The following is a 57,033-nucleotide window of genomic DNA, read 5'->3' as shown; positions in this document are numbered from 1 at the left end:
CGGTCGAGCTTAAGAGCGGTGTCGTGCGGGCAAAAAACGTGGCCGACTGTTATAAATCAGAGCCTGACAATCTGATTCGTCTGCTGGAAGGGGAAAACGGAAGTGCCGCAAAACGCCTGTGGGAGGCAGTGGAGGCGCGGATGAGAGTTTCTACCAGTCAGCAGAAGGCAGTACAAAATACTGAAAACTGCAGGCTGATGTATGAAAAAGCTCGTGAGGAGTTTTTACAGGCACAGGCTGGAATCATGGCACAGAATCTGAAAGAGGGGATGCAATGTCCTGTGTGCGGTTCCGTGCATCATCCTGTCAAGGCGTCCCTGCCTGATGCCGCGCCTACACAGCAGCAGACAGAACAGTATAAAAAGGCGCTGGAAAATGCCGACAGACAAGTACGGCGTCTGGAACAGCAGCTGGAGGAGGCAAGGGCAAAAGAACAGGGAATATACCAGGAAATCCTTCAGGAGATCAGCGGGATGGAAGGCCAGCTAAGACAGCTCACAGATACGAAAAGGAATGAAGAACAGCAGCTGCGGGAGGCGCAGGAACGGTATCTTCATGCTGTTTCAGAAGCAGGATTTAAAGATGAGAAATCATACAGAACCTCGCTGATTGAAAAGTGGCAGCTGGAGAAGATGGAGGAGACACTTGAGAATTACCGGGAATCTGTGATCCGGGCGGATGAAGCCCTGCGCTTTTACCGGGAACAGACGCAGGACAAGCAGTGGGCGGATGAGGCGGCTGTCAGTGAAACGCTTAAAAAACTGAAAGAAGAAAAGCGGAAATTAGAAGAGGAAAGCCGGGAATGGTACGGCAGAAATAAGAGAAATGAAGAATCACAGGAGGCCCTGAAACGCCTGGCGAGAGAACGGCAGGGATTGCAGAAAAAGTGTGATGTGCTGACGACTCTTTCCAAAACGGCGAACGGAACGCTGGGGGGCAGCGTGAAACTCGATCTGGAGACATATATCCAGAGACAGTTTTTTGAACAGGTGATCCGGTGTGCGAACAGGAGATTTGTTCGTATGACATCCAGCCAGCTGATGCTGCGCTGCCGGGAGTTCCAGAATCTGGGGACGAGGGGGCAGGCGGGACTCGACCTGGATGTCTACAGTCCGGTCACGGACAGTACCAGGGATGTCAAGACGCTCTCCGGAGGAGAATCTTTTCTGGCGGCACTTTCCATGGCGCTTGGGCTGGCTGACGTGATCTCAAGCACCGCCGGAGCTATCCAGATGGATACGATGTTTATCGATGAAGGATTTGGATCACTGGATGATGAAGCAAGAGAACAGGCCATTGCCATCCTGAATGAACTGGCAGGTGCGGACCGGCTGGTGGGAATCATTTCTCATGTATCTGAACTGAAAGAACAGATTGACAGGAAGCTCGTGGTTTCACGGACTGCAAAGGGAAGTACGGTGAGGTGGGGGCTGTAACGAATATAAAAAAGATGAGAGCCGTAAGCATCAGCGCTTACGGCTCTCTCTGTATTTTTTGGGCGTCATGCCCACATAGCTTTTGAAAATCTTGGTGAAATAACTCTGATCCTCAAAACCGCACATGTTCGCAATCTCAACGATGGTAAGTTTTTCATCCGAAAAAAGAAGCTTACTTTTCTCAATCCTGACTTTATTGATATAGTTGGTGATGGTTTCACCGGTTTCTTTCTTAAAGATGCTGCACAGGTAGGTTTTGCTCAGATATGTCTTTGAGGCTATTTCATCCAGCGTCAGTTTGTGCTGATAATGTGTCTGGATATATTTGTCTACCTTGTGAATTGTATCTGCATGCTTCAGGCGGTCGTAGTCGAAGGTGCTTGAGATAAAGCTGTGCATGATATTCGATACCCAGGCGCTTAAGTCTTCGATCGTCTTGAAGGTGTCCACGTGTTTCAGTGAATTCTGAGTGATCAGGTCGATCTTCTCCATGTCTGCCCCGGCGTCAACGGCTGTACGCGATATAACGATCATCAGTTCCGTGATACGCGGTTTGATGGCCTCGAGATTCGAGTTGTTGGACACATAGATGTAGGCCAGAATCTGGTTCAGGACATTTTCTGCCTCTTCTTTGTCACGATTTCTGATTGCCGAGCGAAGACGCCGTTCCTGGGCAATCGGGTATGTATAGTAATCATTTTCGGAGAAACTTTTAATCTTCTCTGCATAGATGTTATTCAGCAGAGATTCCTGGCTGTAGAAATAACGGCCGGCTCTGCCATGGGATATACCGGAGATATAGGAGGTGATGGCTGACATGACCTCAGCCAGACTCTGGATCTGTTCCGGCGGATAGCAGGGCATCTCAGCCACGATCTTCCGCAGGTCAGAATTCGGTATTTCCGAGAGGGAGTCATCCATGTTGCCCATACAAAGCGGACCTGCAACGATTCCACCCGACAGATTTCCCTTTTCATCGGAAATAAACGTGGAGACGAGGACGAGTCCGAGATTGCAGAAATAGATGTACATACCGTCCCAGCGGTATGCCTCCTGACAGCCATGGATAAAAGCGTTAATCCCATAGCATCTGGATCCCAGATGTTTCTCACATGATTTACACAGATCCGTGGTAACGTCCGTTTCCAGATACAGCGTATTATTTGTACAGTCCACCGGTATACAGTGGATATCGAAAAGTGTTTCAAAATGACGGCAGTATTTTTGTGCCTGTTTAATTAATATGGAATCCATAGATAGTACTTTCTTTCCCTTTTTGTAAAAATTTTAGTGTATACCATAAAGATATCACAAGAAGTGAAAAAGGGCAAAGACTTTATGAAAATCTTTGCCCTTTTTCTAATGAAGGAATTCCCAAAGGGATAGAAAAAGGCTACATTATGATATCTAAGAGGCGTTGTTTGTAATAGAATGAATCAACAGTTTCAAAAAATGCATCAATATTTTCAAATTCTGTCAGCGGCGGAATATCACAGCCGGATGAGATGACAAAGTTTCGGAATTCTTTACAGTTTTCCAGAAGACGTACCGTTTCGATCCTGACGGACTGAGGGGTACCGTTCCTGAACTGCTGGGACGGGCTGATATTTCCCATAGCCACACAGTCAGGGGGCATAAGCTCCATCATTGCACGCATATCGATTGCATCGCCAAAGTGGAAGACGCGGCAGCCGGTATCCAGAATCTGATCGATCAGCTGAATCGTATAATTTCCACAGTTATGGTAAATGATGATGAATCCCTGTTCCTGGGTTGCCTCGACGATTTCCTTGACGTACTCCGTAGAAAACTCCTGAATCAGCTGCGGAGAAAGTACGCCCGCCAGCGGTTCCGCCATAATGATGCCGTGTGCGCCGACTGCTTTATAGGCGTTAATGTATGCAATCAGAAAATCGGTTGCTTTTCTTAAGATCTTATGAACGAGTTCCGGCTCCTCATAGCACTGCAGCATGACCTCATTGACATCCATCAGACGGCCGGCAAGAGAAAACGGACCGGTACAGCCCGCAAACACAGGGCGGTCGGTGATCAGCTTGAGAGCTTTTCTTACACCTTCAACATAGATACCGGTACGGCCTTCACCGACTTCCGGGACGCGGAGGGCATCGGCCTCTTCTTCTGTCTCAACGATCTTACCGATAATTGTCGGGACTTCGTCGGCAGCGTACACCGCACGTGCTCCGAAGGCTTCGGCTTCTACAGAAAGATCCATGAAGCTTGCCACTGCCGGCATCGGATATTTGTCTGCAAGCATTTTCATGCCAAGAGCCTGATAATTACTGTCGGTTACGAGTTCTTTAACTGTCACATACAGCATCTGTACGGAAGGAAAAGAAAGGAGCGGGAATGCTTTCTTGTCTTCTTCATAGATTAACTTGTCCACCCATTTGTACATATTCATGTTACTAACCCTCCAAAAGTCATATTTAAGTTGTATTCTACCTCTCGTAGAAGAATATAATTATAATATTGCGATTTTGGTAAAATGGATAGTAATATATAATACTTTTTGCAATAAAATTCTTTTAATTTTATGAAGTTGGTAAAATATTTACATATGTAAAGCTGGAAATCCACACCTTACAGTGAACGTTCACGGTATATTCTGCTGCAGAAATTTTTCAAATTTTTTTTCACTGAGAATTTCGTTGGTAACAAATCTGCCGTTATAAAAGAAGCTGTACGTGGTGAAAGGGGTGGGCGCATTCTGAGCCTGTTCTTTTGTCTCTATCTTATGCAGGCTGAGCGTTTGTCCGTGCTGTACTGCCACGGACTGGATGAGAGATGCGTACCTGGCGGTATGAGGACACTGGCTGGTATAGTAAAGGACCATACCCGTCTCTTCAGTTTTACCGTGTCTTGCACACTCCCGGAACACCGGCACGGGTGCACTTTCAGAAAACGGCAGATAGTACAGCACGAAAAACGGATCAGCTTCGTCTGCAGCCCGAAACCCTTTATACTTCATGTAGTCCGGGTCTGAGAGAAAACCACGTTTCTTATCAGAGGCAATAATGGTCACGCCGGCTTTTCCTTTCGCACGGGCGTCCAGTATGCAGTAGTCAAGCAGTTCATTTGCATGGCCATGACCTTTATACTGCCCGGATACCCAGAAACAATTGATGTGCATGTAGCCGTCAGCGGTGATCGGATACCAGGCATATTCTGCCGGAATATATTCGATAAATACCTTTCCTCTTGTAATGGAACGGCGGAATACTAGCCCTTCCTCAAAACGGTCTTTCATCCAGGACTTTTTCGATGCGACGCCATTTTCTCCCTTTTTGTCTGTGATGCAGCAGCAGATATGCTCTTTACCAATGTTTTCACGGTCAACAGTCATATATTCCATGATGATGGTCTCCTTTAAATGATTATTTGTGTATTCAGTATAACACTGTTAACCTGACACATCATGTCAGGTTAAGGTCGGAGCCTGAATATTTCCGGTACATTTCCTTTGCAGTTTCTGCAAGTCTCATCTGCACCCGCCTGGGTTCAAGTATATCGACGTGTCCGCCGAATGACAGCAGGTAGCTATAGAGCCAGGCATCCTCCGGCATACACTGGGAAACGATCAGATCCCCGCTATCCTGAACTTCAATATCCTTCATGTCAAATTCATCAAATACCCGGTAGGCTGCGGAAGCATCAAACCTTAGACGGATCAGCGGATATGTGAGGTCTCTCACTTGGGGTTCAGAGTGCGGAGGATACAGGGCTTCAGAAAAGTACTCATCCAGCAGTTGAATTCGGTCAATGCGGTTGATCTTAAAGGTCCGGTAATCATCTTTCAGGAGACAGAATGCCTGCAGATACCATGCATTTCCTTTATAGAGGAGCCGTGCCGGCTTCACCTTTCGGTGCATCCCTTTCCCCGCAGAGTTAAAGTAGTGAAATGACAGACACTGGCGGTTCAGTACCGCATTTTTTATGAGTGAGAATTTTTTCTGGTCTGATTTGGTACTTCCCCAGCGTGAAAAATCAACCTGGACCCAGTCCGGACTGTTCTGCTGAAACATGGCTCCCAGCTTCATGAGAAGGCCGCCGATCTCCTGGGACGCCGCGGGCAGGCTCTGCAGTGCCATTATGAGCTGCTGCTGTTCTTCTCTGGAAATGAAAGTTTTATCCATGACATAGCCCTCTAAAAGAGAGATTCCCCCGCCTTTTCCCTGCACCGCATAGACAGGAATTCCGGCGCTGCTCAGCACATCGATGTCACGGTAAATTGTTCTGACAGACACCTCAAACTGTTCGGCGAGTTCGGTTGCGGTGGCTTTTCCTCTGTCGAGCAGGTAATATAATATTTTAAATAAGCGGCTTTCCTGCAAAATGGAGTCCTCCTTTCGGCGCTCTGCATTGTATGATGTGTTAACGGCAATATAATTACAGTATAAGGTGAAACCGTAAATGTTGCATTAAAAAAGTGTAAAACTTCATCCAGCCCTTGCTCACGGAAAAGATTGTGCTATAATAAATGTACGCAACTGTTCAGGACGGCGGAAATGCAGGCATATACGTTTGAAAAGCAAAGCTGTCGGGAAGCAGAAGACTAAGAACAGAAAGAGGGATGAGGATTTGAGATACGAAGGAATGGTATACAGACCCCCGAGTGAAGCGAGAAGTTTAATTGTTCAGGTGACGATCGGATGTGCCCACAATGCGTGTACATTCTGCACGATGTATAAAGATAAAAAATTCAGGATACGAAAAAAAGAAGAAGTATTGGAAGACTTTCAGATGGCTTATGACAATTACGGCGACAATATCCGCAGGATATTCCTTGCCGATGGCGACGCACTGATCGTAAAAACACCGGATCTTCTGGATATTTTAAACTTTATCAAAGAAAAATTCCCGTCTGCGGAGCGTGTGACTTCCTACGGGACACCAGGGGATATTCTGAGAAAGTCAGAAGATGAACTTAAATCACTGGCACAGGCGGGGCTGGGAATGGTTTACATGGGTGCGGAATCCGGAGATGCCGTGACCCTGAAGGATATCAATAAAGGGGTCAGCAGAGAAGAGATCATTGAAGCGGGCAGAAAGCTGCGCCGTTCGGGCATACAGTCTTCCATTACGCTGATCTCAGGGCTTGGCGGACGGGCGCGAAGGAAAGAACACGCGGTTGAGTCGGCGAAGCTTATCAGTGATATCCGGCCGGATTATGTTGGATTCCTGACGCTGATGCTGGATGAATCCACGGAAATTTACAGAAAGATCGCGGCGGGGGAGATGGAATTGCTTACGCCGGATGAAGTAGTCGAGGAGATGAGGCTGTTTCTGACAAATGTAGATTCTCCGGGAACTGTATTCCGTGCCAATCATGCGTCAAATTATGTTGTACTGAAAGGTAATCTGAACGAAGATATTGATGGAATGCTGAAAAAACTGGACGAGGTCGAGGAGGCCGGAAAATATCGCCCGGAACGTGTCCGAAGCCTGTAGTAAGGAGGAGATTAACATGCAGCTGGAACAATTGAGAAAAGATATGGTTACGGCTATGAAAGCCAGAGACAAGGTGCGCAAGGAAGCCATTTCATCGGTGATTGCCGCTGTGAAGAAGGCGGCGATCGACGAGGGATGCCGGGAAGATATTCCCGAAGAGCTGGTGGACCGTGTGATCTTAAAAGAAATGAAAACAGTGAAGGAACAGGTAGACACCTGCCCTGATGAACGTGCTGAACTGAAGGCGGAATATCGGGCAAGGTTTGATATCATCAGTGAGTATGCCCCTGAGCTGCTGTCTGCAGAACAGGTTAAAGCAATTTTGACAGATAAATTTTCAGATGTGATTGCGACGAAAAACAAAGGCCAGATTATGAAGGCAGTGATGGCGGAGCTGAAGGGAAAAGCAGATGGTAAGGTGATCAATCAGGTGGTTTCCGAACTTTGCAGCTGATGCGTATGAAAACCCTTAAACTGTCCATGCTAAGGAAAAAAGAATCGTGGTGAAAATAATATGAAATTTGATATGCATTGTCATACAAAAGAAGGTTCTATGGATGGAAGGGTACCGATTGAAGAGTACATTCTCAGGCTGAAAGAGCTGGGGTACAAGGGGATGCTGGTAACTGACCACAATTCATATGATGGGTACCGGGAATGGAAAAACAAGATCAAGGGTAAACGGCATAAGGATTTTATTGTGCTGAAGGGAATTGAATACGATACCATTGATGCGGGACATATACTGATCATCATGCCGGAGGGAATCAAGATCCGCGTGCTTGAACTACGGGGGCTTCCAGTGAGACTGCTGATCGATGTTGTGCATAAAAACGGCGGGATACTCGGGCCGGCTCATCCGTGTGGTGAGCGGTATCTGAGTATTCTGAATACGAAAAAGAAGAAAAGCAAAGATGAAATCTTAAGAAAATTTGATTTCGTTGAGGCATTTAATGCATGTGAAACCGAAGAGAGCAATGAGGCAGCGGAGAGTCTGGCGATCAGGTATCGCAAGCCGGGTTTTGGAGGAAGTGACGCACACCGCTATGACTGTATCGGTACGGCTTATACGGAATTTCCGAAGGAGGTACACCGGGAATCCGATCTGATACGTTATATTCAGCGGGGTGGTGAAGTAGCGTACGGCGGTACAATCTACAGCAAAACCACAAAAGATAGAATCGGAAAATGGAATGCTGTGCTGGTACAGTCATTTGGCGTATATAATAAAACGGCTGAAATCTATCGGCGCCATAAAAGAAAAAAAGAATTGAAAAATATTCAGGTTTAAAAATAGAAAACTTACATGGAAAAGGAACTACCAGAGATTGACATTTCTGATAGTTCCTTTTAAAATTCGTTGTCCATTGGAGTGTACCTCATTTACTTACTTGGATGTTTTTGGATTTAAGTTATGTTTTTGGTGGTCCATACCTCTCTTTCGTTAAATTATGGGGTGAATCGTTAAGTTCTCGGTGGCTTATCCTCCTTGTAGTACTTTTTTGATTCTTAATTTCTTTTGATGTAATTATTATATCGAATAAATACTAAAAAGTCAATACTAAAAATAGAAAAAAATAAAAAAACTAATTCAAAAACTGATATATAGTTTAAATAAAATAAATAATCAGAAAACAAATAGAAATAAGAAAATTCAGTACAATTTGCAGCGGTGTCTGAAGTTCAACTGCAGACATCTGCAAATTGCCCGTGCGTCAGTTTGCACAGATCTTCCGGTGAAAGACAGATACTGCAGCCGATGCGGCCTCCGCTGATGTAAACGGATTCAAATTGCCGGGCACTTTCATGGATAAAAGTCGGGAATTGTTTTTTCATTCCGATCGGACTGCACCCGCCGCGGACATAACCGGTAACGGAATTGATGTCTCTGACATGAATCATTTCGATGGATTTTTCACCTGCGGCTTTTGCTGCATTTTTCAAATGAAGTTCCAGTGCTATGGGAATGACAAATACATAATACTGCCTGCTCTTTCCCTGTGCTACCAATGTTTTGAAAGATTGCTCGACGGGCGCTCCCGTGAGTCTGGCTGTATGGAGACCGTCTATAAATTCATCACATTCATAATTCAATGCCTTATACGGTATTTTGTTTTTATCCAGTATACGCATGGCGTTCGTCTTGGTTTCTTTAGCCATAAAACCACCTCCTGAAAAATATGTTTCATTGTAACGCAACTTTTATAAAACTGCAATGCTGACATTCTGAATCATTTCAAAAAAACTACTGGACAAACAAAAAATTATGTGGTTTAATAGTCATACATTCTTAAACGCACCGTCAGATCTGACGGAGAATTCCCTATCACAAAAACTTAAAATTGTAAACTGATGACTGCTCAACATGTGAGGAGGTGTATGATTGACCGCATGTCACATGATCATCCTTCAGATTTCGTTTCTTTCCGTATGTATGGATATACAGACTGAAAAAATCGCAAACTGCGGAATCTGTATTTTCTGGTTGGTCGGTTTCTGCTATCAGATCTGGCTGCGGAATCTGTCAGGAATCTGCGATTTTGCAGCTGGAGCAGCGGTCCCGATACTCTTGCTGGCCGGACTGTTTATGTTCCGTATGCTTGGACCGGGCGATATCAAATTATTTTCTGCACTCGGTGGTGTTATGGGTGTTCTGCCCATAGTCCGGTGCATGATCTGTTCATTTCTAATCGGAGCCGTTCTTTCGGCTGCTGTTATTCTCCTTTGCGGAAATGCAGGAGAACGTCTGCGGTATTTCACCGCATATATTTCACAATGCTGTAAAGAGAAAAGAATTCATCCCTATTACCGTACGGGAAGACGGATGGAAAACATTCATTTCAGCGTGCCGGTGTTTCTGGCCGTTGTCTTATACACAGGAGGTTTTTATTGAGCAACAGAGGCAGGAGCATACTCGCAGTCTGTGACCTGGAAGCTGCGTATGCTTGTAATTTTGTAGAATATATTCAGCATAAAAAAAACATTCCGTTTGAAGTGCGCGCATTTACGGGGATTGCACCGCTTCTGGAACTGGCGGCGGCCAGGCATATCGATATACTTCTGATTTCAGATAAAGCAATGTGTGAGGAGGTGAAGTGTCTCGATATTTGCCAGATCGTGATCCTGTCAGAGGGAGTCCATGATCCGTCGCTGGACCGATATCCAAGTGTCTACAAGTACCAGTCATCAGATGCGGTCATACGTGAGGTGATGAACTGTTATGGGGCAAGGGAGGCACAGCCGCACAATATGAGTATGGTAAAACATAAGACAAGGATCCTGGGAGTGTATTCGCCGGTCGGTCGGACTGCAAAAACCTCTTTTGCGCTGACACTCGGGCAGATTATGTCAAGAACGAGAGCGGTACTGTATATCAATCTCGAGGAGTATGCCGGATTCGAAGAACTTCTGGGATGTACGTATGAAAACAGGCTGGGGGATTTGATCTATTATATCCGCCAGGGGAATGCGGGCATCGCTTTAAAAATAGCCGGAACTGTACAGACGGTCAATAATCTGGATTACCTGCCGCCGGCGCTTTCACCGATGGATATACAGAATGCCACAATTGACGAGTGGCTCAGTATGCTGCGGCAGATAGAGGAGAATACGGCGTATGATACCGTAATTCTGGACGTCGGAGACGGCGTCACTGATCTGTACACACTTCTGAACCAATGTGAGACTGTCTACGTACCGGTCAGAAATGACGTTGTGTCTGCCGCAAAACTTCAACAGTTTGAACAACTCCTGAAGATGTGGGATTTTACGGGACTGCTGGAGCGGATGCAGAAAGTCCGTCTTCCATATCACCGCACACTGAAGCGGGGAAAGGAATATCTGGATGAACTGGTCTGGAGCGAACTCGGGGACTACGTAAAAGAATTGTTAAGGACACAAAAGGAGCACAGCTGATGAAACATTTTGATATACTCCACAAAAGGCTGATGGAATTGCTGGAAACATCGCCTGAATTATCGGATGAACAGATTCTGGAACTGATCGATGGCCTTCTGATGGAGTCACAGGAAGGGCACTGCCTGTCGCTGAAGGAAAAGCACAGTCTCCGGGGTGAGCTGTTCTGTTCCGTGCGCAGGCTCGATGTACTGCAGGAATTGATCGATGACCCGCAGGTGACAGAAATTATGGTAAATGGCTGTCAGCGCATCTTTGTAGAGCGGGCAGGATGTATCAGCAGATTCGAAAAAAGCTTTACGGCACCGGAAAAGCTGGAGGATGTAATACAGCAGATTGTGGGGAAATGTAACCGGGTAATCAATGAAAGCAGACCAATTGTGGATGCAAGGCTTGATAATGGAGCAAGAGTTAATGCAGTCGTGGAACCCGTGTCACTTGATGGACCTGCGCTTACCATAAGGAGATTTCCGGATGTACCGATCACGATGGAGACACTGGTGGCATGGGGAAGTATCACCAGGGAAGCCGCCGGTTTTCTGAGAGATCTGGTGAAAAGCGGATATTCAATCCTGGTGGGAGGAGGTACCTCAGCAGGCAAAACTACATTTCTAAACGCACTTTCTAATTTTATTCCGGGAGATGAGAGGATTATTACAATTGAAGATACGGCAGAACTTCAGATACAGGGAGTCGAAAATCTGGTGCGTCTGGAAGCCAGAGCAGCAAATCTGGACGGCGGCAAGTCGATTACGATTCGGGATTTAATCCGGACAGCACTCCGCATGAGGCCGGACAGAATTATCGTCGGTGAAGTCCGTTCCGAGGAAGCGATCGACCTGCTGCAGGCATGGAATACGGGTCATGAGGGCAGTATTGGTACAGCACATGCAAACAGCAGCAGGGATATGGTCAGCAGGCTTGAAACAATGGTACTGATGGGGATGCAGCTTCCACTGGAGGCAATACGCAGGCAGATTGCCTCCGGCATAGATGTGATGATACATATCGGGAAGACAAAAAAGAAACAGAGAAAAGTAATGGAAATCTGCGAGGTTATCGGATTGTGTGACGGAGAAGTACAGCTCAGTCCACTGTACTGGTGGAATGACGAGACACAGCAGCTGGAAGCAAAAGAGCAGCTCAAAAATACAGAAAAACTGGAAAGGACGGAGCGGTATGAAGCTGGATTATAGGGTTTATCATTTTACGAAGCGTGAGGCAGTGAGGTACGCAGGGGAAGCGTCAGCATTGTGTCTGCTGGTTAATCTTCTGTGCTACCGTTCATGGTGGGCACTTGCGATGTTTTTCATTGTACCGCCGTTTTATTTTCGATATAAGAAGAAGTATCTGACAGAACAGAGAAAAAAGAGACTGAACTACGCATTTAAGGATGCACTGTCATCACTGTCGGTTGCGTTAAAAGCCGGATATTCCATGGAAAATGCCATAGCGGAATGTCTTCGTGATCTTAGAAATATTTACGAAGAACATGATCCAATCATACAGGAATTTATTTACCTGCAGAGCCGGCTGAGTGTCAGTGTCCCGATAGAGCAGCTCCTGTTGGATTTGGGAAACCGGTGTGATGTGGAGGATATTCAGAATTTTGCAGGCGTTTATGGAATTGCAAAGAGAAGCGGAGGCAACCTGAGCCGTATCCTGCAGGATGCAGCACGGACTCTGAATGACCGGATTGAGGTTCAAAAAGAGGTGGAGGCTTGTGTGGCTGCCAAAAAGATGGAACAGACGATTATGAGTGCAGTTCCCTGCGGAATTATTTTGTATATGCAGGTGATGTCTCCGGGATTTCTGGATGTACTCTATGGAAGTGCGATTGGCGTCTGTGTTATGACGGGATGTCTTGCAGGATATGTGGCAGCATTCTGGTTGGGAAGAAAAATTGTAAGGATTGAGGTGTAAAAATGCGGATGGCTTCTTTGATTTTAACAGTGGGATTAGTAATGCTGATGCTTTGTTCGCTGAGAATGAAGACTCCGGAAAATATAACAGGTATCAGAAGGCTATTTTGGCGATGTGCGGTCTGCATACAGAAGTGGGTCCCCTGTACGGGGATGCATCCAAAACCTCAGGTGCTTGCAGACGCACTGGCAATACTTGCTGCGGGCAGTATACTGGCAGTCAGTGTGTCTGTACTTCAGGAAATATGGGGGCAAAATACGGTAACTTCGCTGGAGCGGGAAGGAGATAATGGAAATGTGTACTGGGAGACTTTACAGGTGCAGAGGGAAAACGGGAAGGTCGTCGATATTACCGTTGAGGTTCCGGGACGGCAATATACAGAAGAGGAAACCGAGGAGTGGCTGGATCGTGCCGAAAAAAAGCTGGACCAGATCATACAAGGAGAAAATGAATCGCTGGACAGGGTGGAACGGCCGCTGAATCTCGTAAGGGAATTTGATGATCTTCCGGTGAGCATCAGTTGGATCAGCAGCAATCCGGCGGTTCTGGACTGGGAGGGAGTGCCACAGGATGGGATCTCTGAGAAGGGAGCGCAAGTGAAGCTGTATGCCACACTCACCTGCCAGGAGACGAGCCGGGAACGCGAGAAAACAGTCACTGTATATCCGGAAAGTAAATATGGGGATGCAGCCTGGGAGCAGGAGCTTTATAAAGCCCTGAAAAACATAAATGCAGACTCTGGAAACAGGCAGTTCTATCTGCCCCAGAAGATCAGCGGAGAAGCAGTGGTATGGAAAAGAGATACGGTACGGGCGGGGGGCGTGATTCTGATTGTCTCGATTGTCCTGGCTGCTGTCTGGATTTTCGGGAGACAGCAGGAAGAAAAGCAGCAGGAACAGAAGATCAGGGAGCAGATGATGACAGACTATCCCGATATATTAAATAAGTTTACTCTGTTGCTGAATGCCGGCATGAACACAAGAAAAGCATTTTCAAAAGTGGCGCTTGATTATAAGAAGACGAGAAGCAGCCGGGGAGAAAATGCTCCAAAAAGGGCGGCTTATGAAGCAATTTCGGCTGTCTATCAGGAGATGGAACAGGGAGTGCCGGAGGCAGAGGCGTATGCGCATCTTGGCATTAAGTGCCAGCTGCCGGCATACAAAACACTCTCCACGCTGCTGGTTCAGAATCTTCGCAAAGGCAGTGGAGAACTTCTGGAGATCATGGAACGTGAGGCGGTGAATGCATTTGAAAATCGGAAACGCAGGGCTAAAGTTATCGGGGAACAGGCGGGAACAAAGCTGCTCCTGCCGATGGTACTGATGCTGATTATTGTTTTTGCAGTCCTGTTGGTACCGGCGGGAATGAGCTTTCTCTGAAGAAGGCATAAGCCGTTTGCAGGAAAGGAGGTGAGGCTTATGGGCTGCATGATCCGTGATTTTATAATGGAAGAAGAAGCGATTGGCGTTGTAGAAATCATTTTAATTCTCGTCGTTTTGATCGGCCTGGTAATTATCTTTAAAAACCAGCTGGTCAGTCTCGTGAAAAATATTCTTTCAAAAATCACAAGCCAGAGCAACAGTATTTAGGAAGGAGGCACACCTTGCACGAAAAAGGGAGTATAACAGCGTATTTAAGCCTGATATTGGTGCTGATGATTTCTCTGCTTTTGGCAGGTCTGTATTCGGTACAATTGGCGGGGGCCAGGGTACAGATGGTCAGCGCAGTGGATCAGGGTCTGTATTCACTTTTTGCACGCTACGACCGTACGCTGCTGGAGCGGTATCAGCTGTTTTATGTTGACGGAAGCCGCGGCCAGGGAGATATGCAGATGGGTAAACTGTATGGGACCATGGAGGAGGACATCGCCCGGATTTTGTTTAACCGTGTGGATGGGAATCATAACGGAAATATTGGAGATTTGGTAATGCAGGGCGGCGGAATCACCGGGTATACACTGGCAACCGACAGTGGAGGGAGCAGCGTAAAAGAACAGGCAGCGGCATACATGAAAGCATCTCTCGGTGCGCAGGGTGTGCGTCTTCTTCTGGAGAAAAACAGCAGAGACAGGGATATGGCACAGAACATGGAGAATGCCAGAGAGAGTATTGAAGCAGGCGAATCTCTGGATCAATATGATCATCTGAAAGAGCAGGCGGAACAGGAGCAGGAGGCCAGGGATGAGGCCGGAGAAGAAATGATGCTACCAGAAGCGCCGGAGGATTTTGTTAATCCCATAGAAACGGTAAGGGAGTTAAAGCAGCTTGGGATTCTGTCACTGGTACTACCGGATGGAAAAGAGCTTTCGGGCAGGACACAGGAGTTATCTGCACTGGCCTCAGGTAGAAAACTGGAAACTGGTATGGGAATGTACGAAACAGGGCGGGAAGAAAGCGGAGTTACTGAGGAGATTCTGTTTGGGGAATATATTCTGCAGCACTGCGGAAATTTCAGCAGCCCTCAGCCCTGTGAGGGGCTCGCCTATCAGGCAGAGTATATCATTCAGGGGAATCACAGTGACATTGTGAACCTAAAAGGAGTAGTTCACAAGCTTCTTCTGATGAGAGAGGCAGCAAATCTGCTGCATCTTTATCAGGATCAGGCAAAGCGCGCGCAGACCCGGGCTGCTGCCGGTGTCATCGCATCACTTCTGCTGCTTCCGGAGGCAGTTCCCGTAGTGGAACAGATTTTGCTGGTGTGCTGGGCGTATGCGGAAAGTATTCTGGATGTCAGAGGGCTTCTGGCAGGGGAGAAGGTACCGGCATTCAAGGAGGCCTCATCCTGGCAGCTAACTCTCTCTAACATCCCCCGGCTGCTTGATGGTGCAGATGATCTCAGGAAAAACGACAGGAAAGGGATGTCATACAATGATTATCTGAGAATCCTGCTCGGTATCAGAAACAGCCGGCAGAAAATGGCAGGATGTCTGGATATGATCGAAATGGGAATGAGGGCAGAAGAGGGCAAGAGCAATTTCAGGATGGACTGCTGCCTGTACACTACGGAAGTACAATTTTCCTTTATCGCAGGAAAGGGTAATACGTATGAAGTCATCCGCGGATATGGATATGATATGTAAAAACAATGAGGAGGTGTATAAAGATGCTCTGTCGAAGGGTGAAACTGTCAACTTCATCAACAAAGAAAATAGAAAACTCTCTTCAGGCAAATCATAGCATGTTTCCCCCGGCGCAAAATGATACGCCCTCCGGCAGAGTGTCTTTATGCATCTCCGAGACACAAAGGGGAAGTCTTACAGTGGAAGCCGCGTTTGCTGTACCGGTATTCTTTTTGGCACTGGTGCTGTTAATCAGCCTGATGGATATGATGAGGGTACACACCAGAGTGACACTGTCATTAAACCAGAGTGCAAAAGAGCTTGGTATGTATGGCTATGCGGCAGAAAAAGCTCTGGGTGAATCACCGGTGGGAAAGCTGGAGGGAGCTGTCTGCGCTGCCTACGCGGCGTCAAAACTTCCAAAGGAAGCCAGAACAGAAGTATCCCTGACAGGATCTTCTTACAGAAAACATACCGTAGAATTAAGAGCGGCGGGTGTCTACCGGTTTCCAGTCTCCTTTTTCGGGATTTCCAGGGTAAAGTTTCAGGCAGCTGCCCGGGTTCATGCATGGACGGGATACCGGGCTGAGGAAGATGAGCATTCAGGTAAAACGGAAGAGATGGTTTATGTGGCAGACCGCAGGACAGTATATCATACATATGGCGACTGTTCACACCTTCAGCTGACCATCGTGTGCACGAATGCCCGGAGAGTGAGGGATCAGCGCAACGAAAGTGGAGGCAAATATCACGCCTGTCCGTATTGCACAGGGAATAAGGGTGATACAGTGCTGTACATCACACCGCAGGGAGACCGCTATCACGCTGAACTTTCGTGTTCAGCATTAAGGCGGACAGGCAGACTTGTGAAGAAATCTGAGGTGGAAGATCTTTCCGTCTGCAGCCGGTGCGCGGCGCGAGGTGCGTGAATGGGCTGACAATTGAACCGCAGCAAGTGCGGCACAGGAGGTAATATGGATACGGTACAGGGCATGCTGCTCGTGTTTTTAGGTTTGAATACGTTATATGATCTGAGATTCCGAAAAATATTGTTATGGTCAGTCGCGGCATTTTCGATCACGGGGATCTGTGGTGTATGTCTGCTTGAACAGAAAGGACTGCTGCAGCAGCTTCAGGGACTGTTCCCAGGAATTTTATTGCTTGTGATCGGAAAAATGACAGACGGAGGGGTAGGATACGGTGATGGACTTGTGGTGTGTGTGACAGGCATCTATCTTGGACTTTGGATAACCTGCGAAGTCGTTTTGACAGCCATGCTGCTTTCGGCACTGTGGGGTATCGTTCAGATGGTGATCTGCAGGAAAGGAAAAAATCAGGAATTTCCATGGATCCCTTTTTTGATGATCGCATACACAGGGAGGATGTTGTGATGGAAGATATTAGCAGACGGATTAATAATGGGAGTATGACGGTAGAAGCAGCATTTATCGTCCCGATGGTATTGATGACTGTTTTTCTTTCGATGCTGCTGGCATTTTACGTCCATAACCGGGCATGGTATACGGCAGCGGTAGCTGAGGCAGTATTGACATCCGCGGCTGAAAGTGTCAGAAATGAGAATAAAGGGGAGCGGGCTCTTGCAGAAAAAATGGAAGAACGGGTGCAGAAACAGGGATTTCCAATCCGGAATCTGTCTGTGAGCACATGGGCACAGGATGAAAATGTTACAGCCACGGCAGAGGCAGCTGCCGGAAGAACATTCGGAGGCGGTGGATGGAGGTTTAAAGTTAAGGAGACAGCGCGGATTATCAGACCTGTGAACTTTATCCGAAAGATTCAGGGACTCTCCGTGCTGATGGGGGAGCGATGATGAAGATTACCTATAAGAGAGATTATCATCACAGTTATCTGATTCTGACGGATGGTAACGTGCCGGATTGTGATTCCTATCCGGTACGTATGCTGCTGAGTGGTCTGATACCCGGAATTTTAAAGTGCAAAGTTCATCACATTGATAACCAGCTTATGTTTTACTATGATGTCACTTCCAGGCAGTCATTAAGTTCAGCTTATGAGTCAAAGAAGCTGAGAAAAAAAGAATTAATGTTAATTATAAATGCACTGCTTAATGTGATGGAGGAAATGGAATCCTATCTGCTCAGCCCGTCGGGGCTTTTGCTGCTCCCGGATTATGTATTTATTAATACTGCGGAGGATGTGGGATTTTGTTACTGGCCCGGAAATTCAACCGAAGAAAATGAAAAGATCAAGGGGTTTACCGAATATCTGCTCCCTAAGATTGACCACTGTGATCAGGATGCAGTGGTACTGGGCTATCAGTTCTACAGAAAGGCTCTGGAAGGCCAGATATGTTCTGAAGATATTCGCAGGGATATGTATCAGAACCAACCGGATACACAGAAAGAAAAAGGTCAGTCCGAATACGATGGGGTTTTGGCGGCAGACGGGGAAGTGCTGGAGCAGGAGCGGCTCCAGAGACAAAAACTGCTGGAAGAGATGACGAAACAGGAGGAGGGGATTAAGGTATCTCGCCCTTTCTGGACGGCGATGAAAGCTGTCAGCGGGGGACTGCTTGTTTTTGTGTATATCTATCTGCTTAAAAACAGGTATTTTTCCTGGCAGATGGCAGTCATAACGGGAGGGATTTTCGGGATTGTCCTGGCAGTTGGGATCGCAGTAAACAAATTTAGAAACGTAAAGGATAAAAGAACAGAAGCCTTCCGTGAGGAGCCGGAGAGTCTCTCACATATACGGGAACCGGAGTTGGACAGCGAGGAGTATGCGGATGCAGAATCGGTGGAGAGCCTGCTCAGTGAAGAAAATCAGACCTGCCTGTTGTATCCGGAAAAAGTAAAAGGGGCTGCAAATCTTCTACCGGTATCACCGGCCGAAGGTCAGAAAATCATATTAGAGGATGGAATCACTGTTATTGGAAAGCTTGAAGGGGCGGTAGATGTCGTTCTCAACGTTCCGGCAGTCAGCCGTTTGCATGCCAAGATCGTCTGCAATGAGAGCTGCAAGATATACGACATGAATTCCAAGAACGGAACGTACGTTAACCATGAAGCTGTTGTGGGCGAACAGGGATATGAGATTCAAAACGGAGATCTGATCACGTTCGCAAATCTGACTTACCGCTTGCAGATTTGGGAAGAATGAACTATAATGATGAACAAAATAAAGTAAAGGCGGAAAAAGAATTGACAGAGGTTCAGTATCAGATGAATGACGATGCTATTGACCGGATGAGAAAACGACCGAAGAACTGGGCAAACATTGTGATGGCAGCGGCTAATATTCTGGTATTCCTGCTGGTGGAGCTGACTGGAAGCAGTGAAGATACGTCGCATATGATCACGTGGGGGGCAGCCTATACACCACTGATCAGTGAGGGGCAGTTTTACCGGTTGTTTACCTGCATGTTCCTGCATTTCGGTTTTGACCATCTGTTTAATAATATGCTGCTGCTTGTATTCATAGGCGATTACCTGGAGCGGTATGTGGGTAAACTCCGTTACCTGGCTGTTTATTTGATCGGTGGATTCGGCGGCAGCGTTGTTTCGTATCTATTTAATGTAAAGACCGGACAGGCCGTGGTATCAGCAGGAGCCTCCGGGGCAGTATTTGCAATCATAGGTGCGATGCTGTATATCGTGCTCCGCAATAAAGGCAGACTTGAGGATATTTCACTTCAAAGACTTATGCTTATGGCGGCATTGTCCATTTATTTTGGTTTTGCCTCCGGAGGTGTGGACAATGCCGCCCACATCGGAGGTTTATTGTGTGGTATGATAATATGTATTCTGGTTTATCGAAAACGTGCTACACATAAGTAACCGGAAGATGAATGGTGAACACGGCGCCGCCTTCCTGGGGCGCAGACGCTTCTATGGTACCGCCGTGGGCTTCAATGATATTTTTGGAGATCGCAAGTCCAAGTCCGGTGCCATTTTTCTTATGTGTGACAAAGAAATCGAACAGTGAATCCAAAAATTCTTCGGGGATACCGGGGCCGCTGTCCTGAATTCGGACAGTCACATCGTTCACGTCGGCTGTCAGATGGACGATGATCCTGCCTCCGGATTCTCCGATTGCCTCAGATGAATTTCGGATGAGGTTCAGAAATACCTGCCTGAGACGATGACGATCCATGAGAAAGGGAGGAACAGCGCCGTCTTTTTTTAACTGGATGGTAATGTTTTTTTCTGAAAGTGTTGGCTGTGTATCTGCGATCACTGTTTTCAAAATTGAGAGGATGCTGACTTCCTCACGATTCAATTTTTGTGAATTGTTATATGCGGACAGATTTTCCAGTAATTCGCGGAGAAAACGCATATTTTCTGTGATCTCAGTCCAGTAATTGTAGGAAGATATTTCCGGATGGGTGGAACCCAGAAGCTGCAGAAAGCTGTTGATCAAAGTGACCGGGTTGCGTATTTCGTGACTGACCATGGAAAGCTGCAGCTGATTTTGTTTGTTCATCAGATTACAGACCTCCATGGCATGGGGACTTTCCTGGCATAATTGCCTGATTTTTGCTTGTTCTTCTTTTGATAACATGATTTTCACCTCTTTTATGGTAGTGTATCATTAGATTTTTTAAATAGCAAACAATATTATGTTGCAAATTTCTCCAAAATGCGACACAATAGAGAAAAGAAGAATTTTCTTTTATTAGAATTTTAGGAGGGTGCTATTGATGGCAGATTGTATTTTTTGTAAAATTGCGAATGGAGATATTCCATCGGCAACGTTGTATGAGGATGGCCAGTTCCGGGTAATTCTGGATCTTGGACCAGCCAGCAGAGGACATGCGCTGATATTACCGAAAGAGCATTATGCAAATATTTATGAGATCCCGGAAGAACTGGCTGGGTCTGCAATGATCCTTGCGAAAAAGATGGCATCAGTCATGACGACCGCCCTCGAGTGTACTGGGTTTAATCTGGTTCAAAACAACGGTCAGGCAGCTGGCCAGACGGTATTTCATTTTCACATTCATTTAATACCGCGTTATGATAATGATGGAGTGAAGCTTGGCTGGAAAATGGGTGAGTTAACGGATGCGGACAAGGAAGAAATTTTAAGTAAAATAAAAAAAGGGATAAGGTGATCTAGAGGGGGATGGCAATGAATTTGTCACGATTCAACGAAATTTATGATCAGTACTATCTCATGGTGATGAAGGTCGCTTATAATGTTCTGCGCGATTATCATTATGCGCAGGATATTTGTCAGGAAGTGTTTGTGTTACTGTATCTTAAGCGTGATATATTGGATGAAGAATATATCAAACCGTGGCTGCTTGTCACTGCAAAGAGAAAAGCAATTGACTTGCAGAGAAAGAAATATTACGGAAGGGAGTTCTGCGAAGACGGAATTACGCTTGAAAGAGGTACCGGAGAAAATATTGAAAATGATTATGTACGGAAGGAATTCCAGAGTTCAATTCTTGAAGCATTGCAGAAACGGGACAGGCAGTGGTACGAAATCTTCTTTCGGGTTACCATTGAAGGTGAAAGCCAGAAATCAGTTGCAGAAGATTTGGGTATCAGCCTGTCCAATTTGAGAATTAAGCTTCATCGCGCTAAAGTGTGGATGCGGAATACATTTCTGGAGGAGTATAAAAGTTGATATTGCCGTAATCGCCTTATTTGATTCGGCATTCTTCTATCAGCTGCAGGATTTTTTCAATAGAATCCATTTCCTGATTTTTTGACATTGCCTCGATATAGGACTGACGATTATGGTAAAGTTCGGTAATAGCATTGTAAAGCGTATTATCGGTAATCTGTTCTTCTTCCAGTATCATACTGTAGCCAAGCCGTTCAAAGGAGCGGGCATTTAAAATCTGGTCTCCGCGGCTGGCTTTGGCAGAGAGAGGAATCAAAAGATTTGGTTTTTTAAGAGAATTAATTTCACAGATTGCATTTGCTCCGGCGCGTGATATCACGATGTCTGCAAGGGCGAATAAATCAGCTAATTCTTTTTTAATGTACTCATATTGTACATAACCTGAGATATTCTGAAGGGACTCATCCAGTTTATCTTTACCGCAAAGGTGAATAACCTGAAAGCTTTCTAACAGCTGCGGTAATATCCGGCGGACAGCATCGTTGACGGCTGCGGCTCCGAGACTTCCGCCGATGATCATAATAACAGGTTTGCCTGTTAAGAGTCCCGTAAATTCAAGTGCAGCGATTCGGTTTCCGTTCAGCAGTTCCTGACGAATAGGAGTTCCTGTCAGGACTGCTTTATCTGGCGGGAGCTGGGAAACAGTTTCCGGAAAGTTGCAGCAGACTTTTACTGCTGAAGGAATACACAGCTTATTCGCGAGACCTGGTGTCATATCAGATTCATGTATGATGGCAGGTATTTTTCGGTGCTTTGCTGCTATGACAACCGGAACTGTCACGAAACCGCCTTTGGAAAATACAATGTCCGGTTTCAGATCTTTTAAAAGCTTTTTTGCTTCGCCGTAACCTTTTAATACTTTAAACGGGTCAGAAAAGTTTTTAGGATCAAAATATCTTCTCAATTTACCAGAAGAAATCCCGTAATATGGAATGCCCAGTTCTTCTATTAGTTTTTTCTCGATACCGTCATAAGAGCCGATGTAGGAAATCTGGTAGCCACGTTCTTGCAGGCGTGGCAGCATGGCGATATTGGGTGTGACATGGCCGGCTGTACCGCCACCGGTGAGTACAATGTGCTTCATGGAATAACCTCCTGATGTTCATTACGGCAAAGTCAACAGCTTTAACCGCTTAATTTATTATTATCCGAAGGGATAGAAAAGTCAAGGAATTCCATAATTGTGAAGGAGTTTAAGGTTTGATGAAGTTAAAAAGACAAAGATCATTAGTTGATGAGATGGAGAGATCGTTTCTGGACGAAGCGAAACAGATAGAGGAAGAAATTGAAGATGTTCAGTTGGGGGAAAATCCCATTGATAAAGAGAAATTGCGTACTGCTATTTTAATGGAAGGGATTGAGACTGAACATAAAGAGAATCCGAAGCCAAGGAAAAAGACACTGCCGAGAAAAATCGGACATTGGGCTGCAATGCTGGTTTTATGCCTGGTGGGTATCTTTGGGTTCTCTATGACCAGTCAGGGCAATCGGATATTTCTGGTTCAGAAAGTAGAAGAGTTTTTTGATAACAAAGTTGATATTAAAATTGACAATAATAAAAAAACTATTTCTAATGATAACATAGATGAAAAAGTAAAAGCAGATATTGAAAAAGAACTGGAAGTTGATGTTCCCATTTTTTATTATAAGCCTGAAGGAATGCAGTACATGGAGCATGAAAAATTTCCAGATGTCGAGATTGCAACAATTTACTATGAGTATAAGGATGACAATATAATTACATTTAATATGTCTGGCAACAATGAAAACTTTTCAGAAGGAATCAGTATTGATGGTATACTGACAGATTCCTTATATCTTAAAAGTGATGATTTGGAGGTGGGAATCTGGACGCTCGAAAATGAGATAAATGATGAAAAGGCATACTGTGCCCAATGGGTATATAAAAATACGTTTTACAGGCTTCAAGGGGTTATTGAACAAGAAGAATTGGTAAAGATATTAGAAAATATGTATTATTAATGTAATACTTTTATTAAAATTGCGTATTCTTGTCGTAATGTAAGAGGGTAATTCCGAATGAAGGGAGGGACAAAATGAGAAAACGAAGACTCAAAAGACTAACAGCCGCTTTTTTGAGCTGTATTATGATGGTTTCCTGTTTAATGGTTAATGTGTATGCGGAAGATGATCTGGAAGAAATCGTCATACCCAGTTTTCATACGACGACAGAGACGGAAACGGAAGTGTCAGCCATCAGTCAGGCAGTGTTGCGCGGAGCATATTTGGCAAGCGGTTCGGTAAAGTTGGGTATAAACGGTGGCGGGTCAATAAATATTTACGGATCCACTGCTTCACATAGCACGTGTGATATGCTTTATCTGAATATTTATTTGGAGAGATCAACAAATGGAACTTCATGGTCTTCTTATGATTCATGGAGCTATACAAAAGCAAATGGAACTACGCTAACTAAATCGTTTAACATAACCGTTCCAACAGGTTACTATTACCGTTTGTGCGGATACCACGCGGTACAAGAGGGAAGTAACAAAGAAAGTACTCCAACGGCGACAGGTGGAAAGTATGTTAGTTAAACTTATATTTAAGCATTGATTCACCCGGCATCCCCATCTCTAATATAACATAAAAACATTCTTACATTACAAAAGATAAAGAGATGGGCTGGAATGCCACGTAACTCGTTAACTTGTTATTTTAGAAACCAGGAAAAATAATCGACACACAGGGTTTTCTGACAGTACTGTTTTTCTGCCATAAAAGACAACTGAATAGAGAATTAGAATCCTGGGGATGCTACCGATACGGCGCGTTATGTATCGGAGGTATCTCAAAAGAAACATATTTAAATGTAAGGTTCACCCCCTGTACACCGCCCCGTGTGCAGGGGGCTTTTCCGTTTGTGTTTTCAGTGCACAGGCGGTATAATGGAAGCATACATTATAATACTGACCGGACTTGAAAGAAGGGGTCGGCTAAGGGGGTTTGTCAATGCAAGTTACTTTTTTAGGAGCTACCCATGAAGTTACCGGAAGCTGTACGCTGATTGAGGCGAACGGGCACCGGTTTTTGGTGGATTGCGGGATGCAGCAGGGACCGGACATTTATGAGAATCAGGAACTGCCGGTGACGCCTTCGGATATAGAATTTGTTCTGTTGACGCATGCGCATATTGACCACTCAGGAAACCTTCCGCTGCTTTACTCAAAAGGATTCCGCGGCACGATTTATGCCACGAATGCGACGAGAGATTTATGTGAGATCATGCTGAAGGACAGTGCGCATATTCAGATGTTTGAGGCGGAATGGAGAAACAGAAAAGGGCGAAGAAGCGGAAAAGAAGAATTTGTACCTGCGTATACGTTTGAAGATGCGCTGGGAGCGATAGAATTGATCGCGGGCTGCAATTACCAGGAGATTGTGAATATTACTGATGGGGTCCAGGTGCGTTTCGTAGATGCGGGGCATTTGCTGGGATCTTCAAGTATTGAAATCTGGCTGACGGAGGAGGATGAGAAAAGGAAGATTGTTTTCTCAGGAGATATCGGGAATGAAGAACAGCCGATCATCAAAGATCCTCAGTATATCGAGGAAGCCGATTACGTTGTGATTGAATCCACGTACGGAGACAGGGTTCATGAGAAGGTTGAGGATTATACCAAAACATTGGCTGATGTGATACAGAAGACCTTCGATAAAGGCGGCAATGTAGTCATTCCCTCTTTCGCAGTGGGAAGAACCCAGGAGATGCTGTATTTTCTCAGACAGATCAAACAGCAGAAGCTGGTTCGGGGATATGGAGACTTTAAAGTGTATGTTGACAGTCCGCTTGCCGTGGAAGCAACAAATATTTTTCAGGAGCATCATGAAGAGTGTTATGATGAGATCGCCCAGGCGATCCTGAATGAAGGAACTAACCCGATCAGTTTTCCGGGGCTAAGGCTTTCCGTCGGGACGAATGAGTCGAGAGCGATCAATTCAGATGAAGACCGAAAGGTTATTATTTCGGCAAGCGGGATGTGCGATGCGGGGCGCATTAAACATCACCTGAAGCATAACCTCTGGAGGAAAGAGTGCACAATCCTGTTTGTCGGATATCAGGCGGTTGGTACGCTGGGAAGGATTTTGCTGGAAGGCGTGGATACGGTAAAGCTTTTTGGTGAGGAGATTATCGTTCAGGCTGAAATCCGCATGCTGCCTGGAATCAGTGGTCATGCTGACGTGAACGGGCTGCTCAGATGGGCCGGTGCGTACAAACAGCCGCCGAAGATGATGTTCGTGAATCACGGCGATGATATGGTATGTGATGTCTTTGCAAGGAGGCTGAAGGAGGAGCTTGGAATACCGACGATGGCGCCGTTCAGTGGAACTGTTTACGACTTAAAGACGAATACCTGTGTGCTCGAGACTCAGGGAGTTGAGATAAAGAAGAAGGTGAAGGCTGTTAAGCCTTCGTCCGTATATGAACGGCTTGTGGCTGCCGGTCAGCGGTTGATGACAGTGATCCGTCATAATGAAGGCGGGGCAAATAAAGACCTTGCCAAGTTCACCGGGCAGATTAATTCCCTCTGTGATAAATGGGACCGATGAACCTTTGTAAGATTTAACCTATAGTATAGAAGAAATACCCACAGCTGCACTGGTTTATGTGCTGCTGTGGGTATCAGACTTTACTGGGTTGCCTTCAGTGCTTTTGCAAGCTGATCAGGACATGAGGTCTGCTTGAAGCCACACCGGATGCCTTCCAGCCGGTTGATCACTTCAGCTACTTCCATACCCTCAACCAGAGATGCAAGTCCTTTCGTGTTTCCGCTGCAACCGCCCTGAAACTGTACATTGTGAACTTTCCCGTCTTTTACTTCGAATTGAATCGATGAAGAACAGACGCCTTTTGTTTTGTATACCATACTAGATTCCTCCCTTACAGTTTGAAATTATGTTAACTTGAGCTTTTTAATGTGTACTTATATGGTATTATAGCAAAGAATAAAAAAAGATGCTACCTGAATATTCCATTGGAGGAAGGTCTTTGCTATAATGAGGCAGGAAGAACAGGTGGCGCATATTTGAAAAGGAGAGTAACGACATTGAATAAAATAGGCATAATTGGAGCTATGGACGAAGAAATAATAAAATTAAAAGAGCTGATGCAGGATGTAAATGTGACTGTCAAGGCTTCCATGGAATTTCACGCAGGGATGCTTGAGGGAAAGGACGTCGTTGTTGTGCGTTCTGGAATCGGAAAGGTCAATGCGGCTGTGTGCACACAGATACTGGCAGATGATTATAACGTGGATGCCGTAATCAATACGGGTATCGCGGGATCACTGAAAAACGAGATCAATATCGGGGATATTGTGATTTCGACCGATACGCTGCAGCATGATGTGGATGCCAGGGCATTTGGCTATGCAGTGGGACAGATTCCCAGAATGGAAGTACTGTCATTTCCGGCAGACGAGAAACTGATCAGACAGGCAGAAGCATCCTGCCTGGCGGTAAATCCGGATCTTGGCGTCTTTAAAGGCAGGGTGGTGAGCGGCGACCAGTTTATTGCAGACGCCGGAGTCAAAGACAATATCATCACTCATTTCGGCGGGTACTGTACTGAGATGGAAGGAGCTGCGATCGGACAGGCTGCCTACCTGAACCAGGTACCATATGTAGTGATTCGTTCCATATCTGACAAAGCGGATAACAGTGCAACGATGGACTATCCGACATTTGAGAGGCATGCGATTGAAAATGGAGTGCGCCTGATAGTGCATATGGTACGAAATCTGTAGAAATCTGACGACTACGATTTTTGCATGAAAAAGTCGAACGATTTTTGTTTCCAAAATCCCCCGGTTGCTATATAATGACGATACCGAAGCAGGAGTTTCGGTCCAAAAAAAGGGGGTAACGAATTATGTTAAATAGTATGATGCAGAATAACACATTGTTTTATGCGATTGCAGCGCTTACGGTCCTGGGGACGGTATGGATGCTGATGGTCAATGCCTTTTTCGGCAGGACGATCCGTGATATGGACAAGATGGATTCGCCCAAAGGCAAGTGGATGAAAGAATTCATAAAGAACTATCAGATACGGGTTATGAAACATCAAAAGATACAGAATGCAGAAGCGTTTATCCGAACACAGCTGAACAGGGGTAAAAGTTTTGGCGTTTTTATTTACCAGCTGAAACGCTGGAGCGGTTACTGCGGTCTCGCATGTATCATACTGATGGGCATTGGATTATATGGAACGTATATTTATGATTATTCCCAGATGGCACGTTATCAATACCTGCTTGCAGGGGTGCTGTCTTCACTGATACTCCTTCTTCTCCGCCCGTTTCTCTGTTTTGGACAGAAGGAAGATATGCTGCTGGATGGACTGACTGATTATATGGAAAATCAGTCGGAAGTGTCCGAGCAGCAGGAAGTAATAACGGCAGCCGCACAGGAGGACAAGGACAGCCTGGCAGCGCAGGTTACCGAGGGAATCCGCCAGACGGCAGCCAGTTCCTCTAAGTTTTCACATCTTCTGTCACCGGAAGAAGAAAACATCATGAGGGAGGTAATAAAAGAGTATTTAACTTGATTCAGAGGCTTTATTCTGATAAACTGTAAAGTATAAATACAGGAGAAACTGATAGGAAAAGGGGTACGTGCATATGGGAAGAAAAGTTACAGTTGATTATCGAAAAGCAGTGGATTTTATTGGTGACCATGAGTTACAGTCCATGAAGGAAATTGCCCAGGCGGCCAAAAAAGTGTTGGTTGATAAGTCTGGACAGGGCAATGATTTCCTGGGGTGGATTGATTTGCCGGTGGCATATGACAAAGTGGAATTTGCCCGCATCAAAGAATCAGCGGCTAAGATTCAAAGTGACTCTGACGTACTTCTTGTTATCGGAATCGGCGGCTCTTATCTGGGGGCGAGAGCGGCGATTGAATTTTTAAGACATGGTTTCTATAATAGCCTGTCCAAAGAAGCCCGCAAAACTCCTGAAATTTATTTTGTAGGTAATAATATCAGCAGCAATTATATCCAGGGCCTGATCGATGTGGTTGGGAATCGGGATTTCTCTATTAATATGATTTCCAAGTCGGGGACAACTACGGAACCGGCGATCGCCTTCCGGGTGTTTAAGGAAATTTTGGAACGTAAGTACGGGAAAGAAGAAGCGGCTAAGAGGATTTATGCGACGACTGACAAAGCCAGAGGGGCCCTTAAGAATCTGGCGACGGAAGAAGGCTATGAAAGCTTTATCGTTCCGGATGATGTCGGCGGAAGATTTTCTGTACTGACAGCGGTAGGCCTGCTGCCAATAGCAGTCAGCGGGGCGGATATCGACCTGTTGATGCGGGGTGCGGCGGACCAGAGAACATTATCGCTGGAAGAGTCATTTGAAAATAACGATGCACTGCAATATGCAGCCATCCGCAACATTCTCCTTAGGAAAGGAAAAACAGTGGAGGTACTGGCAAATTATGAGCCAAGCCTGCACTATGTGTCTGAGTGGTGGAAGCAGCTGTATGGTGAGAGCGAAGGAAAAGACCAGAAGGGTATTTTCCCGGCGGCAGTGGATCTGACTACGGACTTACATTCAATGGGACAGTTTATCCAGGACGGTGCGAGAATCATGTTCGAAACTGTTTTGGATGTGGAAGAATCCCGTTGTGAAATTAGGATGAAGGAAGAACCGGTTGACCTTGATGGCCTGAATTATCTGGCCGGACAGACGGTTGATTTTATAAATAAAAGTGCCATGAACGGTACGATTCTGGCACATACCGACGGCAGTGTACCGAATCTGATGGTGCATATCCCCAAACAGGACGAGTATTTTCTCGGACAGCTGTTTTATTTCTTTGAATTCGCATGCGGCGTGAGCGGATATATCCTGGGTGTCAATCCGTTTAATCAGCCTGGCGTGGAGAGCTACAAGAAGAACATGTTCGCACTTCTTGGCAAGCCCGGATTTGAAAAAGAAAGGGAGGAACTGCTGAAGCGGTTGTAAAAAATATGGAAGATTATAAGATGGATTTTGAGGCTCTGCAGTTAAAAAGAGAGAGCTGCCGGGTTTACAGTGAGAAACCTGTACCGCGTGATGTGCTGACACATTTGGTGGATGTGGCACGTATGTCACCAAGTGGCTGTAATGCGCAGCCATGGCGTTTTATCATCGTGGACGAACCAGGTCCGCGGGCGAAACTTATCGAGGCCTTTGACGACGACGGCCTTACCGGCTGCCCCTGGGGCGACCGTGTTCCCAATTTCATTGTTATCTGTGAGGATGAAGCGCATCTGATGCCGGGAGTGGGAGAACGTTACGGTTCTCAGCACTTTGCACAGATGGATATTGGCATGGCAGCCATGGGGCTGTGCTATGAAGCGACGTCGATGGGACTGGGCACATGTATGATTGGTACGCTGAGTCAGGAAAAGGTGCACTGTGCACTCGACATTCCAGAGGAGAGGGTTGTCCGTCTGATCATTACAGTCGGATATCCGGCGAAAGAGGGAGAGCCGCGCAAAAAAGCCCGGAAGTCTTTGGACGAGATCTTAAGCTATAATAAGTGGTAATCATATTCAGCTGAATATACGAGGAACGGGGAAAGTCCGGAACTCATAACACAGGCCTTTGGCCGTATCATGGAAGGTACGGTCAGGGGCCTATTCTAATGCCCTGAATTCCCGATAAACAAATTTGTCAAAACAGATGATAAGATAATATCAAGTTAAAGTTAAGCGAAAGCTGAAGTTGAGGAAGGAGAATTATGACGATGAAAAAGAAAATGGTAAGAGGGATTCTGGCAGTGATTGCGGTTATGATGATAACTCCGGCGGCGGTGTCTGCAAAATCGGTTCATATATTAAAGGACAGTGGCAGCAAAAAAATTTCTGAAAAGGAACTTTCCGAACTGTCAGCTGGGGAGCTGCGGACTGCCAGAAATGAGATCCTGGCAAGACATGGGTATATCTTTGACAGTCCTGATATGAAAAAATATTTTAATAATCAGAGCTGGTATCAGCCGTCTGAGGGGTATGATGATTCCTGTCTGAGTGACACGGAACAGAAAAATATGGAGCTGATATATCAAAAAGAGCTGAAAAAAAGGCGGGAAGAAGCCATGGCAAAATTTGAGGAAAACCAGAAGATCGCAGCAAAAGGAGAAGTGCAGCCCATGTCCTCCTCGTGGGTGTATATGGAAAGTCCCTATTACTTTGAAGAACTGAGGGGAAAGTGGGTAGATAAGTCTGACGCTGCCTACCCGCGTATCCTGGAATTCTGGAAGGAGGACGGTGTTTACCAATACAGATATTACAGTATCGTGCCGGGCAACGACAACGGTCTTGGCATTGGAGTGACAGAGACAGCGTTCGAATACTGTGACGGAGCGTTTACGCTGGACAGTCAAAATGGTTATGTCAACTGCTGTGTTGGAAACAGCAGTAAGATCTATACGAGTTTCGTATATGACGTGATGTCTGATACACTGGTGAAAGCCAGCATGGATAACGATCGTCCGACATTTGTAAAAGACAATGATTATACATACAGACAGTAATAAGGAAGTGGAACGGTCAGAGCGTTCCACTTCCTTTTATTCTTCGATGATCTGAATTTCCAGATGATCAAAATCAATACTTTCAATAAAATTATCCTGATAAAAACGGGTTTTTCCGAGACGCTGGAATTCCTGAATATTGGAATCAAGCCATATGGGTTTGCCAAGATCCCAGTCATCGCAGGCTTTGAGCACACCGTTCAGGATCTTGTGTGTCCTCGTGTCATCTGTATCATCTTCAATCACGGTATCCAAAACCATGCGGTTATTTTTCCACTGCTTTACCCACATTCTGAACATAAATGTTACCTCCCTGTGTTTTTGCGCCTACCAGCATCATAGACCAAAGCGGCGGGAAAGGCAACGGGTAAATGTTAAGAATTATACCGGAGATATAAATAATCCGATATCGGGAGGGAAAAACGTAAAGATAAAGAAAGCAAGGGTTAACGTTAAGGTAATAATGATCAATACATTTCGGTATGGCTGAACAAGGCAGTTTTTGGTCAGTCGGTATGCGATCCTGAATGCAGCGATGACACTTATAAAAAAGGTCGCGATATCAAGTACCAGCAGGTTAAAGCCCAGTATCCCGGAATATGTATAGAAGATGACGGGAATCAGAAAGATTCCGATGATCATTCCCGCCAGCAGCCCGGAGAGAATACAGGGGTATGCCTGGCTTTGCCTGTGAGCAATAAACAGAGAGCATATAAGCATTGGAAAGAACAACAGCTTCATGTGCTCCCAGGTAGATTCACTGACCGGTGAGAACAGGCCTGCGATCGGATTGTTGCCGGTCCAGCCGTATACGAAATGCAGCAGGGTTCCGGTTATGGCGACAAAGATGGCGCCACAGATAAAAGAGCGGTACAATGATTTGTTCATGATGGTCACCTCGTGTTTTAGTATATGCAGGGTCAGGCGGAGGTGTTCCTCCTGAACAATTAAGGAGATCTTAAGATTTTTCAAAACGAAAAGTAAAGAATTGCCTGTTATAGTATAGAAAAGCGGAAGTGGTTAAGCTATACTAAAGTTCAAAGAGAATTGATACAGCCCTTTGGACGAGGGAGAAGAGGTGAAGTGATGTTAAACGTATTAGTTTGTGATGATGATAAAGAAATAGTAGATGCGATTGAGATCTATCTGTCACAGGAGGGATACCGAATCCTTAAGGCATATGACGGAATACAGGCGCTTGATATCATGAAGAAGGAGGAGATACACCTTTTGATTCTGGATATCATGATGCCGAGGATGGACGGGATCCGAGCCACCTTGAAGATCAGGGAGGAGAGCAACATACCGATCATCATGCTGTCAGCGAAGTCGGAGGATACAGATAAGATTCTGGGACTGAACATGGGCGCTGATGATTATGTGACAAAGCCATTCAATCCGCTTGAGCTCGTGGCGAGAGCAAAGTCCCAGCTGCGCAGGTACACCAAACTGGGGAACATACAGGAGACGGATAATATATTCCGGACGGGCGGACTCGCGATCAATGATGACCGGAAAGAGGTTACGGTTGATGATGAACCGGTTAAACTCACGCCGATTGAATACAACATTCTGCTGCTTCTTATGAAGAATCAGGGAAGAGTATTCTCCATCGAACAGATTTACGAGAATATCTGGCAGGAAGAAGCGATCGCCGCAGATAATACGGTGGCAGTCCATATCCGCCATATTCGTGAAAAGATAGAGATTAATCCAAAAGAACCACGCTACCTGAAAGTGGTATGGGGAGTCGGCTATAAAATTGAAAAACTTTAAGCAATTATGAGAGGAGTGTAAATGATGGAGCATGAAACAAGATTCCATTTCTATTCGAAGTTCGCCAAGATGACAACTCTGACACTGCAGATGCTATGTGTGGCGGGGTTCGTGATTTCGGTTGTTCTGGCGGGTTATGTAATGAATACCGTAGGGAGCCTTGATGATCTGACCGGGCATTCAAGTTACGAGGATACTTCAGGCTGCGGTATGGATGCTGCACAGGAACTGCATCAAAATACGCAGCATGTCAAGTATAAGCCGTGGTTTGAGACGGACGGCGAATATGATGAGAATAAAAAAATAGATATCTCAGGTCCCGGGGAGACAGATGCCAGGAATATGGATAAAAACACAACCTATACGGTGGGACAGCTGAGAAATATTCTGAACCAGGTAAATGAAAACAGCATGGGGTTTTCAGATATCCTGTCCAACTGGGGATATTACTATGATACGGATTATTACGGTGAAGAGTATTATGACGAAAACGGATACTATATGGGCGATGTGTCGGAAGGCGCATCGGAAGAGAGTACTGCGGAAACCCGGCTGACAGATGAAGAAAATTATATTCTGCGGGAAATGTATAACGCAGGAAAAAGGATCGAAGTGGAACTTCCCTCCTCCGGTGTTTCACTTGCGGATCAGGCACTGAAAGAGCAGAGTGTCTTATATCTGATGCAGAAGTATGAGAACATGAGCAATGTGCTGGATGGGCTGAGTACTTATCTCGGCAGCAGGAATATAGACCTGGAAACCAACCTGAAGTATTACGTTCGGGATACGGCGACGGGAATTATCGCTACGAATGTACAGGAGTGGGAAGGTAAAACAACGGGTATGACGGAAGGCGACTGGACGCTGCTGATGAGCTATACACGTGACAATGGAAAAGTTGACTTTAAAACGGGTGAGACACAGGCACAGAAATATATGAAGAATTTCTTTCGGAACACCCCTTTGGTGGGGGATGATGAAGAGGTGATTGTGGCTCTTGATACTTCCTATCCCGTATCTGATGATTTTAAGAGCAATGCGGAGTGGTTTGCGACATATCAGCCGAAGTTTTATTTCCTGGCAGGTTCTGCCATCCTGACGCTGCTGATCGGAATTGCATGCTTTATCATAGCTACCATCCAGACAGGAAGAAAGGAAAAAGGCGGTGAGGTTATTCTCAGCAAATTCGACCGTCTTCCCACGGAGATCGCAGTTGCGATCGGATGTGTATTCGGCGGCCTGCTCATCGGTGTAAGTATAAGCGCCGGGTGGAGCAACAGCTGGGAGGCTGTATGGCTTTCCGTACTGGCAGCAGTGGGTGCGGTGATCTGCGCGTCGTTCTTCATGGGAGTATATTTAAGTGTTGTACGCAGGATCAAATCAAAAACACTCTGGCAGAACAGCCTGACGAGAAGTATCGTGAAGATGAGCAAGAAAGTCTATGATGCCCGTAAGACATCCGGGAAAATTATCATAGCATTTGTCGGGCTTTTACTGGCACATTTTATCGTGATTGTAGCATTCATGGGATTTGGAGTGTTTATAGCACTGATCGGTGATGCCCTGGTGCTGCTGTATCTGATCAAAGAAGGCGCAGGAAGACAGACGATCAAAGAGGGGCTTGTCCATATCGCGGAAGGCGATCTGGAGTATAAGATTGACGTTACCACGCTTCAGGGTGAAAATAAAGAGATGGCTGAACACGTGAACCGTGTGGGTGAGGGACTTCAGAATGCAATGGAAAAATCCATAAAAAATGAGCGGATGAAGGCGGAATTGATCACGAACGTTTCACATGACATAAAAACACCGCTCACATCCATCATTAATTATGTGGATCTTCTGAAGCGGGAAAACCTTCAGGACAACAAAGTCAGGGGCTATATCGAGGTGCTGGATGCAAAATCCCAGAGATTAAAACAACTGACGGATGATCTGGTCGAGGCAAGTAAGGTGAGCACGGGGAACGTAGAGCTCCATATGACCAGAATACAGGTACAGCAGCTGCTTCAGCAGGCATACGGTGAATTCGACGAAAAGCTCTCTGCAAAAGGCCTGCAGACGATCCTGAACCAGGTGGAGGAGCCGGTGGTCATTATGGCGGACGGAAGGCAGCTTTGGAGAATATTTGAAAACCTGCTGAACAACATTGCGAAATATGCAATGCCAAATACCAGAGTATACATTGATCTTCAGGAGAAAAACGGCAAGGCGGTGATGACCTTTAAGAACATATCAGAATATCCGCTCAACATCAGTGCGGATGAGCTGACAGAAAGATTCACACGCGGGGATGAAAGCCGAAGCACTGAGGGTAGCGGACTGGGGCTGTCCATCGCAAAGAATCTGACAGAACTGCAGCATGGTAAGTTTGACATCTATCTGGACGGTGACCTGTTCAAGGTGACGGTAGCGTTTGATATGACGTTTACACCGGAGCCGGAACAGCCGCAGGAGACAACGGAATAAGAAACCTTTAGATACCCTTCCGGTTTTACGCCGGAAGGGCTTTTCTTTTGAGCGGGTTAATGCTATAATGTTACAAGATTTTTATCTTGTGGATAAGTAGAACAGGAGGATAAATAAATGATTCAATTATATGAAACCGGTGCCTACCTGCTGAATGGAACGGAGCTTGTGGCAGATACTCCGGATGCGCAGGCGGTTCTGCAGAGCAAACTGAAAAGTGTGCCTTCAAAAGCGGATGCCGCAAAGAATACCATTGCATATGGAATTCTGGCTGATCACAATACATCAGGCAATATGGAAAAGCTGCAGGTGAAATTTGATAAGCTGACTTCCCATGACATTACCTTTGTAGGTATCATCCAGACGGCACGTGCTTCGGGGCTTGAGAAATTTCCGGTACCGTACGTACTGACCAATTGCCATAACTCTCTGTGTGCTGTAGGCGGAACCATTAATGAGGATGACCACATGTTTGGCCTGACATGTGCAAAAAAATACGGCGGTGTCTATGTTCCGCCTCATCAGGCAGTTATTCATCAGTTTGCGCGTGAGATGCTCGCCTGCGGGGGCGGCATGATCCTGGGATCTGACAGCCATACACGATACGGAGCCCTCGGAACGATGGCGATGGGTGAAGGCGGACCCGAACTTGTAAAACAGCTGCTGGAGCAGACATATGACATTGATATGCCGGGTGTGATCGGCGTTTACATGACGGGGGCTCCGGTTCCAGGCGTAGGTCCGCAGGACGTTGCACTTGCGATCATTGGAGCTGTCTTTGCCAATGGTTATGTAAAAAATAAAGTGATGGAATTTGTGGGACCCGGTGTCGAAAACCTGAGCGCAGACTTCAGAATTGGTGTGGATGTCATGACGACAGAGACGACATGCCTGTCCTCTATCTGGAAAACAGACGATAAGATCAAAGAGTTTTATGAGATTCATGGAAGAAGCGGCGATTATAAAGAGTTGAATCCAGGAGCGGTCACATATTATGACGGTATCATTCATGTTGAACTGGATAAAGTGAGGCCGATGATTGCAATGCCGTTCCATCCGAGCAACACGTATACGATCGACGAACTGAATGCGAATCTGATGGATATTCTGGATGATGTTGAGAAGAAAGCCCTTGTAAGCCTTGACGGTAAGGTAGACTTCTCCCTGAAGGATAAAGTGAGAGACGGAAAGCTCTATGTGGAGCAGGGAATCATCGCGGGCTGTGCCGGCGGCGGATTTGAGAATATCTGTGCTGCTGCTGATATTTTAAGGGGTTCAGGTATCGGTTCGGATGCCTTTACGTTAAGTGTATACCCGGCAAGCACACCTATTTATATGGAGATTGCAAAGAACGGCGTTCTGGCTGATCTGATGGCGACAGGTGCAGTTGTTAAGACGGCATTCTGCGGACCGTGCTTCGGTGCCGGGGATACCCCGGCAAATAATGCGCTGAGTATCCGTCACTCTACGAGAAACTTCCCGAACCGTGAAGGTTCCAAGGTTCAGAACGGACAGATTTCATCCGTTGCACTGATGGATGCACGTTCGATTGCGGCTACGGCGGCAAATAAAGGATATCTGACACCGGCGACAGACTTTGCCGGAGAGTACACAAATCCGGTTTATCATTTTGAAAGTTCGATCTACGAAAACAGGGTGTTTGACAGCAAGGGTGTGGCGGATCCTTCTGTTGAGATTCAGTTCGGTCCGAACATTAAGGATTGGCCGGCGATGTCTGCACTGACAGACAACATCGTGCTGAAAGTGGTTTCTGAGATCCACGATCCGGTCACAACCACGGACGAACTGATTCCTTCGGGGGAGACTTCATCCTACCGCTCCAATCCTCTCGGACTTGCCGAGTTTACGCTGTCAAGAAAAGATCCGGCGTACGTGGGACGTGCAAAGGAAGTGCAGGCGGCAGAGAAGGCAAGGACAGACGGGCAGGATCCGTGTGCTGCTCTGCCCGAGCTTGCGCCGGTCATTGATACAGTGAAAGCTTCCTTTACCAGTGTGTCACCGGAGAATACAGGAATCGGAAGTACGATCTTTGCGGTGAAGCCAGGTGACGGTTCTGCGCGTGAACAGGCAGCGTCATGTCAGAAAGTGCTGGGTGGCTGGGCAAATATTGCGAATGAATATGCAACAAAAAGATACCGGTCAAACCTGATCAACTGGGGTATGCTCCCATTTTTGATTCCGGAAGGCGAGCTGCCGTTCAAGAACGGAGACTATCTGTTTGTGCCAGATATTAAAAAGGCAGTGGAAGAAAAGGCAGATGAGATCAAAGCATATAATGCCAGCGACTCCATGAAAGAGTTTACAGTGAAACTCGGTGATCTGACTGATGATGAACGTGAGATCATTCTCAAGGGATGCCTGATCAATTATAACAGAAAATAGAATGATTACGGCGTGGATTCACAATCCTCCGGGACCCGGGCGCGGGTTCCGGGGGATTTTCGCATTTCTTTCACATCACAACCACAAAATGAACACAAATGTCGGCTATCCTGAAACAAAATAATGCATATAAATGCAATGCACGGAGGCGGAGATGAAAGGAAGCGGATTAAGAAAAATTTCAAAAAAGAAGGTTGGAACGGGCATTATAATCGTGATTGTGCTGGCAGGGGCAGGTATTGGTTTCCTGCTGCTGAGGGGAAGGCGTGCTGCCGCGATGCAGCTGACGGTGACTGCCCAGGAGGCGACCGCACGGAAAGGCAGCATTTCCAATACGGTTGTGGGGACGGGGAATCTGGAGGAGGACACCGGCGACACGCAGAAAGTGCCGTCCGGTCTTGAATATGATGAGATTCTGGTGGAAGCGGGGGATGAAGTGAACAAGGGGGATACGCTTGCGGTCATCAATAAGAAGTCACTTTTGAATCTGATTGTGGAGACGCAGGAGAAACTGGAGTCGCTGGAGGATGAGATCGAAGAGGCTGAGGACGAGGAGCAGGGATCTTATGAATATCAGGCTCTGGTGGCGGAAAAAGAAGAGGATGAGGCATTCCTGGACGAACTGGAGGCACTGACGGAATCATATGTGATCGCTGCGCAGCAGGCGGGGACGGTTATGTCGGTCAGCATCTCGTCAAAAGATGACGTATCGTCTGAAGACGGTTCGGGGAGCGCAGGCAGTACCGCGGGAAACAGCAACACTTCCGGCTCGGTGAGTACGGCTGCGGTACGAACAGGTATGATATCCGGGTCTTTTTTATATCTGAACAGCACCGCTGAGGAAGAGACGCAGGGATCTGCCCCTGAGTTATCTGTGAATGATATCACTGCTTCGGCCGATATGCCTGTCTCAGAGGCGAAGGGAGATGCAGACGGGGAAGATGGAGATGTACAGGATGCCCAGGTCATTACAGACTGCCGTGATCTGACACTGCAGATTCCGCGGACCGGTGATTCCATGGAGAAGTCCATTGATATGGCCGGATATGCAGGAACGGTAAACTGGTCAGAGGCGGACGAGTGTTATACGGCGACTGTCAATTTAACTGCCAAAGCCGGGTATTGTTTTGCATCTGATATACAGCCGGTGATCAACGGAGGGACGGTATCCGGATGCAGTGTGACCGGTAATGGAGAAGGGAACCGGCTGGCATTTACGCTGACGGTAGAAAAGCCGGATTCCGTTGGAGCCGAAGGTGGTCAGCCCGCTGAAAATAAAACAGAATCCGGAGAGACATCCGCTACGGGAACCGATAATGGGGGCTCTGATTCAGGAACAGACAATACCGCGGGTTCCGGGAATCAAAACAAAACTGCAGACAGCAGCACCGAGGGAAGTATCTACGGTCAGGAGGCGGGCTCTGTTTCGGGCGGTGTGACATCGGGAAGCGCTGTGACCGGGAATACAGATTCAACCTCCGCAGCAGAGTCCGGTTCAGCTGCGGGAAGTATTGATGCAAACCATATACAGGCATTTTCCATTGCAGCAGGAGATAAGATGCTGCTCTCTGTGAATGTTGATGAGCTGGATATTCTGTCTGTTGATGCCGGGCAGGAAGCGGCTGTCACATTTGACGCACTGGAAGGTGAGACATACACCGGGACGATCACGGAGATCTCAGACAGCGCAAGTGTCAGCGGGGGTGTCGCCAAATATGCAGTGGAGATCGAACTGGCAAAGGATGAGAACATGCGGGCGGGAATGAATGCGTCTGCGACGATCACCATTGAAAGTAAAGAAGACATTATAACCATTCCCCTGAATGCACTCCAGGAGCAGGGTGGTAAGACCTTTGTTTATACACAGAAAGACGATGAGTCGGGACAGCTTGGCGGAGAGACACAGGTGGAGACCGGATTATCGGACAGTGAGAATGTCGAGATCACGAGTGGCCTGTCAGACGGGGATATCGTTTATTACAACAGGACGGGAACTTCAGAATCCGATGACAGTGATATGATGCCGGGCGGCGGTATGATGTTTGACGGAGGGGCAGTGCCGGATGGCGGCGGTGAGATGCCTTCCGGCGGCTCAGGAGGTGGACCGGGAGGCGGCGCACCAGGAATGTAAGGAGGGAGACAGCATGATATTTCAATCATTGAAGATGGCGTGGAGTGCCATTACATCGAATAAGATGCGTTCCTTCCTGACGATGCTTGGCATCATTATCGGCGTTGTGTCGCTGGTGGTGCTTGTATCTATTGTAAATGGCGCGACTTCGTCTGTAACAGATTCAATTTCCGGCATTGGGACGAACCTGCTGCAGGTGAGCATCACGGATGACAAGGAAAACCCGCTGAGACTTTCAGAACTTCTGGATATTACCGATAATGAAGACATAGCGGCGGCTGCGCCGATTGCCCAGAGCAGTATGACAGGGAAAAACGATTACACAAGTGAGACAACGACAGTATATGGTACAACTGGTGATTATCTGGAGATCATGGGGCTGGAACTCGGATACGGCCGGTTTCTGAAAAGCCCGGATGTTGACAATCATTCCTATGTGGCAATCTTAAGTTATGATGCTGCGATAGAACTTATCGGCCGTGCCGATGCCGTCGGTGAAACAGTGTCACTCGACGGTCGCAGTTTTGAGATCGTAGGAGTGCTTGCCGAGGACACATCGGGAATGAGTTCATCAAGGGCAGTGCTGGAGGCGTATGTTCCCTATACGACGCTTACGCGTATGGCGGATAATGTGCTGTACGTCACCAATTTGTGTGCCTCTGCAGTGAGTGAAGAGACTCTGGATGCTGCGGAGGCAACGCTGATGGAGTTCCTGATGAACAGGTTTGGGCAGGATGAAGATGCATTTACGATACAAAACCAGTCAACACTGATGGAGACGATGAGCAGTGTCACGGATACAATGGCGATGATGCTTGGAGGAATCGCAGCAATCTCGCTGCTGGTAGGAGGAATCGGTATCATGAACATCATGCTGGTCTCTGTCACAGAGCGCACACGTGAGATCGGCATCAGAAAAGCGATAGGCGCGAGGTCATGGAATATCATGCTTCAGTTTCTGATCGAGGCACTGGTGGTCAGCCTGATGGGATGCATGATAGGAATCGGACTGTCCTGGGTAATTCTGCAGATCGCAGGTATGGTCATGGATTCCATGAGTTTTCAGCTGCAGTCCAAAGTAGTCTGGCTTGCGGTGGGATTTTCCATTGCGATCGGCGTATTGTTTGGAATTTATCCGGCAAAGAAAGCGGCCGGAAAACATCCGATCGAAGCGCTCAGGCACACCGGATAATGCAATATTCCTGAGGATGCATTGCATAAGCGCACCTGATGATGTAAAATAGTAGGGACAAAATCAGGTAAGCACCAATGCAGAAGGAGGGATATGATGAAAGTAGTTCTTTTGAACGGCAGTCCGCACAAGGCGGGGTGTACTTACACGGCACTGTCGGAGGCGGCGCGCGTATTGGAAGAGCAGGGAATTGGCACGGAGATTCTTCAGCTGGGGACCAGACCGGTACGCGGATGTATCGCCTGCGGTGCCTGTTCTAAAACAGGACGATGTACATTTGACGACGATGTCGCAAATCTCTGGATTGATAAGATGAAAGAAGCTGACGGGCTGATCGTGGGATCACCGGTATACTATGCAGGACCTAACGGTGCACTCTGCGCAGTTCTTGACCGTGTGTTTTATGCTGCGAGCAGTGCATTCCGGTTTAAACCGGCAGCCGCAGTCCTGAGTGCGAGACGTGGAGGGGCAAGTGCGTCCTTTGACCGGCTCAATAAATATTTTACCATCGCTGAGATGCCGGTGGTGGCATCCCAGTACTGGAATGCCGTGCATGGGATGACACCGGAAGAAGTGAAGCAGGACAGGGAAGGACTGCAGATCATGCGCACGCTTGGCAAAAATATGGCATGGATGCTGAAAGCCATGGAGCGAAAGAAAGAAGATGACGGGGTTCCGGAACGGGAACCGTGGACACCGACTAATTTTATTCGATGAGGGGAGAATATCAGAATGAACTTTTCAAGAGAACAGGCCGCTAAGGGTCTGAAGCTGCTTTTTTGGGCGGCGATTATTGCACTGTTTTCGTGGGTGCCGCTGGTTGGCATTGTTGCTGTCGTGCTGAATCTGTATGCACTGTATACGCTTTCGACGGCTGCACCGGGATACAGGACGGCATTCAATATTAATATCATAAGTCTTGTGATAACTGTCATAAGTATATTTTTTAAAGAGGGAGTTATAGCAGGAATCTTAAGTGCGGCGGTCAGTGTTCTGAGCTTTCTGTCAGTGTACTTTATCTGCAGTACAACAGCGTCCGATTTTTTAACCGGTACTCATGTGGGGCTGGTCAGTCAGGCAAGGATAATATGGATGTTGTATGCAGTGTGCACTATCGTAATGCTGATCTGTAAAGTTTTAATCTATATTCCGCTTATCAATATTGGAGCAGCACTTCTGGCGCTTGTGGTTGCAATCGTTCAGATCGTTGCAGGAATTTTGTATCTTGTCTTTTTATGGAAGAGCCAGAAAGCGCTATCCTGGTAATCGGTGGCAGGACGTATTCATTAAGCGGATCAGCTCAATGGATACGTCCTTTTTAGAAATGCTTTTTAATAAATACAGAGACAATTCCAATATTTGATTTTTACTGACAGGAAACTATGGTATAATAAAGTACAAAATTTCAGTTATGAAGGCGGATTAGAAGTTATGCAGAACCGATATATTGTACAGATACGTGATGAGTATGCCAAAATTGAAGACCAGTGGCTGGAAATACATAAAAAGATTAATCTGTGTTCGGCGATTGCATCGTTTGGGATTGAACTGGTGATGTTTTTTGTGCTCCACAGTATTCATGTGGTTACCGCCACGGTACCGGTCTATATTCTGAAGTATATTGCAGTTCCAACAGCATTGAATTTTACAGTTGTCGGAGTTATGTATTTCTTAGTTCACAGATACCGGGAAAACAGGATTCTGAAACGTTTTGCGGTATCCATGTGCCTCATCGTCATTTGTTTTATCCTGTTTTCAGCACACAATATTTTTACGGCTTTGTATATGTTGTTTGGTATTCCGATCATGCTGACGACAGTCTATGGTGATTATCGTCTTACGACAGCAACGGCAGTGATCAGTATGGCCGCGGAGGTGGCGGGTGAGCTGTTGATTTTCTGGGACCCGGATAAGGTCAGTATTTTAATGGACAGCATGGAAGTTATTAATTTTTTGATCTCTCTGGTCATTCTGGTCGGTGTATACGCAGTTGCGCTGGTTATCATCTATTACGAACGGCAGAAAAATGAAGCCAGTATCAAAAAGGAACTGGAACGCTACAGGCTGCAGCTGGAGCTGCTGAAAGATAACCTGACTTCCCTCTACAACAGAGCGGCTCTGCAGGAACAGCTGCAGGTGATGGAAAAAAGCAGCGAAAGTTTTATTTTTGTGATGATTGATGTGGATGATTTTAAGCTGATTAATGATACAATGGGACATGTGAGCGGTGACAACGTTCTGAAAAAAATGGCTGATGTACTGATAAAATATAGTCAGGACAATCCCGCGTTCAGATTTGGTGGAGATGAATTCTGCATTTTGTTTAAAAATAAGACTTCCGGGCAGGTTGCAGACATATGCAGGGAAATTCAGGCAGAGCTGAGAAGGATTACGGATGTAGAAGGAGTACGGGGAGTGACAGCCAGTTTCGGTATTGCGGCTTATGAAACCGGGTTACCCGCCGAGCTTCTGGTGGAATATGCAGACCAGGCACTGTATGAGGCAAAAAAGAATAAGGGAAGCATCAGTATCTATGAAAAAAATAGGAATCGAGACAACGGTTGAACCGGGGTCTCTTTTTGTTTGTCTGTTTACTTTATTAAACTCTTAGAATAAGCTTACGGACATTTTACATGCTGTTGATAGTGCAAATGGAAGATAAAGGATAAAGTAAACAGTGTCAAATAGAAAATCAAACCACAGGGAGGGAAAAACCATGAAAAAAAGAATGCTGGCTATTTTAACTGCAGGGACAATGTGCATGGCAATGCCTTTGACTGCATTTGCAGAAGAGGCAACGACGACACAGGAACTGACCGCGACACTTACGGCAGATCCTGCTTACACCGTGACAATTCCGGGTACTGTTTCCATGGGAAATGACGGTACGGCAGTGGATGTAACTGCAGAAGGTGTAGAGAATCTTCCGGAAGGCAAGAAAATTTCTGTGACAATCGCAGGCACACAGGCTTACAGAAATCAGATGGTACTGGAATGTAATGCGGCTGACAGCCCTACAGGTATGAACACATCAATACGTTACCAGATCATTCCGGAATCCGGTGAGGTCATCGAGACGACCGGCGATAAGGATCAGGCGAACGGAAAGGAAGTAGCTGCATTTACGGGGAATGAGACCAAACAATATACGATCACGCCGGTTATTGCGGGAAGATATGAGTATGATGTTGCTTATTCCGGAAACATTACGTTTGGAATCAGCCTGGCAGACATGTAATCATGAAAGTGGGAAGAAAGAGAATCCTGTTTCTGGCAATGGCATTGCTGATGATGTCTGTTCCGGTGCAGGTAAATGCATCACGAACCAGCCTGCACCTGCAGGCTGAAGAGGAGAAGGACACAGCAGATGGAAAAAGCAAATCACCTTCGGTGGCCAGCGCGCCGGGGAGCAGTGTGCGTACGGTATCCGGAAGCGGGAAGGCGAAGAACGTCAAAACGGGAGATGAAACTGCTGCAGTCCCTTCGATGATCGTGTGCCTGGCAGCAGGGGCAGGTATCTGCATGCTGGTGTATCATAAAGCAAGTAAATATTTTAAAGAGAAGTAAGGAAGATGACAAAGTATGAAGAACAGGGCAACGGGAAATAAGTGGATAACGGTGGCAGTTGCGGCCCTTGCGGTGGCTGCCGTACTCTGTGTCATCTGGTTTTTCCGGCAGGGCAAACCGTACGGTGACAGCGGCGTCGCCGACAGAGGACTGGTAATCGCGGATGATGCATCTGCCTGGACACAAAACCTGGAGGACAGGTCGGAGGGAGAGCCGGGAATTAAGATTCCGGGATACGGAGAACTGACGATCTCTGAAAATGCAGAGAGTTTTAGCATGTCACTCGTTAATCCAGAGAATAATCCCTGCTATTTTAAATACACGCTGGAAGTTGCAGGGACATCAGATGTATTATATGAGTCGGATCTGATCGAGCCGGGTAAGGCAGTCACGAGATTCGAGGTTGCCAACCTGCCGGATGCAGGCGATTATGATCTGCATATTAATATCAGCACGTACTCCATGGATGATGAGATGACTTCCATGAACGGCGCGCAGGTCAAAACTGTTCTCCATGTTGTATAGAAAATCATCCGGAGATAAAGAATATGAGACTGATAAAAAAAATTATGGCTGTCACAGCAGCAGGCATTTTGTCTGCTGCGATGCTTGTGACGGCAAATGCAGCTTCTGTGACTGATCTGATCCTTCGAACCGAAGAGCCAGATTATACGATAACGGTTCCGGAAAATATTGAGGTTGCGGCAAAGGGAACGACAGATGTAGAGATCACTGCTTCCGATGTACAGAATCTGCCCGTGGATGGGAACATATCCGTAAGTCTGGCAGAAGGCAGTGTAAGCGGGGGAGACTTATATCTGACAGCCGAAGATGCAGAAATGCTGAAACTGGAAGTAACAGGAGCTGGAGGAACAGCGGCAGGAGACACTGCAGGGCAGAAGAGCGTGGGCATGGAGCTTGCTTCATTTACCGGGAACGGCAGCAAAAGCTACCAGTTATCCCTTGCGGATGGAATGACGCCTGAAAACGGTGTAAGCTATCAGGGATATATCGTATATGGAATTGAAGTAATATCGGAGGCTGAGTCATAGATATATATGCTCCTTTGAAAAAAGACCGATTTGTAAGAGCTGTCTTTGCTCTGCAGATCGGTCTTTCGGTTTTTCAGTCAGGAATCTGCCTGCCCTCCTGATTCATATGAAAATTCTCCTGATAAATCAGTTTGGAAACAGGGACGAACTCGAACCCTTTTTCTTTTAAAATTTTAATGAGCGGATCAAGTGCTTCCACCGTGTACTTGGCACCGTTATGGCAGAGGATGATAGAACCGTTTCCGAGATGCCTGTGGTTATAGACGGCATCGATAATAGAATCAGTACCGTAATCTTTCCAATCCATGCTGTCGATGTCCCACAAAATCGTAAAGTATCCATTCTCTCTGGCTGTTTGGATGACCAGATCATTATAATCACCGAAAGGAGGACGGAACAGAGTCATATCTGCACCGGTCAGGTCTTTTACTTTTTGATGGACGGAAAGCAGTTCTTCCGTCTGCTTTTCGGCGTCGAGACCATTCATATCAGAATGTGTGGCACTGTGATTCCCGAGATCATGGCCTGCCGCCTGAATTGCTTTTACATCTTCCGGGTAGGCATCGACCCAGCCTCCGGTTACGAAAAAAGTAGCGGTAACGTCATTGGATCTAAGGATTTCCAGAATTCGGGCAGTGTCTCCATTGCCCGAAGCGGTATCAAACGTCAGGGCGATCTGCGGGCGCTCTGTCTGAACACATTTGATCGGGAGCTCACTGCTGCCGCCTGCGCCTCCGGAAACCGTCAGCTGCCCTTTGGTGTTGCTCCAGTATAAGATAGACAGTGCTGATATCAGACAGAAAGTAAATGCCAGAAGTGCACCGTACCCCTGTGTTTTCATAGAACGCTCCCTTTTATCAGGTTTTTTTATATATATGCGGGTTGGAACACAATCTTTCCGGTGAATACAGGGGGATTCGGTTAAAGTTAAAAAACAAAAAGATTGCAGTTAAAATTGGGGGAGTATCATGTTATTATATAAGTAAGTGGAAACTGTTGAAACCGCGATACGTAGGCTGAACATGGAACTGGTTACGAAGAGGCATTAGGGGGAAACAATGTTGAAAAGATTTGTTAAGGAATTTAAACGGGATTACATGATAATGGCATTATTGTGCATAGTGGTTGGAATATTATTCTTGTTTTTTCCGGTATCATCGGGAAAGGTTATATGTTATATTATTGCCATTATGTTCGGAGTGATCGGGGTGATACATATTGTGATCTATTTTCGGAAGGCCATTGACGACTACATCTTCCAGATGGATTTTGCACGCGGCCTGATGGAAGCTGCCTGCGGCGTGTTTTTTCTGATCAAGCCGGAACTGATGCTTGGCATTCTGCCGATAGCTCTGGGCATACTGGTTATTCTTGACTGCTTTGTAAAGATTCAGCATGGGACAAATCTGATGCGTATGGGGTATGAATACTGGTGGGTAGTCATGCTGCTTGGAATTGTAGCCGGTGTGCTGGGCATCTTTATGCTGTTTAACCCTTTCGGGACGATGAAAGCACTGATGATTTTTATGGGAATCGCATTGATTGCCGACGGTCTGATGGATTTCTGGACGCTTTTCTGTGTATCCGGTCTGTTGAAAAGGATTGCTGAGCAGGTCATAGACGAGGATATTGTACTCTGCGATGATGAGCAGAACCGGGAGTCATGAAAAAAGCGTTTCCTGCGCTCAGCTGTTGCTGATACGGGAAACGCTTTTCCTGTGGTAATGGCTAAAGTTCCAGTATTTTTCGTACACTTTTAAGCGTAAAGCGGTAGAACAGCCAGATGCCCAGAGTCATGAGAATGACAAAAATGGCACAGTTGCGAAGTCCGGCAAGTTCACCCGGAGTTAGTCCGTCGTCGTTAAAGTACATGATCATAAAATACAGCAGATACATCAGAGCAGTTCCCACGATGACAGGTGTCTTAAATACCTTTCCGATCTGACTCCTCACAGAGGCGTAAAGGTAGTTTTGGTCAGCCCCCAAATGCTTCAGATCATCATAAACCTGCCGGTTAATATATGCGACAGTCATGCACCGGGTATAGGCGATGACAAATACTGCGGCAAAGCAGATGACAGAGATAAAGATGAACAGCATCAGAAAGACCGCAAATGTTGTGTTAAAGTCGTTCAGGTCCATGATCCGGAACATTGGCATGTATTTCCAGTAAATTTTGAACTCAGAAGAATACATGTCTTTATACTGTAACTTTTCATCCTCTGAGACATCCAAAAAGTATGATTCCCCGTTTTCTTTTGCACGCTGCCTGACAATACGGTCGTAAGAATCCACGACTTCACATTCCGGTCCGGAGCAACGGATGATTTCCTCGTAGAGGTTTCTGGCAAATGCATAGGAGGCGTCGACCTCTTTTACATTAAAGACCGTCAGATATTCCCTCCATGCAGGGGGGGAACCCTCGGTGATCTTCCGGTAATCGGTGTCGTCCAGCACGTAGTAATTCGTTGCCAGCATATCATCATACGCATATTTCTCAAAAGATATGTCCATCTGCAGCCCGGTCACCGGATTGGTCAGTCTGGTGATCTCAGTCGGTATCATATAGGCACCGCTTCCGTCTTTTGGGAGGACTGCGCGCAATTTCCCTTCGGGCACATCGATGGAAGTGCCGGTTATCTTTGTAAAGTCAGACTCCGACAGGAAATTGCCCTCCCGGCATACTTCCCGGTATTTCAGGTCATACGTTCCGTTGGCATGCTCAATCTGCTCATATCCGTCTGTGGCAATATTTGTGGTCTGTACCTGTGTGTAATCCATGATATCGACATTGTAAACGTCTGCCATATTGCGGATATCAGTCTCCGTCAGCATATCCTGATCCTGCCGGTAATGGAACATATAGTCATACGGGCGGTTGTCAATACTCATCCGGCTGCCTGTTGTCAGCATCGGTGCATAAAATGAGGCAAAGTAGGCGCCTGCAAGGAGGACCGTGATGATGAGCATGTTATTGACTGTCTGACGCCCCTGAAATTTCATCATGCTCCGCGTGATAATATCCTTATAACGGTTCTTTCCCCGTCTCCAGCCGTGGATCACGGTGTAGAGCAGCAGCATATACAGGCCCACAAAAAGCGGGAGATAGGCGATATTGATCCATGCAGGCGGATACCAGTGCAGTACGGTGATGCAAAAAGACGGGAGTATATAGCCGCCAAATCCGCCGACCGCCATAAGAAGGATTCCGACAAGACCGTACCATGGCCGGACATCGTGAACGGGTTCGCTCTTGCGCTGTGCATTGACGATATCGATGATATTGGTCTGGCGGATGAAACGGATACTCATAAAAAACAGTGCCGCGATCACGTATAGTAAAAACACACCGGCGAATACGTACGCCTGTGCGGAAAAAACAAAATCCATCTCAGGACTGTTGACGAGCAGAGTACCAAACAGTTTCCAGATGCCGAAAGCAAGCGGAGTGCCGAGTGCTGCTCCGAGGAGACAGGCGCAAAGTGAGATCTGCATCAGCTCCTTAAACAGCTGACGGTGGAGCTGTCTGGCGGATGCGCCGAGAGCCAGAAAAATGCCTGTATCCCTGGCTTTGTCTTTGAAAAACAGGGCAGCGGTATATGTCACGAAAACACCGCATCCGACAGCGGCAAGGATGAAAATTGCCATGACCTGTTTCCGGGAGTCACCGCCCTCCGGGAGGATGGTAAGCACCGTCGGAGAACGCATCATGGTGACGTACGCCGTGATCAAAAGTACAGAGAAAAAGCAGCAGAAGAACAAGAGCCGGTAGTGCTTTTTATGATGGCGGCGCAGCGCCTTATTGATCTGTGTTAAAGTCTTCATACATTCTCACCACTCATTTCTTTGATAATATCGAGAAGCTGATCCTGGAAGCTGCCTCTGTTGCCGTTGTTCCGGGCGATGCAGAAGATGTTTCCGTCTTTCAGGATGATCACACGGTCGCAGAAAGAGGCTGCGTAGCTGTCGTGTGTTACCATAAAGATCGTAGCGTTCAGCTCATGGCGTGCCTGTTCAAAGGAACTGATGACGGCCTGGCTGGATTTGGAATCGAGATTGCCGGTGGGCTCATCTGCCAGCATGATAAGCGGATGGTTGATCAGGGCACGGGCGACAGCAGTTCGCTGTTTTTCACCTCCGGATATTTCGGCGGGATACTTGCCGCTGATATGTGTGATGCCGAAGATTCCGCAGAGACGGTCGGCTTCTTTTTCCATACTGCTGTCAATCCGTCCGCTGATGATTCGTGGCAGCATGATATTGTCACGCACCGTCAGGCCATCCAGCAGCATAAAATCCTGAAAGACAAATCCCAGTTTTTGATTACGGATATGTGCCAGTTCGTTTTCGCTTAAGGAGGCAAGATTTTGATCACCCAGCCGGATTTCTCCTTTGTCAAACGGTATATAACAGGATATACAGTTTAACAGCGTTGTCTTCCCGGAACCGGAGGGTCCCATGACGGCTACAAATTCACCCTGTTCCACTTCAAAAGATACATCTTTTAGTACCTCATAATTAATATTTCCGGTATGATAAGTTTTGCATAAATGCTGTATTTTCAGCATAGTCGTGCACCTCCGTCAGATTATGTGATTTCTTTGTTGTAACTCTATTTTAAGGCACAGATCCTCTGCGGGTCCTCATAAATATGTCATATTTGACACAAATATTGTAACGTTTGGTTCCGGCGCTTTTTAACTGAAGAAGAATGTGATAGAATGAGGAACATGACAGAAGGAGGAGGTGAGGATGTGATACAGATTGCCGTGTGTGATGATGAAAAAGGGCAGAGAAGCGTGCTGCGGGAGATCCTGACCCTGCATCTCCAGCTTAAGGCGGAGGCGCATGAATTCTATGAATTTGCATCGGGAGAAGAGCTCTGCACTGCCTGCCGTAAAAACAGTTTTGACCTGATTTTTCTGGACATTGAGATGAATGGAATGAGCGGAATGGAGACTGCCAGGAAGCTCCGGGGCCTTGGGGTGCAGACAGTCCTGATCTTTGTGACGGCATATCCTGACTTCGTGTTCCAGGGATATGAAGTGCATGCATTTCATTATATACTGAAGCCGTATAAAGAGAAGAAGATCAGGGAAGTGGCGGATGCGGCTCTCAGAGAGATTGCGGACCGTGAGGCGGAATACTATCTGATCCCGACGGGAAGCGGAAGTTACCGCCAGAACCTGCGGGAAGTCCTTTACTTCTACAGTGACCGGCGCAAGATCACTGCCGTGACAAAATCAGATAAGAAGACATTCTATGGAAAACTGGACGAGCTTCAAAAAGAACTGCCGGCTTATTTCCAGCGCATCCATCAGAGATACCTGGTCAATATGAATCAGGTCATGGAGACGAAGGACAATTCGGCGCTGGTTGGGACAGAGATACTTCCGGTGAGCAGGGCACACAGACAGGAATTCCTGATTGCTTTCGCGAAGAGGATGCTAAAATAGAAGGGAGCAAAAGAGAATGGAAACAATAGAAGCAGTAGCCCGGCTGGTACATTTTATGCTGATGCTGGGGACAGCTGCCGTATTTATGCGCATGACAGGGGCGTTTGTGGAGATCAGAAATTATCTCTGGCTGAAAATACTGATCGCCTTATCTCTGATTCCAGTTTCGAGTATCGTCATTTTTTATGGGGACATAGTAAATATTACGTACGCAGGTATCTGGTATCTGATCGTGGTGCTGACAGGGTTCAGGGGAAGACTGATAAAAAAACTGTCTGCTGTCCTGATTCTCTATCCGCTGGTTGTTGCAGTCAATTTTCTGGTACCGTATGCGGTTATCATTGAATACAGTACATATCCGTCTGCCGGCTGGTATGCTGAAATCTGCGTAAATGCATTGATGTGTCTGCTGGTCTGGCTGGGTATTTACAAAATATTTTATGAGAAAATACGCATGGCTGGCAATTACCTTACAGAACGTATATGGGCAATGCTGGACGCCGTGTCACTGATGCCTCTGTTTGTCACGGGGTATGTCATTATCATAACCTCTGAAGCCGAGGAAGCTTTCAGCATAGGGATCGCTGTCATCAGTCTCATTTCTAATCTGGGCATTTTATACCTCATCACCTATATGATAGACAATACAAAAGTCCTGCTGGAAAATGAAAACCTGCATCAGGAACAGGAGTATTACCGGGAGCTGGAACATAACCAGAAAGAGATCAGAAGGCTGCGTCACGATATGAACAACCACCTCGCCGCCGTGGATGCCCTTCTGGAGCGAAATGAAACGGAAAAAGCCAGGGCATACTTTGCAGAGTTGTCTGCTGTCGCCGCGGGGACAAACCGGATGTTCTGTAAGAACAGCCTGATCAATGCGGTACTTGGCAGTAAGTATCAGAAAGCGGAGGAACTGGGAATCGATACGTTTTTTAATATCGATCTGGGGGAAGAAGTCTCTATGGATGAGGTGGATGTCTGCTCCTTATTTGCTAACACACTGGACAATGCGATCGAAGCATGTATCCAGATCAATGATTCTCAGGAACGCAGAATGGAACTGCGCGCCCGGACAGGCGGGGGGTATTTCAGCTTTCAGCTGGAGAACCCTTATGTAAATGAAATCCGATTCTGTCATGGGGAATATCGCACAACCAAGAGTGACCGGCGGCAGCATGGGCTGGGCATCGGGAAGGTCCGTGATATCGTGGGGAAATACGGGGGGAATCTGAAGATTTCCCACGCGGGAGGCGTCTTTTCGGTGGTGGCCATTATACCTCAGGAAAAGGCGTGAAGCCCGCTGAGTGATCAGCAGGTTTCACGCCTTTTCCTGTAAGAGACGATCAGATCATCCGCGGAGCCGCGTGATGAAATTTTCCAGCCGGTTTACAGCTTCTTTTAATTCCTGTATAGAATATGCATAGGAAAGCCGCAGATAGCCTTCCCCGCTCTCGCCGAATGCGCTTCCCGGAACAACGGCAAGTTTTTCGGTTTCCAGCAGCTTCAGTGCAAATTCTTCGCTCGTCATCCCGAATTCCCTGATACAGGGGAACATATAAAAGGCTCCCTGCGGTTTAAAGCAGGGAAGGTTCAGCCGCTGAAGTTCATGGTGCAGATAGTTCCGCCGCTGGTTGTAAGAAATACGCATTTCTGCAACATCCTCATCACCGTTTGTAAGCGCCGCCACTGCAGCATACTGGCTGACCGTCGGTGCACACATGATGGCAAACTGGTGAAGTTTGAGCATCTGTTCCATGATCTCGTGATTGGCCGCGGCATATCCAAGCCGCCATCCTGTCATCGCATACGCCTTTGAAAAGCCATTGATTACGATGGTGCGGTCACGCATACCCGAAAGAGAGGCGATACTTGTATGAGGTCCGCCGTAGGTCAGTTCACTGTAGATCTCGTCGGATATCACGATCAGATTATGCTCCCTGGCTACTTCGGCGACAGCCTCCAGATCGCTTCTGCCCATGACAGCGCCCGTCGGGTTATTGGGAAAAGAGATCAGCAGAGCCTTTGTCTTCGATGTGACAGCGGCTTCAAGTTCAGCCCTGGTCAGGCGAAATTCATTTTCCGCGCGGAGCGGAATTCTCACCGGCACACCGTTTGCCATGATGATGCACGGTATGTAGGAGACGAAGCACGGTTCAGGGCAGATGACCTCGTCGCCATCGTTCAGGATGGTGCGCAGTGCAATATCAATCGCTTCGCTTCCGCCGACTGTCACAAGGATCTCATGCTGCCAGTCGTAGGTATTCAAAAGGCTGCGTTTCAGATAATCACTGATCGCACGGCGGAGCTCCGGCGTTCCCGCATTGGATGAATAGAAGGTTTTACCGTCTTTCAGTGTGCGGATACCCTCCTCGCGGATATGCCAGGGGGTGTCAAAATCAGGTTCCCCCACGCCCAGAGAGACCGCGTCGGGGATGTCAGATACAATATCAAAAAACCTGCGGATTCCGGAAGGGGCAAGGGAAATGACACGTTTGGACAACAGTTCTTTCATGGTGTCACCACCATCCTCTGGTCTGGTTTTCCGGCCTCCAGGTCAACACCCAGTTCTTTATATTTTGTCAGCGTAAAATGTGTAGTCGTGCTCTGCACTTCTTCAATTGATGCGAGCTTTGAATTGACAAACATGGAGATTTCTTTTAAATTTCGGCCCTTGACCATGACCAGAAAATCGTAGGAACCGGACATCAGGTACAGGGTTTCGACCTGGGGGTACCCCTTGATCTCATCGGCCAGCCGCTGATATCCGTCGCCGCCGTGGGGAGTCACTCTCAGTTCAACGAGGGCTTCCACGTCATCTTCGCGCACCTTGTCCCAGTTGATCAGCGCGCGGTATCCGCAGATCACATGATCTTTTTTCAACTTGTCCACAGTAGCCCTAATCTTCTGTTCGGATTCGTCAAGCATGACCGCAAGTTCTTTGCAGCCCAGTGTACAGTCTTTCTCGATGAGCTTTAATAACTGCTCTTTTTTATTAGTATCCATCTGTTGACCCTCCTGTTCCGATGGTAAATGGTGAGTATCCTTTTGATAAAATATCCTCCGGCAGCCGTGTGTTCCCGGGATGATCAATGTGAGACCGGACACCGGCTGTACGGGCAGAACCGCACTCCTTCCGGAACCGGGGGATATTAAAAGTATATCACTATTTTAACAAAATACAATAATCTTTTCAGGTGTAGTCTGAGCAGGGATGCTCCTGGTAGTGTTGAAATAATACACAAGCAGGATGTGGCCTCCGGGAGAACATTCAAAGCGCTGGCCGTTAACGGTGGTCACATTAGTAGAGCGGCTGATATTCAGGCTCAATGATTTATCTGATGAAGTCAGGTCTTTGTCAAAGTAGTCCAGTTTAATATTTTCATTCGGTCTGAGTACGGTTATCATCTCGGCTCGGTACTGCGGGGGGAAGATCAGGGGAACAGGCAGGTCACTGTCATAAAAAGCGGCTACGCGCATTCCGGGCCGGAGCCTCGTGCAGCCCACGACAAAAGTTTCCGGTGCTACGATAAAGTTGGTAATGCCGCTGGATGACATTATGGATATCATGCGGTTGCAGCACTCTCCTGTCATTGATGTGATTTCCCGTATAATACCGGTGACGGGTACGAAAGATTGATAAGGCATAAAAAACCCCTTTTTCTTTATCGTATGAGAAAAAGGGGGAAAAGGTACTCATTTCGCTTTAAAGTATATCTGCTGCTGGTGACTGCCGGTAGAGATCCGATTGATCTCATAATCTCCCAGAGATTTCACGAAGGGGGTCAGCTTGGCGTAGCCGAAATTACGAACATCAAAATCAGGAAGACGCTTTGAAAGCTGGTCGCCCAGTTTTCCGGAGAAAATCCACCCGTCCTCGTCCGAAAATTTCTCTACAATCGCAGCAATCGTCTGCTTGATAATGTCCAGGTCAGACTGAGGCTGTATGTCTTCCGGCGGCGGTGATGCGGTTTCTTTTTTGCTGGTTCTGCTCTTTTCTTTTACAGTGGTTTTTATTTCTTTTATCATAGGGCGTTCAGCGGCGGCTTTCTTTTCTTTTTTCTGCTGATTGGAGAAGAGAAGATCCAGATATTTGAACTGGTTGCATGCAGCTATAAAAGGTTTCGGCGTTTTGCTCTCGCCCATACCGATGACCTGCATACCCGATTCTCTGAGCCGGGCTACGAGCCGGGTAAAATCACTGTCCGAAGACGCGATGCAGAATCCGTCCACGGTTCCCGAGTAAAGAATGTCCATGGCATCGATGATCATCGCGCAGTCTGTTGCGTTCTTTCCGGAAGTATAGCTGTACTGCTGCATCGGAATGATGGAATTGTCTAAAAGTACAGACTTCCAGGATGCCAGCTGGGGGCTTGTCCAGTCACCGTAGATTCTTTTGTAGGTTGCGACTCCGCTGTTTGCGGTTTCTTCCAGAATAATCTTAATGTATTTATCGGATATATTATCTGCATCAATCAGTATGGCAAATTTTAAATCGGTTTCCATATACTTACCTCAATCATTTTATTTTACGTAACTGCTCAGGGGGGAGTAAGCTGAACTGCTCTGAACAATTGCTGCTACCTATACTATACCATTTTCCGGAGGCAGGCGTAAAGGCTTATCTTTACATTTGTCTGAGGATAAAGTATCATGAAAGGAGAAAATAAAAGGAGGACGCCGGATGAAAGATATTGGCTACTACAACGGTGAGAGAGACAGAATTGAAGCACTGAAAGTACCGATGACAGACAGGGCGCTGTATTTCGGCGACGGCTGTTATGATGCAACAAGGATTGTCAACCGGATTCCTTTTGCACTGGATGAGCATATTGAGAGATTCTGTCACAGCTGCAGGTTGCTGGAGATCGAATTTCCATATGATGCGAAAACTCTGAAGGGGATTTTGATGGGGCTGGTCAGTGAGCTGGACGATGACGAAGGTTTGCTGTACTGGCAGACTTCACGTGGACTTGCGCTGCGCGAACATGCATTTCCGGAAACAAAGGGAACTGCGAGTCTGCTGGCATATGCCCGGCCGGCAAGTATGTGTCCTGTTGGTCAGGAACTTCAGATCATATCTCTGGAAGACACCAGGTTCTATCACTGCCATATTAAATCACTGAATCTGCTGCCGAACGTGATCGCATCACAGAGGGCAAAAGAAGTGGGATGCCAGGAGGCTGTGTTTCACAGAGGCGGGCGTGTGACGGAATGCTCACGCAGTAGTATTCTGATGCTGAAGGATGGTGTGCTGTGTACGCCTCCCCTTGACCGGCTGATCTTGCCGGGGATTACCAGAGCGCATCTGCTGCAGCTGGCAAAAGAGCTTTTGATTCCGGTAAGCGAAGAGGCATTTTCACTAAAACAGCTATGTGAGGCAGATGAGATCATTGTCTGCAGTTCCGGTGCACTGTGTAACAGAGTATCGAAGCTGGACGGCCGGACTGTTGGGGGCAGGGCACCTGAGCTCCTGAAGAAACTTCAGGATGCCTATGTAGATAAGTTTAAAAGAGAGACGGGTCAGATATAGACAGATGGATATTAAGGATTTGCAGTATTTTCATGTTGTTTATGAGGAGAGGAGCATCAACCGTGCAGCCGGAAAACTCTTTATCTCTTCCCAGGGGCTGAGCAAGATCATCTTGAAGCTGGAGGAGGAGCTTAAAACGACTCTGTTTGAACGCAGCAAGAAGGGAGTCCGGCCTACGGAAAGTGCAGTTTTTCTGTATGAGAAAGCGGAGGAAATCATTCGGCAGTATGAGGAGATCCGGCATGGGATCTACCAGCTGAGGGTAAAGGACAACACACTTAGACTGGCGTGTGCAAGGGGAGTACTGAACGCACTCTCGTTTGAACTGGTGACGGACTTTATCCAGGGTCATCCGGACATTGAAGTCGAGTGGATGGAGGAGTCCAATCAGGAAGTGAAAGAGAAAATAGCCTCCATGCAGGCGGAGGTAGGGATTGTTGTTGGACATACCCGGTTTGCGGAAGTGCAGGAGATGAAGCTGGCGAGCCGTG

Annotated in this window: 60 protein-coding genes (2 of these 60 running past the window's edge); 43 read left to right on the top strand and 17 right to left on the bottom strand. The window is 46.8% G+C overall.

Translation table 11 applies throughout. The features are described 5' to 3' along the window. Positions 1-1,436, top strand: the 3' portion of a protein-coding gene (locus MCG98_RS00860; RefSeq protein WP_240299989.1) for an SMC family ATPase. 1,042 nt of this gene lie to the left of the window's left edge; the window shows 1,436 of its 2,478 coding nt (coding positions 1,043-2,478); the start codon falls outside the window, past its left edge; its stop codon occupies positions 1,434-1,436. 30 nt (positions 1,437-1,466) lie between these two features. Here MCG98_RS00860 and MCG98_RS00855 read toward each other — a convergent pair whose 3' ends face one another. From MCG98_RS00855 to MCG98_RS00840, 4 genes are all read right to left on the bottom strand, one after another. Beyond that, positions 1,467-2,690, bottom strand: a complete 1,224-nt coding sequence (locus tag MCG98_RS00855; protein WP_240299988.1) for an AraC family transcriptional regulator — start codon at positions 2,688-2,690, stop codon at positions 1,467-1,469. 139 nt (positions 2,691-2,829) lie between these two features. Next, a complete protein-coding gene (locus MCG98_RS00850) occupies positions 2,830-3,858 on the bottom strand; it encodes a uroporphyrinogen decarboxylase family protein (RefSeq protein ID WP_240299987.1) in 1,029 nt (342 codons plus the stop codon). 192 nt (positions 3,859-4,050) lie between these two features. Next, a complete protein-coding gene (locus MCG98_RS00845; protein ID WP_240299986.1) occupies positions 4,051-4,809 on the bottom strand; it encodes a YoaP domain-containing protein in 759 nt (252 codons plus the stop codon). Positions 4,810-4,870: 61 nt separating this feature from the next. Further along, positions 4,871-5,788, bottom strand: coding sequence for a YafY family protein (locus tag MCG98_RS00840; RefSeq protein WP_240299985.1), 918 nt, complete (start codon positions 5,786-5,788; stop codon positions 4,871-4,873). A gap of 247 nt (positions 5,789-6,035) precedes the next feature. Between MCG98_RS00840 and MCG98_RS00835 the strand changes: the two genes are divergently transcribed. Genes MCG98_RS00835 through MCG98_RS00825 form a run of 3 tightly spaced genes read left to right on the top strand, consistent with a single transcriptional unit; the run spans position 6,036 to position 8,196 of the window. Beyond that, complete coding sequence (locus MCG98_RS00835) at positions 6,036-6,905, top strand: radical SAM protein (RefSeq protein WP_240303357.1); 870 nt, start codon at positions 6,036-6,038, stop codon at positions 6,903-6,905. A gap of 16 nt (positions 6,906-6,921) precedes the next feature. Then, positions 6,922-7,359: a GatB/YqeY domain-containing protein gene (locus MCG98_RS00830; protein ID WP_240299984.1), complete on the top strand. Its 438-nt coding sequence runs from the start codon at positions 6,922-6,924 to the stop codon at positions 7,357-7,359. 60 nt (positions 7,360-7,419) lie between these two features. Continuing rightward, entirely contained in the window at positions 7,420-8,196 is a 777-nt protein-coding gene (locus tag MCG98_RS00825; RefSeq protein ID WP_240299983.1) for a PHP domain-containing protein, read from the top strand. Positions 8,197-8,588: 392 nt separating this feature from the next. Here MCG98_RS00825 and ybaK read toward each other — a convergent pair whose 3' ends face one another. Continuing rightward, a complete protein-coding gene (gene ybaK / locus MCG98_RS00820; protein WP_240299982.1) occupies positions 8,589-9,065 on the bottom strand; it encodes a Cys-tRNA(Pro) deacylase in 477 nt (158 codons plus the stop codon). A 223-nt stretch (positions 9,066-9,288) separates the two neighbouring features. Here ybaK and MCG98_RS00815 point away from each other — a divergent pair, with 223 nt between their 5' ends. The 12 genes from MCG98_RS00815 (at position 9,289) to MCG98_RS00760 (ending at position 19,619) form a co-directional block, all read left to right on the top strand. Continuing rightward, entirely contained in the window at positions 9,289-9,798 is a 510-nt protein-coding gene (locus MCG98_RS00815; RefSeq protein WP_240299981.1) for a prepilin peptidase, read from the top strand. Further along, positions 9,795-10,820, top strand: a complete 1,026-nt coding sequence (locus MCG98_RS00810; protein ID WP_240299980.1) for a hypothetical protein — start codon at positions 9,795-9,797, stop codon at positions 10,818-10,820. Before MCG98_RS00815 ends, MCG98_RS00810 begins: the two co-directional genes overlap by 4 nt. After that, on the top strand, positions 10,820-12,016 hold the full coding sequence (locus MCG98_RS00805) for a CpaF family protein (protein ID WP_240299979.1): 1,197 nt from the start codon (positions 10,820-10,822) through the stop codon (positions 12,014-12,016). The genes MCG98_RS00810 and MCG98_RS00805 overlap by 1 nt, the downstream gene beginning before the upstream one ends. Continuing rightward, complete coding sequence (locus MCG98_RS00800; RefSeq protein ID WP_240299978.1) at positions 12,000-12,743, top strand: type II secretion system F family protein; 744 nt, start codon at positions 12,000-12,002, stop codon at positions 12,741-12,743. Before MCG98_RS00805 ends, MCG98_RS00800 begins: the two co-directional genes overlap by 17 nt. Before the next feature lie 8 nt (positions 12,744-12,751). Then, positions 12,752-14,122, top strand: coding sequence for a type II secretion system F family protein (locus MCG98_RS00795; protein WP_240299977.1), 1,371 nt, complete (start codon positions 12,752-12,754; stop codon positions 14,120-14,122). Positions 14,123-14,161: 39 nt separating this feature from the next. Beyond that, entirely contained in the window at positions 14,162-14,332 is a 171-nt protein-coding gene (locus MCG98_RS00790) for a Flp1 family type IVb pilin (protein ID WP_240299976.1), read from the top strand. Between the two features lie 14 nt (positions 14,333-14,346). Beyond that, positions 14,347-15,822 carry a DUF5702 domain-containing protein gene (locus tag MCG98_RS00785; RefSeq protein WP_240299975.1) on the top strand — a complete coding sequence of 492 codons (1,476 nt, stop codon included), beginning with the start codon at positions 14,347-14,349 and terminating at the stop codon, positions 15,820-15,822. Between the two features lie 179 nt (positions 15,823-16,001). Then, positions 16,002-16,730, top strand: a complete 729-nt coding sequence (locus MCG98_RS00780; RefSeq protein ID WP_240299974.1) for a hypothetical protein — start codon at positions 16,002-16,004, stop codon at positions 16,728-16,730. Positions 16,731-16,775: 45 nt separating this feature from the next. After that, positions 16,776-17,192 (top strand): hypothetical protein, encoded by a 417-nt coding sequence (locus MCG98_RS00775; RefSeq protein WP_240299973.1) that lies wholly within the window; start codon positions 16,776-16,778, stop codon positions 17,190-17,192. Continuing rightward, on the top strand, positions 17,192-17,632 hold the full coding sequence (locus MCG98_RS00770; RefSeq protein WP_240299972.1) for a TadE/TadG family type IV pilus assembly protein: 441 nt from the start codon (positions 17,192-17,194) through the stop codon (positions 17,630-17,632). Before MCG98_RS00775 ends, MCG98_RS00770 begins: the two co-directional genes overlap by 1 nt. Next, positions 17,629-18,942 (top strand): DUF6382 domain-containing protein, encoded by a 1,314-nt coding sequence (locus tag MCG98_RS00765; RefSeq protein WP_240299971.1) that lies wholly within the window; start codon positions 17,629-17,631, stop codon positions 18,940-18,942. Before MCG98_RS00770 ends, MCG98_RS00765 begins: the two co-directional genes overlap by 4 nt. Further along, the gene (locus MCG98_RS00760) at positions 18,939-19,619 is read left to right on the top strand and encodes a rhomboid family intramembrane serine protease (RefSeq protein WP_240299970.1); all 681 of its coding nucleotides are present in this window, start codon (positions 18,939-18,941) and stop codon (positions 19,617-19,619) included. Before MCG98_RS00765 ends, MCG98_RS00760 begins: the two co-directional genes overlap by 4 nt. Here MCG98_RS00760 and MCG98_RS00755 read toward each other — a convergent pair. Beyond that, positions 19,606-20,343: an ATP-binding protein gene (locus MCG98_RS00755; RefSeq protein ID WP_240299969.1), complete on the bottom strand. Its 738-nt coding sequence runs from the start codon at positions 20,341-20,343 to the stop codon at positions 19,606-19,608. The two genes, MCG98_RS00760 and MCG98_RS00755, sit on opposite strands and share 14 nt — an antisense overlap. 139 nt (positions 20,344-20,482) lie before the next feature. On the opposite strand from MCG98_RS00755, the gene MCG98_RS00750 reads away from it, so the two are divergent. After that, positions 20,483-20,896: an HIT family protein gene (locus MCG98_RS00750; protein ID WP_240299968.1), complete on the top strand. Its 414-nt coding sequence runs from the start codon at positions 20,483-20,485 to the stop codon at positions 20,894-20,896. A 17-nt stretch (positions 20,897-20,913) separates the two neighbouring features. After that, positions 20,914-21,417 (top strand): sigma-70 family RNA polymerase sigma factor, encoded by a 504-nt coding sequence (locus tag MCG98_RS00745; protein ID WP_240299967.1) that lies wholly within the window; start codon positions 20,914-20,916, stop codon positions 21,415-21,417. 16 nt (positions 21,418-21,433) lie between these two features. Here MCG98_RS00745 and MCG98_RS00740 read toward each other — a convergent pair whose 3' ends face one another. After that, positions 21,434-22,501: an undecaprenyldiphospho-muramoylpentapeptide beta-N-acetylglucosaminyltransferase gene (locus MCG98_RS00740; protein ID WP_240299966.1), complete on the bottom strand. Its 1,068-nt coding sequence runs from the start codon at positions 22,499-22,501 to the stop codon at positions 21,434-21,436. 119 nt (positions 22,502-22,620) lie between these two features. On the opposite strand from MCG98_RS00740, the gene MCG98_RS00735 reads away from it, so the two are divergent. The 3 genes from MCG98_RS00735 (at position 22,621) to MCG98_RS00725 (ending at position 25,989) form a co-directional block, all read left to right on the top strand. After that, positions 22,621-23,400, top strand: a complete 780-nt coding sequence (locus tag MCG98_RS00735) for a DUF4367 domain-containing protein (RefSeq protein ID WP_240303356.1) — start codon at positions 22,621-22,623, stop codon at positions 23,398-23,400. 74 nt (positions 23,401-23,474) lie between these two features. Next, a complete protein-coding gene (locus MCG98_RS00730; protein ID WP_240299965.1) occupies positions 23,475-23,975 on the top strand; it encodes a DUF6147 family protein in 501 nt (166 codons plus the stop codon). Between the two features lie 415 nt (positions 23,976-24,390). After that, complete coding sequence (locus tag MCG98_RS00725) at positions 24,391-25,989, top strand: MBL fold metallo-hydrolase (RefSeq protein ID WP_240299964.1); 1,599 nt, start codon at positions 24,391-24,393, stop codon at positions 25,987-25,989. An 80-nt stretch (positions 25,990-26,069) separates the two neighbouring features. Here MCG98_RS00725 and MCG98_RS00720 read toward each other — a convergent pair whose 3' ends face one another. Next, complete coding sequence (locus MCG98_RS00720; protein ID WP_240299963.1) at positions 26,070-26,306, bottom strand: TIGR03905 family TSCPD domain-containing protein; 237 nt, start codon at positions 26,304-26,306, stop codon at positions 26,070-26,072. A 159-nt stretch (positions 26,307-26,465) separates the two neighbouring features. Here MCG98_RS00720 and MCG98_RS00715 point away from each other — a divergent pair, with 159 nt between their 5' ends. The 5 genes from MCG98_RS00715 (at position 26,466) to MCG98_RS00695 (ending at position 30,963) form a co-directional block, all read left to right on the top strand. After that, positions 26,466-27,185, top strand: coding sequence for a 5'-methylthioadenosine/adenosylhomocysteine nucleosidase (locus MCG98_RS00715; protein ID WP_345891608.1), 720 nt, complete (start codon positions 26,466-26,468; stop codon positions 27,183-27,185). 125 nt (positions 27,186-27,310) lie between these two features. Continuing rightward, positions 27,311-27,988, top strand: coding sequence for a hypothetical protein (locus tag MCG98_RS00710; RefSeq protein ID WP_240299962.1), 678 nt, complete (start codon positions 27,311-27,313; stop codon positions 27,986-27,988). A 73-nt stretch (positions 27,989-28,061) separates the two neighbouring features. Further along, positions 28,062-29,411 carry a glucose-6-phosphate isomerase gene (locus MCG98_RS00705; RefSeq protein ID WP_240299961.1) on the top strand — a complete coding sequence of 450 codons (1,350 nt, stop codon included), beginning with the start codon at positions 28,062-28,064 and terminating at the stop codon, positions 29,409-29,411. Between the two features lie 5 nt (positions 29,412-29,416). After that, the gene (locus tag MCG98_RS00700) at positions 29,417-29,977 is read left to right on the top strand and encodes a nitroreductase family protein (RefSeq protein ID WP_240299960.1); all 561 of its coding nucleotides are present in this window, start codon (positions 29,417-29,419) and stop codon (positions 29,975-29,977) included. Between the two features lie 200 nt (positions 29,978-30,177). Then, positions 30,178-30,963: a YARHG domain-containing protein gene (locus tag MCG98_RS00695; protein WP_240299959.1), complete on the top strand. Its 786-nt coding sequence runs from the start codon at positions 30,178-30,180 to the stop codon at positions 30,961-30,963. A gap of 36 nt (positions 30,964-30,999) precedes the next feature. On the opposite strand, the gene MCG98_RS00690 is transcribed toward MCG98_RS00695, so the two are convergent. Next, positions 31,000-31,263: a hypothetical protein gene (locus tag MCG98_RS00690; protein WP_240299958.1), complete on the bottom strand. Its 264-nt coding sequence runs from the start codon at positions 31,261-31,263 to the stop codon at positions 31,000-31,002. An 81-nt stretch (positions 31,264-31,344) separates the two neighbouring features. Continuing rightward, a complete protein-coding gene (locus MCG98_RS00685) occupies positions 31,345-31,851 on the bottom strand; it encodes a DUF6512 family protein (protein WP_240299957.1) in 507 nt (168 codons plus the stop codon). 198 nt (positions 31,852-32,049) lie between these two features. Between MCG98_RS00685 and MCG98_RS00680 the strand changes: the two genes are divergently transcribed. From MCG98_RS00680 to MCG98_RS00625, 12 genes are all read left to right on the top strand, one after another. Then, positions 32,050-32,739 carry a response regulator transcription factor gene (locus MCG98_RS00680; protein ID WP_240299956.1) on the top strand — a complete coding sequence of 230 codons (690 nt, stop codon included), beginning with the start codon at positions 32,050-32,052 and terminating at the stop codon, positions 32,737-32,739. Between the two features lie 21 nt (positions 32,740-32,760). Beyond that, entirely contained in the window at positions 32,761-35,208 is a 2,448-nt protein-coding gene (locus MCG98_RS00675) for a histidine kinase dimerization/phospho-acceptor domain-containing protein (protein WP_240299955.1), read from the top strand. Positions 35,209-35,325: 117 nt separating this feature from the next. Continuing rightward, the gene (locus MCG98_RS00670) at positions 35,326-37,611 is read left to right on the top strand and encodes a hydratase (protein WP_240299954.1); all 2,286 of its coding nucleotides are present in this window, start codon (positions 35,326-35,328) and stop codon (positions 37,609-37,611) included. A gap of 154 nt (positions 37,612-37,765) precedes the next feature. Then, positions 37,766-39,742 (top strand): HlyD family efflux transporter periplasmic adaptor subunit, encoded by a 1,977-nt coding sequence (locus MCG98_RS00665; RefSeq protein WP_240299953.1) that lies wholly within the window; start codon positions 37,766-37,768, stop codon positions 39,740-39,742. Next, the gene (locus MCG98_RS00660; protein WP_240299952.1) at positions 39,675-40,934 is read left to right on the top strand and encodes an ABC transporter permease; all 1,260 of its coding nucleotides are present in this window, start codon (positions 39,675-39,677) and stop codon (positions 40,932-40,934) included. Before MCG98_RS00665 ends, MCG98_RS00660 begins: the two co-directional genes overlap by 68 nt. 96 nt (positions 40,935-41,030) lie before the next feature. Beyond that, entirely contained in the window at positions 41,031-41,651 is a 621-nt protein-coding gene (locus MCG98_RS00655; RefSeq protein ID WP_240303354.1) for a flavodoxin family protein, read from the top strand. A gap of 15 nt (positions 41,652-41,666) precedes the next feature. Next, a complete protein-coding gene (locus MCG98_RS00650) occupies positions 41,667-42,200 on the top strand; it encodes a hypothetical protein (RefSeq protein WP_240299951.1) in 534 nt (177 codons plus the stop codon). Positions 42,201-42,365: 165 nt separating this feature from the next. Beyond that, on the top strand, positions 42,366-43,499 hold the full coding sequence (locus MCG98_RS00645) for a GGDEF domain-containing protein (protein ID WP_240299950.1): 1,134 nt from the start codon (positions 42,366-42,368) through the stop codon (positions 43,497-43,499). Positions 43,500-43,650: 151 nt separating this feature from the next. Beyond that, on the top strand, positions 43,651-44,172 hold the full coding sequence (locus MCG98_RS00640) for a hypothetical protein (protein WP_240299949.1): 522 nt from the start codon (positions 43,651-43,653) through the stop codon (positions 44,170-44,172). A gap of 2 nt (positions 44,173-44,174) precedes the next feature. Continuing rightward, on the top strand, positions 44,175-44,501 hold the full coding sequence (locus tag MCG98_RS00635; RefSeq protein WP_240299948.1) for a hypothetical protein: 327 nt from the start codon (positions 44,175-44,177) through the stop codon (positions 44,499-44,501). A gap of 15 nt (positions 44,502-44,516) precedes the next feature. Beyond that, a complete protein-coding gene (locus tag MCG98_RS00630; RefSeq protein WP_240299947.1) occupies positions 44,517-45,026 on the top strand; it encodes a hypothetical protein in 510 nt (169 codons plus the stop codon). 23 nt (positions 45,027-45,049) lie between these two features. Continuing rightward, entirely contained in the window at positions 45,050-45,553 is a 504-nt protein-coding gene (locus tag MCG98_RS00625) for a hypothetical protein (RefSeq protein ID WP_240299946.1), read from the top strand. Positions 45,554-45,626: 73 nt separating this feature from the next. Here the strand turns inward: MCG98_RS00625 and MCG98_RS00620 are convergent, their stop codons facing one another. Beyond that, on the bottom strand, positions 45,627-46,394 hold the full coding sequence (locus MCG98_RS00620; protein WP_240299945.1) for a polysaccharide deacetylase family protein: 768 nt from the start codon (positions 46,392-46,394) through the stop codon (positions 45,627-45,629). A gap of 217 nt (positions 46,395-46,611) precedes the next feature. Here MCG98_RS00620 and MCG98_RS00615 point away from each other — a divergent pair, with 217 nt between their 5' ends. Beyond that, positions 46,612-47,220, top strand: coding sequence for a DUF308 domain-containing protein (locus MCG98_RS00615; RefSeq protein ID WP_240299944.1), 609 nt, complete (start codon positions 46,612-46,614; stop codon positions 47,218-47,220). A gap of 61 nt (positions 47,221-47,281) precedes the next feature. Here MCG98_RS00615 and MCG98_RS00610 read toward each other — a convergent pair whose 3' ends face one another. Both MCG98_RS00610 and MCG98_RS00605 read right to left on the bottom strand, forming a co-directional pair. Beyond that, positions 47,282-49,378: an ABC transporter permease gene (locus MCG98_RS00610; protein ID WP_240299943.1), complete on the bottom strand. Its 2,097-nt coding sequence runs from the start codon at positions 49,376-49,378 to the stop codon at positions 47,282-47,284. Beyond that, positions 49,375-50,121 carry an ABC transporter ATP-binding protein gene (locus tag MCG98_RS00605; protein WP_240299942.1) on the bottom strand — a complete coding sequence of 249 codons (747 nt, stop codon included), beginning with the start codon at positions 50,119-50,121 and terminating at the stop codon, positions 49,375-49,377. Before MCG98_RS00605 ends, MCG98_RS00610 begins: the two co-directional genes overlap by 4 nt. A 162-nt stretch (positions 50,122-50,283) precedes the next feature. Between MCG98_RS00605 and MCG98_RS00600 the strand changes: the two genes are divergently transcribed. Both MCG98_RS00600 and MCG98_RS00595 read left to right on the top strand, forming a co-directional pair. Next, positions 50,284-51,009, top strand: coding sequence for a LytTR family DNA-binding domain-containing protein (locus tag MCG98_RS00600; RefSeq protein WP_240299941.1), 726 nt, complete (start codon positions 50,284-50,286; stop codon positions 51,007-51,009). Between the two features lie 16 nt (positions 51,010-51,025). Then, entirely contained in the window at positions 51,026-52,306 is a 1,281-nt protein-coding gene (locus MCG98_RS00595) for a sensor histidine kinase (RefSeq protein WP_240299940.1), read from the top strand. Between the two features lie 54 nt (positions 52,307-52,360). Here MCG98_RS00595 and MCG98_RS00590 read toward each other — a convergent pair whose 3' ends face one another. The 4 genes from MCG98_RS00590 to MCG98_RS00575 form a co-directional block, all read right to left on the bottom strand. Then, a complete protein-coding gene (locus MCG98_RS00590) occupies positions 52,361-53,524 on the bottom strand; it encodes an aminotransferase class I/II-fold pyridoxal phosphate-dependent enzyme (RefSeq protein ID WP_240299939.1) in 1,164 nt (387 codons plus the stop codon). Then, positions 53,521-54,015 (bottom strand): Lrp/AsnC family transcriptional regulator, encoded by a 495-nt coding sequence (locus tag MCG98_RS00585; protein WP_240299938.1) that lies wholly within the window; start codon positions 54,013-54,015, stop codon positions 53,521-53,523. Before MCG98_RS00585 ends, MCG98_RS00590 begins: the two co-directional genes overlap by 4 nt. 165 nt (positions 54,016-54,180) lie before the next feature. Next, positions 54,181-54,657 carry a hypothetical protein gene (locus tag MCG98_RS00580; RefSeq protein ID WP_240299937.1) on the bottom strand — a complete coding sequence of 159 codons (477 nt, stop codon included), beginning with the start codon at positions 54,655-54,657 and terminating at the stop codon, positions 54,181-54,183. Positions 54,658-54,705: 48 nt separating this feature from the next. Next, on the bottom strand, positions 54,706-55,515 hold the full coding sequence (locus tag MCG98_RS00575) for an NYN domain-containing protein (protein WP_240299936.1): 810 nt from the start codon (positions 55,513-55,515) through the stop codon (positions 54,706-54,708). A gap of 178 nt (positions 55,516-55,693) precedes the next feature. Here MCG98_RS00575 and MCG98_RS00570 point away from each other — a divergent pair, with 178 nt between their 5' ends. Together MCG98_RS00570 and MCG98_RS00565 are read left to right on the top strand one after the other, a co-directional pair. Further along, on the top strand, positions 55,694-56,542 hold the full coding sequence (locus MCG98_RS00570; RefSeq protein WP_240299935.1) for an aminotransferase class IV: 849 nt from the start codon (positions 55,694-55,696) through the stop codon (positions 56,540-56,542). Positions 56,543-56,546: 4 nt separating this feature from the next. Next, positions 56,547-57,033, top strand: partial view of a LysR family transcriptional regulator gene (locus MCG98_RS00565; RefSeq protein WP_240299934.1) — the 5' portion only. The gene runs 404 nt beyond the window's last position; only the first 487 of its 891 coding nucleotides appear in the window; it begins with the start codon at positions 56,547-56,549; the stop codon falls past the right edge of the window.

It is taken from the genome of Ruminococcus sp. OA3 (assembly GCF_022440845.1).
Lineage (GTDB): Bacteria > Bacillota > Clostridia > Lachnospirales > Lachnospiraceae > Ruminococcus_G.
This window is presented reverse-complemented; position numbering and strand designations above follow the sequence as displayed.

What these genes read in the sequence shown, in the direction of transcription:
- MCG98_RS00855 (WP_240299988.1), bottom strand. Translation starts at nt 2,690, where the DNA reads ATGGATTCCATATTAATTAAACAGGCACAAAAATACTGCCGTCATTTT.
- MCG98_RS00850 (WP_240299987.1), bottom strand. Translation starts at nt 3,858, where the DNA reads ATGAATATGTACAAATGGGTGGACAAGTTAATCTATGAAGAAGACAAG.
- MCG98_RS00845 (WP_240299986.1), bottom strand. Translation starts at nt 4,809, where the DNA reads ATGGAATATATGACTGTTGACCGTGAAAACATTGGTAAAGAGCATATC.
- MCG98_RS00830 (WP_240299984.1), top strand. Translation starts at nt 6,922, where the DNA reads ATGCAGCTGGAACAATTGAGAAAAGATATGGTTACGGCTATGAAAGCC.
- MCG98_RS00825 (WP_240299983.1), top strand. Translation starts at nt 7,420, where the DNA reads ATGAAATTTGATATGCATTGTCATACAAAAGAAGGTTCTATGGATGGA.
- ybaK (WP_240299982.1), bottom strand. Translation starts at nt 9,065, where the DNA reads ATGGCTAAAGAAACCAAGACGAACGCCATGCGTATACTGGATAAAAAC.
- MCG98_RS00805 (WP_240299979.1), top strand. Translation starts at nt 10,820, where the DNA reads ATGAAACATTTTGATATACTCCACAAAAGGCTGATGGAATTGCTGGAA.
- MCG98_RS00800 (WP_240299978.1), top strand. Translation starts at nt 12,000, where the DNA reads ATGAAGCTGGATTATAGGGTTTATCATTTTACGAAGCGTGAGGCAGTG.
- MCG98_RS00795 (WP_240299977.1), top strand. Translation starts at nt 12,752, where the DNA reads ATGGCTTCTTTGATTTTAACAGTGGGATTAGTAATGCTGATGCTTTGT.
- MCG98_RS00790 (WP_240299976.1), top strand. Translation starts at nt 14,162, where the DNA reads ATGGGCTGCATGATCCGTGATTTTATAATGGAAGAAGAAGCGATTGGC.
- MCG98_RS00775 (WP_240299973.1), top strand. Translation starts at nt 16,776, where the DNA reads ATGGATACGGTACAGGGCATGCTGCTCGTGTTTTTAGGTTTGAATACG.
- MCG98_RS00770 (WP_240299972.1), top strand. Translation starts at nt 17,192, where the DNA reads ATGGAAGATATTAGCAGACGGATTAATAATGGGAGTATGACGGTAGAA.
- MCG98_RS00765 (WP_240299971.1), top strand. Translation starts at nt 17,629, where the DNA reads ATGATGAAGATTACCTATAAGAGAGATTATCATCACAGTTATCTGATT.
- MCG98_RS00760 (WP_240299970.1), top strand. Translation starts at nt 18,939, where the DNA reads ATGAACTATAATGATGAACAAAATAAAGTAAAGGCGGAAAAAGAATTG.
- MCG98_RS00755 (WP_240299969.1), bottom strand. Translation starts at nt 20,343, where the DNA reads ATGTTATCAAAAGAAGAACAAGCAAAAATCAGGCAATTATGCCAGGAA.
- MCG98_RS00750 (WP_240299968.1), top strand. Translation starts at nt 20,483, where the DNA reads ATGGCAGATTGTATTTTTTGTAAAATTGCGAATGGAGATATTCCATCG.
- MCG98_RS00745 (WP_240299967.1), top strand. Translation starts at nt 20,914, where the DNA reads ATGAATTTGTCACGATTCAACGAAATTTATGATCAGTACTATCTCATG.
- MCG98_RS00740 (WP_240299966.1), bottom strand. Translation starts at nt 22,501, where the DNA reads ATGAAGCACATTGTACTCACCGGTGGCGGTACAGCCGGCCATGTCACA.
- MCG98_RS00735 (WP_240303356.1), top strand. Translation starts at nt 22,621, where the DNA reads ATGAAGTTAAAAAGACAAAGATCATTAGTTGATGAGATGGAGAGATCG.
- MCG98_RS00730 (WP_240299965.1), top strand. Translation starts at nt 23,475, where the DNA reads ATGAGAAAACGAAGACTCAAAAGACTAACAGCCGCTTTTTTGAGCTGT.
- MCG98_RS00725 (WP_240299964.1), top strand. Translation starts at nt 24,391, where the DNA reads ATGCAAGTTACTTTTTTAGGAGCTACCCATGAAGTTACCGGAAGCTGT.
- MCG98_RS00720 (WP_240299963.1), bottom strand. Translation starts at nt 26,306, where the DNA reads ATGGTATACAAAACAAAAGGCGTCTGTTCTTCATCGATTCAATTCGAA.
- MCG98_RS00710 (WP_240299962.1), top strand. Translation starts at nt 27,311, where the DNA reads ATGTTAAATAGTATGATGCAGAATAACACATTGTTTTATGCGATTGCA.
- MCG98_RS00705 (WP_240299961.1), top strand. Translation starts at nt 28,062, where the DNA reads ATGGGAAGAAAAGTTACAGTTGATTATCGAAAAGCAGTGGATTTTATT.
- MCG98_RS00700 (WP_240299960.1), top strand. Translation starts at nt 29,417, where the DNA reads ATGGAAGATTATAAGATGGATTTTGAGGCTCTGCAGTTAAAAAGAGAG.
- MCG98_RS00695 (WP_240299959.1), top strand. Translation starts at nt 30,178, where the DNA reads ATGAAAAAGAAAATGGTAAGAGGGATTCTGGCAGTGATTGCGGTTATG.
- MCG98_RS00690 (WP_240299958.1), bottom strand. Translation starts at nt 31,263, where the DNA reads ATGTTCAGAATGTGGGTAAAGCAGTGGAAAAATAACCGCATGGTTTTG.
- MCG98_RS00685 (WP_240299957.1), bottom strand. Translation starts at nt 31,851, where the DNA reads ATGAACAAATCATTGTACCGCTCTTTTATCTGTGGCGCCATCTTTGTC.
- MCG98_RS00680 (WP_240299956.1), top strand. Translation starts at nt 32,050, where the DNA reads ATGTTAAACGTATTAGTTTGTGATGATGATAAAGAAATAGTAGATGCG.
- MCG98_RS00675 (WP_240299955.1), top strand. Translation starts at nt 32,761, where the DNA reads ATGATGGAGCATGAAACAAGATTCCATTTCTATTCGAAGTTCGCCAAG.
- MCG98_RS00670 (WP_240299954.1), top strand. Translation starts at nt 35,326, where the DNA reads ATGATTCAATTATATGAAACCGGTGCCTACCTGCTGAATGGAACGGAG.
- MCG98_RS00665 (WP_240299953.1), top strand. Translation starts at nt 37,766, where the DNA reads ATGAAAGGAAGCGGATTAAGAAAAATTTCAAAAAAGAAGGTTGGAACG.
- MCG98_RS00660 (WP_240299952.1), top strand. Translation starts at nt 39,675, where the DNA reads ATGGCGGCGGTGAGATGCCTTCCGGCGGCTCAGGAGGTGGACCGGGAG.
- MCG98_RS00655 (WP_240303354.1), top strand. Translation starts at nt 41,031, where the DNA reads ATGAAAGTAGTTCTTTTGAACGGCAGTCCGCACAAGGCGGGGTGTACT.
- MCG98_RS00650 (WP_240299951.1), top strand. Translation starts at nt 41,667, where the DNA reads ATGAACTTTTCAAGAGAACAGGCCGCTAAGGGTCTGAAGCTGCTTTTT.
- MCG98_RS00645 (WP_240299950.1), top strand. Translation starts at nt 42,366, where the DNA reads ATGCAGAACCGATATATTGTACAGATACGTGATGAGTATGCCAAAATT.
- MCG98_RS00640 (WP_240299949.1), top strand. Translation starts at nt 43,651, where the DNA reads ATGAAAAAAAGAATGCTGGCTATTTTAACTGCAGGGACAATGTGCATG.
- MCG98_RS00635 (WP_240299948.1), top strand. Translation starts at nt 44,175, where the DNA reads ATGAAAGTGGGAAGAAAGAGAATCCTGTTTCTGGCAATGGCATTGCTG.
- MCG98_RS00630 (WP_240299947.1), top strand. Translation starts at nt 44,517, where the DNA reads ATGAAGAACAGGGCAACGGGAAATAAGTGGATAACGGTGGCAGTTGCG.
- MCG98_RS00625 (WP_240299946.1), top strand. Translation starts at nt 45,050, where the DNA reads ATGAGACTGATAAAAAAAATTATGGCTGTCACAGCAGCAGGCATTTTG.
- MCG98_RS00620 (WP_240299945.1), bottom strand. Translation starts at nt 46,394, where the DNA reads ATGAAAACACAGGGGTACGGTGCACTTCTGGCATTTACTTTCTGTCTG.
- MCG98_RS00615 (WP_240299944.1), top strand. Translation starts at nt 46,612, where the DNA reads ATGTTGAAAAGATTTGTTAAGGAATTTAAACGGGATTACATGATAATG.
- MCG98_RS00610 (WP_240299943.1), bottom strand. Translation starts at nt 49,378, where the DNA reads ATGAAGACTTTAACACAGATCAATAAGGCGCTGCGCCGCCATCATAAA.
- MCG98_RS00605 (WP_240299942.1), bottom strand. Translation starts at nt 50,121, where the DNA reads ATGCTGAAAATACAGCATTTATGCAAAACTTATCATACCGGAAATATT.
- MCG98_RS00600 (WP_240299941.1), top strand. Translation starts at nt 50,284, where the DNA reads ATGACAGAAGGAGGAGGTGAGGATGTGATACAGATTGCCGTGTGTGAT.
- MCG98_RS00595 (WP_240299940.1), top strand. Translation starts at nt 51,026, where the DNA reads ATGGAAACAATAGAAGCAGTAGCCCGGCTGGTACATTTTATGCTGATG.
- MCG98_RS00590 (WP_240299939.1), bottom strand. Translation starts at nt 53,524, where the DNA reads ATGAAAGAACTGTTGTCCAAACGTGTCATTTCCCTTGCCCCTTCCGGA.
- MCG98_RS00585 (WP_240299938.1), bottom strand. Translation starts at nt 54,015, where the DNA reads ATGGATACTAATAAAAAAGAGCAGTTATTAAAGCTCATCGAGAAAGAC.
- MCG98_RS00580 (WP_240299937.1), bottom strand. Translation starts at nt 54,657, where the DNA reads ATGCCTTATCAATCTTTCGTACCCGTCACCGGTATTATACGGGAAATC.
- MCG98_RS00575 (WP_240299936.1), bottom strand. Translation starts at nt 55,515, where the DNA reads ATGGAAACCGATTTAAAATTTGCCATACTGATTGATGCAGATAATATA.
- MCG98_RS00570 (WP_240299935.1), top strand. Translation starts at nt 55,694, where the DNA reads ATGAAAGATATTGGCTACTACAACGGTGAGAGAGACAGAATTGAAGCA.